This window comes from Variovorax sp. YR566, from assembly GCF_051992195.1.
Classification (GTDB): Bacteria; Pseudomonadota; Gammaproteobacteria; order Burkholderiales; family Burkholderiaceae_C; genus Variovorax.
In genome coordinates this window covers 276,968-331,602 of record NZ_CP197092.1, presented here as the reverse complement: position 1 = coordinate 331,602, position 54,635 = coordinate 276,968, and the positions used below count along the sequence as shown (strand labels likewise).

55 protein-coding genes, 1 tRNA gene and 1 pseudogene (2 of these 57 running past the window's edge) are annotated in these 54,635 nt (G+C 67.8%); 33 read left to right on the top strand and 24 right to left on the bottom strand.

Annotated elements, in window-relative coordinates:
* On the bottom strand, positions 1-810 hold the 5' portion of the coding sequence (locus ACTG4X_RS01660; protein WP_093057022.1) for a LysR family transcriptional regulator. The gene continues 81 nt to the left of window position 1, outside the view; 810 of the gene's 891 nt are visible here — the first part of the coding sequence; the start codon lies at positions 808-810; the stop codon falls past the left edge of the window.
* A gap of 106 nt (positions 811-916) precedes the next feature.
* Here ACTG4X_RS01660 and ACTG4X_RS01655 point away from each other — a divergent pair, with 106 nt between their 5' ends.
* Both ACTG4X_RS01655 and ACTG4X_RS01650 read left to right on the top strand, forming a co-directional pair.
* Positions 917-1,111 carry a DUF1127 domain-containing protein gene (locus ACTG4X_RS01655; protein ID WP_093057023.1) on the top strand — a complete coding sequence of 65 codons (195 nt, stop codon included), beginning with the start codon at positions 917-919 and terminating at the stop codon, positions 1,109-1,111.
* Between the two features lie 36 nt (positions 1,112-1,147).
* Positions 1,148-2,803, top strand: coding sequence for a hypothetical protein (locus ACTG4X_RS01650; RefSeq protein ID WP_440533121.1), 1,656 nt, complete (start codon positions 1,148-1,150; stop codon positions 2,801-2,803).
* Positions 2,804-2,831: 28 nt separating this feature from the next.
* Here ACTG4X_RS01650 and ACTG4X_RS01645 read toward each other — a convergent pair.
* The 3 genes and pseudogenes from ACTG4X_RS01645 to ACTG4X_RS01635 form a co-directional block, all read right to left on the bottom strand.
* Positions 2,832-3,398 (bottom strand): annotated as a pseudogene (locus ACTG4X_RS01645) (uracil-DNA glycosylase family protein); the annotation flags it as partial.
* 6 nt (positions 3,399-3,404) lie between these two features.
* Complete coding sequence (locus tag ACTG4X_RS01640) at positions 3,405-4,235, bottom strand: isocitrate lyase/PEP mutase family protein (RefSeq protein WP_097197482.1); 831 nt, start codon at positions 4,233-4,235, stop codon at positions 3,405-3,407.
* 49 nt (positions 4,236-4,284) lie between these two features.
* The gene (locus tag ACTG4X_RS01635) at positions 4,285-5,202 is read right to left on the bottom strand and encodes a LysR substrate-binding domain-containing protein (protein ID WP_440533120.1); all 918 of its coding nucleotides are present in this window, start codon (positions 5,200-5,202) and stop codon (positions 4,285-4,287) included.
* 127 nt (positions 5,203-5,329) lie between these two features.
* Here ACTG4X_RS01635 and ACTG4X_RS01630 point away from each other — a divergent pair, with 127 nt between their 5' ends.
* Both ACTG4X_RS01630 and ACTG4X_RS01625 read left to right on the top strand, forming a co-directional pair.
* Positions 5,330-6,196, top strand: a complete 867-nt coding sequence (locus ACTG4X_RS01630) for a fumarylacetoacetate hydrolase family protein (protein WP_440533119.1) — start codon at positions 5,330-5,332, stop codon at positions 6,194-6,196.
* A 34-nt stretch (positions 6,197-6,230) separates the two neighbouring features.
* Positions 6,231-6,839: a VOC family protein gene (locus ACTG4X_RS01625; RefSeq protein WP_093057027.1), complete on the top strand. Its 609-nt coding sequence runs from the start codon at positions 6,231-6,233 to the stop codon at positions 6,837-6,839.
* Between the two features lie 12 nt (positions 6,840-6,851).
* Here ACTG4X_RS01625 and ACTG4X_RS01620 read toward each other — a convergent pair whose 3' ends face one another.
* The 3 genes from ACTG4X_RS01620 to ACTG4X_RS01610 are packed head-to-tail and all read right to left on the bottom strand — an operon-like array spanning position 6,852 to position 10,772.
* Entirely contained in the window at positions 6,852-8,237 is a 1,386-nt protein-coding gene (locus tag ACTG4X_RS01620; protein WP_440534352.1) for an L-serine ammonia-lyase, read from the bottom strand.
* Between the two features lie 4 nt (positions 8,238-8,241).
* Positions 8,242-9,411, bottom strand: a complete 1,170-nt coding sequence (locus ACTG4X_RS01615) for a M20 aminoacylase family protein (RefSeq protein ID WP_440533118.1) — start codon at positions 9,409-9,411, stop codon at positions 8,242-8,244.
* A gap of 20 nt (positions 9,412-9,431) precedes the next feature.
* Complete coding sequence (locus ACTG4X_RS01610; RefSeq protein ID WP_093174809.1) at positions 9,432-10,772, bottom strand: DUF3100 domain-containing protein; 1,341 nt, start codon at positions 10,770-10,772, stop codon at positions 9,432-9,434.
* A gap of 141 nt (positions 10,773-10,913) precedes the next feature.
* On the opposite strand from ACTG4X_RS01610, the gene ACTG4X_RS01605 reads away from it, so the two are divergent.
* Positions 10,914-11,900, top strand: coding sequence for a LysR family transcriptional regulator (locus ACTG4X_RS01605; protein WP_440533117.1), 987 nt, complete (start codon positions 10,914-10,916; stop codon positions 11,898-11,900).
* Positions 11,901-11,947: 47 nt separating this feature from the next.
* Positions 11,948-12,406, top strand: coding sequence for a CopD family protein (locus ACTG4X_RS01600; protein WP_093076580.1), 459 nt, complete (start codon positions 11,948-11,950; stop codon positions 12,404-12,406).
* A gap of 11 nt (positions 12,407-12,417) precedes the next feature.
* On the opposite strand, the gene ACTG4X_RS01595 is transcribed toward ACTG4X_RS01600, so the two are convergent.
* The 4 genes from ACTG4X_RS01595 to ACTG4X_RS01580 form a co-directional block, all read right to left on the bottom strand.
* A complete protein-coding gene (locus ACTG4X_RS01595) occupies positions 12,418-12,837 on the bottom strand; it encodes an organic hydroperoxide resistance protein (RefSeq protein ID WP_093057033.1) in 420 nt (139 codons plus the stop codon).
* A 158-nt stretch (positions 12,838-12,995) separates the two neighbouring features.
* Positions 12,996-13,427, bottom strand: a complete 432-nt coding sequence (locus ACTG4X_RS01590) for a VOC family protein (RefSeq protein WP_440533116.1) — start codon at positions 13,425-13,427, stop codon at positions 12,996-12,998.
* A 13-nt stretch (positions 13,428-13,440) separates the two neighbouring features.
* Complete coding sequence (locus ACTG4X_RS01585) at positions 13,441-14,676, bottom strand: CaiB/BaiF CoA transferase family protein (protein ID WP_440533115.1); 1,236 nt, start codon at positions 14,674-14,676, stop codon at positions 13,441-13,443.
* A gap of 5 nt (positions 14,677-14,681) precedes the next feature.
* Positions 14,682-15,881, bottom strand: coding sequence for an acyl-CoA dehydrogenase (locus ACTG4X_RS01580; RefSeq protein ID WP_093057036.1), 1,200 nt, complete (start codon positions 15,879-15,881; stop codon positions 14,682-14,684).
* Positions 15,882-16,068: 187 nt separating this feature from the next.
* On the opposite strand from ACTG4X_RS01580, the gene ACTG4X_RS01575 reads away from it, so the two are divergent.
* The 3 genes from ACTG4X_RS01575 (at position 16,069) to ACTG4X_RS01565 (ending at position 19,960) form a co-directional block, all read left to right on the top strand.
* Positions 16,069-16,989 (top strand): LysR substrate-binding domain-containing protein, encoded by a 921-nt coding sequence (locus ACTG4X_RS01575; RefSeq protein WP_093174801.1) that lies wholly within the window; start codon positions 16,069-16,071, stop codon positions 16,987-16,989.
* 104 nt (positions 16,990-17,093) lie between these two features.
* On the top strand, positions 17,094-17,804 hold the full coding sequence (locus ACTG4X_RS01570) for a 2OG-Fe(II) oxygenase (protein ID WP_097197488.1): 711 nt from the start codon (positions 17,094-17,096) through the stop codon (positions 17,802-17,804).
* 218 nt (positions 17,805-18,022) lie between these two features.
* Positions 18,023-19,960: an adenylate/guanylate cyclase domain-containing protein gene (locus ACTG4X_RS01565; RefSeq protein ID WP_097197489.1), complete on the top strand. Its 1,938-nt coding sequence runs from the start codon at positions 18,023-18,025 to the stop codon at positions 19,958-19,960.
* Here the strand turns inward: ACTG4X_RS01565 and ACTG4X_RS01560 are convergent.
* Both ACTG4X_RS01560 and ACTG4X_RS01555 read right to left on the bottom strand, forming a co-directional pair.
* Positions 19,957-20,400, bottom strand: coding sequence for a YbaY family lipoprotein (locus ACTG4X_RS01560; RefSeq protein WP_257014426.1), 444 nt, complete (start codon positions 20,398-20,400; stop codon positions 19,957-19,959). The genes ACTG4X_RS01565 and ACTG4X_RS01560 overlap by 4 nt on opposite strands.
* A gap of 7 nt (positions 20,401-20,407) precedes the next feature.
* Positions 20,408-22,414 carry an acetoacetate--CoA ligase gene (locus ACTG4X_RS01555; RefSeq protein ID WP_097197490.1) on the bottom strand — a complete coding sequence of 669 codons (2,007 nt, stop codon included), beginning with the start codon at positions 22,412-22,414 and terminating at the stop codon, positions 20,408-20,410.
* Between the two features lie 100 nt (positions 22,415-22,514).
* On the opposite strand from ACTG4X_RS01555, the gene ACTG4X_RS01550 reads away from it, so the two are divergent.
* From ACTG4X_RS01550 to ACTG4X_RS01510, 9 genes are all read left to right on the top strand, one after another.
* Positions 22,515-23,261, top strand: coding sequence for a TetR/AcrR family transcriptional regulator (locus ACTG4X_RS01550; protein ID WP_093174788.1), 747 nt, complete (start codon positions 22,515-22,517; stop codon positions 23,259-23,261).
* Entirely contained in the window at positions 23,258-24,202 is a 945-nt protein-coding gene (locus ACTG4X_RS01545) for an ABC transporter substrate-binding protein (RefSeq protein ID WP_097197491.1), read from the top strand. Before ACTG4X_RS01550 ends, ACTG4X_RS01545 begins: the two co-directional genes overlap by 4 nt.
* Positions 24,199-25,056 (top strand): ABC transporter ATP-binding protein, encoded by an 858-nt coding sequence (locus ACTG4X_RS01540; protein WP_097197492.1) that lies wholly within the window; start codon positions 24,199-24,201, stop codon positions 25,054-25,056. Before ACTG4X_RS01545 ends, ACTG4X_RS01540 begins: the two co-directional genes overlap by 4 nt.
* Positions 25,049-25,819 (top strand): ABC transporter permease, encoded by a 771-nt coding sequence (locus ACTG4X_RS01535; protein WP_093076568.1) that lies wholly within the window; start codon positions 25,049-25,051, stop codon positions 25,817-25,819. Before ACTG4X_RS01540 ends, ACTG4X_RS01535 begins: the two co-directional genes overlap by 8 nt.
* Complete coding sequence (locus ACTG4X_RS01530; protein ID WP_093174783.1) at positions 25,816-26,607, top strand: ABC transporter permease; 792 nt, start codon at positions 25,816-25,818, stop codon at positions 26,605-26,607. Before ACTG4X_RS01535 ends, ACTG4X_RS01530 begins: the two co-directional genes overlap by 4 nt.
* Positions 26,608-26,675: 68 nt before the next feature.
* A complete protein-coding gene (locus ACTG4X_RS01525) occupies positions 26,676-27,482 on the top strand; it encodes a cyclase family protein (RefSeq protein WP_093076564.1) in 807 nt (268 codons plus the stop codon).
* Between the two features lie 13 nt (positions 27,483-27,495).
* On the top strand, positions 27,496-28,818 hold the full coding sequence (fahA, locus tag ACTG4X_RS01520) for a fumarylacetoacetase (RefSeq protein ID WP_097197493.1): 1,323 nt from the start codon (positions 27,496-27,498) through the stop codon (positions 28,816-28,818).
* A gap of 100 nt (positions 28,819-28,918) precedes the next feature.
* A complete protein-coding gene (locus tag ACTG4X_RS01515) occupies positions 28,919-29,059 on the top strand; it encodes a hypothetical protein (RefSeq protein ID WP_179830357.1) in 141 nt (46 codons plus the stop codon).
* Between the two features lie 100 nt (positions 29,060-29,159).
* Positions 29,160-30,200 (top strand): RNA ligase (ATP), encoded by a 1,041-nt coding sequence (locus ACTG4X_RS01510; protein ID WP_179830358.1) that lies wholly within the window; start codon positions 29,160-29,162, stop codon positions 30,198-30,200.
* Positions 30,201-30,258: 58 nt separating this feature from the next.
* Here the strand turns inward: ACTG4X_RS01510 and ACTG4X_RS01505 are convergent.
* The 3 genes from ACTG4X_RS01505 to ACTG4X_RS01495 all read right to left on the bottom strand — a co-directional run bounded on the left by ACTG4X_RS01505 (position 30,259) and on the right by ACTG4X_RS01495 (position 31,751).
* Positions 30,259-30,334, bottom strand: a tRNA-Gly gene (locus ACTG4X_RS01505).
* A 63-nt stretch (positions 30,335-30,397) separates the two neighbouring features.
* The gene (locus ACTG4X_RS01500; RefSeq protein WP_097197495.1) at positions 30,398-31,300 is read right to left on the bottom strand and encodes an NAD(P)/FAD-dependent oxidoreductase; all 903 of its coding nucleotides are present in this window, start codon (positions 31,298-31,300) and stop codon (positions 30,398-30,400) included.
* Positions 31,290-31,751, bottom strand: coding sequence for an RrF2 family transcriptional regulator (locus ACTG4X_RS01495; RefSeq protein WP_093057051.1), 462 nt, complete (start codon positions 31,749-31,751; stop codon positions 31,290-31,292). Before ACTG4X_RS01495 ends, ACTG4X_RS01500 begins: the two co-directional genes overlap by 11 nt.
* A gap of 105 nt (positions 31,752-31,856) precedes the next feature.
* Between ACTG4X_RS01495 and ACTG4X_RS01490 the strand changes: the two genes are divergently transcribed.
* From ACTG4X_RS01490 to ACTG4X_RS01480, 3 genes are all read left to right on the top strand, one after another.
* Positions 31,857-32,951, top strand: coding sequence for a helix-turn-helix domain-containing protein (locus tag ACTG4X_RS01490; RefSeq protein ID WP_097197496.1), 1,095 nt, complete (start codon positions 31,857-31,859; stop codon positions 32,949-32,951).
* Positions 32,952-33,058: 107 nt separating this feature from the next.
* Positions 33,059-34,087 (top strand): alpha/beta hydrolase family protein, encoded by a 1,029-nt coding sequence (locus tag ACTG4X_RS01485; RefSeq protein ID WP_097197497.1) that lies wholly within the window; start codon positions 33,059-33,061, stop codon positions 34,085-34,087.
* Positions 34,088-34,264: 177 nt separating this feature from the next.
* A complete protein-coding gene (locus ACTG4X_RS01480) occupies positions 34,265-34,744 on the top strand; it encodes an adhesin (RefSeq protein WP_097197498.1) in 480 nt (159 codons plus the stop codon).
* Positions 34,745-34,809: 65 nt separating this feature from the next.
* Here ACTG4X_RS01480 and ACTG4X_RS01475 read toward each other — a convergent pair whose 3' ends face one another.
* The 5 genes from ACTG4X_RS01475 to ACTG4X_RS01455 all read right to left on the bottom strand — a co-directional run bounded on the left by ACTG4X_RS01475 (position 34,810) and on the right by ACTG4X_RS01455 (position 40,829).
* On the bottom strand, positions 34,810-35,253 hold the full coding sequence (locus ACTG4X_RS01475; protein WP_093174767.1) for a MaoC family dehydratase: 444 nt from the start codon (positions 35,251-35,253) through the stop codon (positions 34,810-34,812).
* A 10-nt stretch (positions 35,254-35,263) separates the two neighbouring features.
* Complete coding sequence (gene boxA, locus ACTG4X_RS01470) at positions 35,264-36,550, bottom strand: benzoyl-CoA 2,3-epoxidase subunit BoxA (protein ID WP_093174946.1); 1,287 nt, start codon at positions 36,548-36,550, stop codon at positions 35,264-35,266.
* A gap of 50 nt (positions 36,551-36,600) precedes the next feature.
* The gene (boxB, locus tag ACTG4X_RS01465) at positions 36,601-38,028 is read right to left on the bottom strand and encodes a benzoyl-CoA 2,3-epoxidase subunit BoxB (protein ID WP_093057056.1); all 1,428 of its coding nucleotides are present in this window, start codon (positions 38,026-38,028) and stop codon (positions 36,601-36,603) included.
* 31 nt (positions 38,029-38,059) lie between these two features.
* Complete coding sequence (boxC, locus tag ACTG4X_RS01460; RefSeq protein ID WP_097197499.1) at positions 38,060-39,736, bottom strand: 2,3-epoxybenzoyl-CoA dihydrolase; 1,677 nt, start codon at positions 39,734-39,736, stop codon at positions 38,060-38,062.
* A 139-nt stretch (positions 39,737-39,875) separates the two neighbouring features.
* Entirely contained in the window at positions 39,876-40,829 is a 954-nt protein-coding gene (locus tag ACTG4X_RS01455) for a helix-turn-helix transcriptional regulator (protein WP_093174760.1), read from the bottom strand.
* A 163-nt stretch (positions 40,830-40,992) separates the two neighbouring features.
* Between ACTG4X_RS01455 and ACTG4X_RS01450 the strand changes: the two genes are divergently transcribed.
* The 9 genes from ACTG4X_RS01450 to ACTG4X_RS01410 all read left to right on the top strand — a co-directional run bounded on the left by ACTG4X_RS01450 (position 40,993) and on the right by ACTG4X_RS01410 (position 50,145).
* Positions 40,993-41,484, top strand: a complete 492-nt coding sequence (locus ACTG4X_RS01450; RefSeq protein WP_093057059.1) for a DUF4863 family protein — start codon at positions 40,993-40,995, stop codon at positions 41,482-41,484.
* A 123-nt stretch (positions 41,485-41,607) separates the two neighbouring features.
* Entirely contained in the window at positions 41,608-43,158 is a 1,551-nt protein-coding gene (locus ACTG4X_RS01445; protein ID WP_097197500.1) for a 3,4-dehydroadipyl-CoA semialdehyde dehydrogenase, read from the top strand.
* 30 nt (positions 43,159-43,188) lie between these two features.
* The gene (locus ACTG4X_RS01440) at positions 43,189-44,736 is read left to right on the top strand and encodes a benzoate-CoA ligase family protein (RefSeq protein ID WP_097197501.1); all 1,548 of its coding nucleotides are present in this window, start codon (positions 43,189-43,191) and stop codon (positions 44,734-44,736) included.
* Positions 44,733-45,539 carry an alpha/beta fold hydrolase gene (locus tag ACTG4X_RS01435; RefSeq protein ID WP_097197502.1) on the top strand — a complete coding sequence of 269 codons (807 nt, stop codon included), beginning with the start codon at positions 44,733-44,735 and terminating at the stop codon, positions 45,537-45,539. Before ACTG4X_RS01440 ends, ACTG4X_RS01435 begins: the two co-directional genes overlap by 4 nt.
* Positions 45,536-46,720 carry an ABC transporter substrate-binding protein gene (locus ACTG4X_RS01430; RefSeq protein ID WP_093057063.1) on the top strand — a complete coding sequence of 395 codons (1,185 nt, stop codon included), beginning with the start codon at positions 45,536-45,538 and terminating at the stop codon, positions 46,718-46,720. Before ACTG4X_RS01435 ends, ACTG4X_RS01430 begins: the two co-directional genes overlap by 4 nt.
* Positions 46,721-46,869: 149 nt before the next feature.
* On the top strand, positions 46,870-47,742 hold the full coding sequence (locus tag ACTG4X_RS01425) for a branched-chain amino acid ABC transporter permease (RefSeq protein WP_093057064.1): 873 nt from the start codon (positions 46,870-46,872) through the stop codon (positions 47,740-47,742).
* Positions 47,739-48,698 carry a branched-chain amino acid ABC transporter permease gene (locus tag ACTG4X_RS01420; RefSeq protein ID WP_093057065.1) on the top strand — a complete coding sequence of 320 codons (960 nt, stop codon included), beginning with the start codon at positions 47,739-47,741 and terminating at the stop codon, positions 48,696-48,698. The genes ACTG4X_RS01425 and ACTG4X_RS01420 overlap by 4 nt, the downstream gene beginning before the upstream one ends.
* A complete protein-coding gene (locus ACTG4X_RS01415; RefSeq protein WP_093057066.1) occupies positions 48,695-49,444 on the top strand; it encodes an ABC transporter ATP-binding protein in 750 nt (249 codons plus the stop codon). Before ACTG4X_RS01420 ends, ACTG4X_RS01415 begins: the two co-directional genes overlap by 4 nt.
* Positions 49,444-50,145 carry an ABC transporter ATP-binding protein gene (locus ACTG4X_RS01410; protein ID WP_093057067.1) on the top strand — a complete coding sequence of 234 codons (702 nt, stop codon included), beginning with the start codon at positions 49,444-49,446 and terminating at the stop codon, positions 50,143-50,145. The genes ACTG4X_RS01415 and ACTG4X_RS01410 overlap by 1 nt, the downstream gene beginning before the upstream one ends.
* Positions 50,146-50,188: 43 nt before the next feature.
* Here ACTG4X_RS01410 and ACTG4X_RS01405 read toward each other — a convergent pair whose 3' ends face one another.
* From ACTG4X_RS01405 to ACTG4X_RS01395, 3 genes are read right to left on the bottom strand one after another with little or no spacing between them, the layout of a single operon-like run.
* Positions 50,189-50,647, bottom strand: a complete 459-nt coding sequence (locus ACTG4X_RS01405; RefSeq protein ID WP_097197503.1) for a hypothetical protein — start codon at positions 50,645-50,647, stop codon at positions 50,189-50,191.
* 25 nt (positions 50,648-50,672) lie between these two features.
* Positions 50,673-51,380, bottom strand: a complete 708-nt coding sequence (locus ACTG4X_RS01400) for a Crp/Fnr family transcriptional regulator (RefSeq protein WP_093076540.1) — start codon at positions 51,378-51,380, stop codon at positions 50,673-50,675.
* A 7-nt stretch (positions 51,381-51,387) separates the two neighbouring features.
* Positions 51,388-51,768: a DUF1090 domain-containing protein gene (locus ACTG4X_RS01395; protein WP_097197504.1), complete on the bottom strand. Its 381-nt coding sequence runs from the start codon at positions 51,766-51,768 to the stop codon at positions 51,388-51,390.
* Positions 51,769-51,920: 152 nt separating this feature from the next.
* On the opposite strand from ACTG4X_RS01395, the gene ACTG4X_RS01390 reads away from it, so the two are divergent.
* The 3 genes in view from ACTG4X_RS01390 to ACTG4X_RS01380 are tightly spaced (at most 43 nt apart) and all read left to right on the top strand, a layout consistent with a single transcriptional unit that may run on beyond the window.
* On the top strand, positions 51,921-52,841 hold the full coding sequence (locus ACTG4X_RS01390) for a 3-keto-5-aminohexanoate cleavage protein (protein ID WP_093057071.1): 921 nt from the start codon (positions 51,921-51,923) through the stop codon (positions 52,839-52,841).
* Between the two features lie 43 nt (positions 52,842-52,884).
* Positions 52,885-54,093, top strand: a complete 1,209-nt coding sequence (locus tag ACTG4X_RS01385; RefSeq protein WP_097197505.1) for an ABC transporter substrate-binding protein — start codon at positions 52,885-52,887, stop codon at positions 54,091-54,093.
* A protein-coding gene (locus ACTG4X_RS01380; protein ID WP_440533114.1) for a 3-hydroxyacyl-CoA dehydrogenase NAD-binding domain-containing protein crosses the window boundary here: on the top strand, positions 54,090-54,635 show its 5' portion. It continues 408 nt past the right edge of the window; 546 of the gene's 954 nt are visible here — the first part of the coding sequence; its start codon is at positions 54,090-54,092; the stop codon falls past the right edge of the window. Before ACTG4X_RS01385 ends, ACTG4X_RS01380 begins: the two co-directional genes overlap by 4 nt.

Genomic DNA, 54,635 nt, shown 5'->3' with positions numbered 1-54,635 from the left:
GCCCACGCGGCGCGTGAGCTTCGGGCTCACCGGCAGGATCTGCATGCGGTCGTTGCGCACCGTGTCGGTGGACTGCTGCAGCGGCAGCAGCGCGGCGCCATAGCCCGCCGCCACCAGGCTGCGCATGGCCGCGTCGTAGTTGAGCTCGATGCGTGCGCGCGGCGCGAAGCCGGCATCTGCGAACCACTCCATCGTGAGCCGGTACATGTGCGTGGTCGCCTCGTTGAAGATCAGCGGCTGCGTCGCCAGCCAGGCCGGCGTGACGCGCCTGGGCGCCTTCCAGCGCTGCGGCACGAAAGCCATCATGGGCTGCTCGCACCACGGCGTGACGACGATGCCGCGCAGCGGCGGCTGCGGAATGGCGACCAGGCCGATGTCGAGCGTGCCTGCCGCCAGCCGTTCCATGGCCTCGTAGGAGCCGCGGATGCTCACTTCGACGTCGATGCCCGAATGCTCCTCCCCCAGCGCTTCGAGCACCTGCGGCAGCAGGTCGACCAGCACGCCGGTCGAAGTGCCCAGGCGCACGCGGCCCACGCGCCCTTCGGCCTGGCGCTTGACTGCTTCGACGGCGTCGTCGGTGTCGCGCAGCAGCTTGCGTCCGCGCTCGACCAGCGCCGCTCCGGCGGCCGTGGGCGTGATGCGCCGGTTGCCGCGCACCACCAGCGGCGCGTCGAGGCGCGATTCGAGCTCGCTGATGTGCAGGCTCACCGTGGGCTGCGCCAGGTGCAGCGCCCTGGCCGCCGCCGAGAAGGTGCCGAGATCGACGATGGCGATGAGGGTGCGCAGTTGATCGAGGTTGAGCTGTCGCATCGGGTCGCCTCACTATCAGTAAAGGTGATGGAAAGTGTCAGAAATCTCAACTTCCACAATAGCATGCACCGCCGGAAGATGAGCGCTCCCAACCAAGGAGCCCATCGTGACCGCGCCCAAGCCATCGTCTTTTCATCAACGCCTGATCCATGCCCTGCGCGGCTGGCGCCGCCGGGTGGTGAACAGCCGCCGTGCGCACGCCGACTCGCGGCAACTGGCCGGCATGAGCGACCATGATCTGCGCGACCTGGGTATCGGGCGCAGCGAAGTGCCCGAGCTGCTGGACCGCCATCGGCACTGATCAGGTTCTGCGCCCGTTTTGAGGTTCAATTCGGGCGTGCCCAAGCCTGCTCTCCTTTCCATCGAACTCACCTCGCCGCAGTCGGTCAACGGCCGGCGCGCGGCCTTTCAATCGCTCTGGCTGCTGGTGCGCATGCAGCATGCGCACGATGCCGGCGCCGGTGTCGTGCGGCTGGCCGACCTGCGCGGCGAAGTGTCCGATGCCAGCACCTTGCGCATGGTCGTGAGCCGCGCGTTCCGCGACTTCAAGGCCTGGAACATCGAGGTCGGCTGGGGCGAAGACACCCAGCGCGAGCCTCGCTTCCTGAATGCTGAGCGGCGCAGCCAGGGCCCGTTCTGGCTGCCCGCCGCCGAGGCGAAGCGCGTGCGCGTGCTGGTGCAAGGCCGCGCGGCCACGGCTGCCGAAGTGGCGTCGTTCCTCGGCCTGCGTTCGCGCAAAGCCCAAGCCACCGGCTCGCCGCCGCCCGACGCGGTGCATCTGCAGGACGCGGCTTTCTGGAAGCAGCTTGTCGCCTCGCAGCAGGCGGCGCGGCAGGGCCGGCTGATGGCGCCGGTGGCGGGCGGGAACGGCAGTGGCAACGGAAGCGCGCTCGAATCGATCCGCCTCGCCGGCACGCTGGCAGCCACCGACTTTCAGCGCGCGCTGGTCACGCTCAACGAGGCCATGCTGTGGCGCCGGCTCGGCGACAACGAGCAGGCGCGTCGGCGGCTGCAGACGTTGAAGAAGCAGCGGCTCGCGCACCACGTGGCGGGCAACGACTACCTCGGCGCGATGGAATGCATCGTCTCCGCATGGTGTGCCTACACCGCGCGCGACCTGCCGCTGGCGCAGTCGCTGTTGAGCGGCATGGCCGAAGATGCGGCGCGCGGGCTGGTGCTGCGGCACCACCCCGACGTGCGCTTCGAGTGGTGCAACCTGTGGGCGCTGGTGTGCCGCTCGCGCGCGCTGGCGCTGTCGGCCGAAGACAAGCCTGCCTCGGCCGCGCTCGCCGAAGAATCGCTGCGCCGCTTCGGCGAGGCGCTGGCAGCCGCCTTCGAATCGCACTCCTTCGACGCGGCGCAGCACGTGGCCGCCAACATGGGCATGGCCGCATGGCTGTTCGATCGCGTAGGGTTGTCCGACCTGCCCGCGCTCGCACACGACGGCAAGGCCGACACCACGCGGCGCGCGGTGCAATGGATCGCCTTCAGCGAATGGCTCTGCGGCCACACCGACGGCCAGGGCCGCTCGGCGTGGAATGCGATCTACCTGATGCGCATCGCGCGCGGCCACTGCCGGCCAGAGAAGCAGCCCACGCTCGCGCAGTTCCGTGCGCAGAAGCCACTGGACCCGGCCGCCATCTCGAAGCTGGCCGGTCCGCTCGCCGATGCCTTCGATGCGACGAACTGGCCCGCGCGCTGGGTCGACGTGGCGCAGGCGCGGCTTGCCGACCACCAGGCGGGGCGCCGCCGCTACCCGGGCCTCCAGCACTGCAGCCTGCTGTTCGAACACGCCTGGTATGCGGCGCACGCGGGCGACCTGAAGGCGGCGGAACAATCGCTGGACCTGCTGCGCGAAGCGCTGCCCCAGCTGGTGCCGAGCGACCGCGCGTACTTCACCGAATCATGGAACGACGCGCTGCCGGCCGAGCTGGTGCTGGAGGCGAAGCCGCCGCGCCGGCCTGCGGCGCGGCGCGCGAAGTCAACGCCCTAGTTGCAGGCAGCGATGGCGTGGGCGAAAACAGCGCTTCCCGCACCCGCTCGCGCAGCACCGGCAGCACATCGCTCTCGAACCACGGGTGGTGCTTGAACCAGCCCGTGTTGCGCGGCGAAGGATGCGGCAGCGGAACAAAGCGCGGCGCATAGTCGGCGAAGGCCTCCACGGTTTCGGTGACGCTGCCGCGCGCCGTCTTGCCGAGGAAGTGGCGCTGCGCGTACTGCCCGATGAGCAGCGTCAGTTCGATGCGCGACATCTGCGCGAGCAGCCGTTCGTGCCACAGCTCGGCGCATTCCTTGCGCGGCGGCAGGTCACCGCTGGCACCGCGCCCCGGGTAGCAATAGCCCATCGGCATGATCGCAATGCGCGTCGCGTCGTAGAACACGTCGCGGTCGATGCCGAGCCAGCGGCGCAGCTGCTCGCCACTCTTGTCGTCCCACGGCACGCCCGTGCGGTGCACGGTCATGCTGGGCGCCTGGCCGACGATCAGCAGCCGGGCGCTCGCGCTGGCCTGCACCACTGGCCGCGGGCCCAGCGGCAGATGCGCCTCGCACACGCGGCAGGCGCGGATCTCGGCGAGCAGCGCATCCACGGTGCCTCAGCCGGCGAACGGGCGGAAGAAGGCGTTGAGCTCGGCGCCCGGTGCGGCATCTGCAAAGCCGTCGAAGCGCCCCTGGTCGGCCAGCGTGCGTGCAGCGCGGATGAAGCCGCCCCAGGCCGCGCGCGCCATGCCGCCACCCACGCTCACGCGGCGCACGCCAAGCCCGGCGATGTCCTGCATCGTGAGCTCGCTGGCCGCACCCACCAGCAGGTTGACCGGCTTGCCTCCTGCGGCAGCGACCACGGCGGCGATCTGCTCGCGGGTCTTGATGCCGGGCGCGTAGAGGCAATCGGCACCCGCGTTCGAATAGGCCTTGAGCCGCGCGACGGCGTCGGCCAGGTCGGGTCGCCCGGCGAAGAAGTTCTCGGCGCGGCCGACCAGCAGCACGTCGGCGCCCGATGCATCGATGGCCTTGCGCGCGGCGCGCATGCGCTCGACCGCCACGTCGATGGAAAAGAGCGGGTCGGCGGCGTTGCCCGTCGAGTCTTCGATGGACAGGCCCGCCACGCCGGTCTCGATCGCGAGACGCACGCTCTCGGCCACGCCCTGCGCATCGGCGGCAAAGCCGTTCTCGAAGTCGGCATTTACGGGCAGGTCGGTGGCTTCCACCAGCTCACGCAAGTGCGCCAGGATGAGTTCGCGCGACATCGCCCCATCGGCCTGACCCTGCGACCACGCAAAGCCCGAGCTGGTGGTGGCCAGCGCCTTGAAGCCCAGGCCTTCGAGGAAGCGCGCGCTGCCCGTATCCCAGGGGTTCGGAATGACGAAGCAGCCTTGTTCGTGAAGGGCGCGGAAGTCGGCGCGTTTCTCGGCGACGGTACGGGTCATTGCAGTGCCTCGATTTGCTTTGCGGGAGTTGGAACGAAAGAAGGGTCGGTCAGGATAAGCCTGTCCGCGCGACAGCCTCGCCCGGCGGGTTTTGCAGCAGGTAGTCGATGAAGGCGCGCACCGCCGGCAGCATGCCGCGCCGGGAAGCGAACGCGGCCTGGATCTCGCTGGTCGCACAGGCCCATTCGCCGCACACGCGCACCAGGCGGCCTTCGGCGAGCGCATCGCGGCACATGATTTCGGGCAGCAGCGCCAGGCCCATGCCCTGCTCCGCGAGATGCCTGAGCGCGAACATGTCGTCGGTGACGAAGTGCGGCGTGAAGCCGAATTCCTGCGCCTGCGCGCCGCGCTCCAGCGTCCAGCGGTAGCGGTCGTTCTCGGCGGGCAGCGACAGCACGGGCCATGCGGCCAGGTCGGCGAGCCCCTGCGGCGCGCCAAGCTGCGCCAGCAGCGCGGGGCTGGCCAGCAGCACGTCGACGGTGGAGCCCAGCGGCCGGGCGATGAGGCTGGAGTCCTCGAAGGGCGGGCGCCGCACGCGCAGCACCACGTCGATGTTCTCCTGCATCGGATCGACGCGCCGGTTGCTCACTTCCAGCTGCAGCCGCACGCCGGGGCAGGCACGCATGAAGGCCGGAATCAGCGGCGTGAGCCAGAACTGCGCGAGGGTGAACGGGCAGCTCACGCGCAGCAGGCCCTGCGGCTGCGAGGTGGCCTGGCGCAGCACGTCGAAGGCTTCGTCGCCCGCCGCCACCGTGGCCTGGCAGCGCTCGTAGAACTCCCGGCCCACGCCGGTGAGCAGCAGGCGGCGCGAACTGCGCTGCAGCAGTCGCACGCCCAGGCGCTCCTCGAGCCGCGAGATGCGGCGGCTCAGGCGCGACTTGGGAATGCCCAGGTGCCGGCTCGCTGCGCTGAAGCCCTGCTGCGTCACCACGTGGGCGAAGAGCGCCAGGTCGTTGAGGTCTTCCATGTCTCTCGTTCTGTTTTTCGTTCCACCGGCAGAACGATCCGTTCATGCCGGGCGAATTGTTCTGCGTTCGTTCCACCAGCATCATCGATCGCTCCCTGTCGGTCAACCACCCGTTCCAGCACACGCCATGAAACTCGCCAGCTTCCACCACCGCGACGCCCTTCGCTTCGGCGTGGTCCGAAACGAGGAAATCGCCGACCTGACGGACCAGCCCGGCGCGCCGCCCGGGCTGCGCGAGCTCCTTGCGCGCGGCGACGAAGGCATGGCGTGGCTGCACGCTGCGCTCGCGGAAGCACCCCGCGTGGCACTCGCCGGCGTGCGGCTGGCGGCGCCCATTCCCGCGCCGCAGAAGTTCCTGGGGCTCGGCGGCAACTACGCCTCGCACCTGGAGGAGGCCGCGAAGCTGGGGCTCGTGCGGCCACCGGGCCAGGTGTGGTTCAACAAGCAGGTGTCGTGCGTGGCCGGCCCCTTCGATGCGGTGCACAAGCCCCGCGTGTCCGACCAGTTCGACTACGAGGGCGAACTCGGCGTGGTCATCGGCAGGCGCTGCCGCCACGTGCGCGCGGAAGACGCGATGGCCATGGTCGCGGGCTACGTGGTGGTCAACGACATGAGCGTGCGCGACTGGCAGATGCGCGCGCCCACGCACACGCTGGGCAAGTCCTTCGACACGCACGGCCCCTTCGGGCCCTGGCTGTTGACGCGCGACGAGATTGCCGACCCGCACGCGCTACGGCTGCGCACCTGGGTCAACGGCGAGCTGCGGCAGGACGGCAACACCGCGCAGATGATCCACCGCATCGAGGCCATGCTGGTCGAACTGAGCACCGCCTTCACGCTGGAGCCGGGCGACGTGCTGAGCACCGGCAGCCCCGCTGGAGTCGGCGGGCTGATGGACCCGCCGCGCTACCTGGTGCCGGGCGACGTGGTGCGCGTGGAGATCGAAGGCATCGGCCACATCGAGAACCGCGTGATTGCCGAACCCGCCGGCTGAGCGTTGCGCCCCCCAAAGAAAGAAGGAGACACCCATGAACGACATTGCGACCCCGGTACGCCCGCTACCCGACTTCACGCGCACCGCGCTCAGCCCCGTCAAGCTGGCGCACGTAGTGCTGCGCGTGAGCGACCTGGCGCGTTCGCGTGCTTGGTACCTCGACGTGCTGCAGGCCCATGCCGCGTTCGAGAACGAGATGCTGTGCTTCCTGACCTACGACGACGAGCACCACCGCATCGGCCTGATCGCAGGACCGGAGCTGAAACACGAAGCCGACGCGAGCACGGGCCTGGAGCACATCGCCTTCACCTACGGCTCGCTCGGCGAATTGCTGGCCAACCATCGCCGCCTGGCCGCGCGCGGCATCCGGCCCTACTGGTGCATCAACCACGGGCCGACCATCTCGATGTACTACCGCGACCCCGACGGCCACCGGCTCGAGTTGCAGCACGACGTGTTCGAGACAGCCGAGGAAGTCAGCGCCTTCTTCGCCAGTGGCGCTTATGCCGAGAACTTCATGGGCGTGGTGTTCGACCCCGAAGCGCTGGCTGCGCGCTTCGAGGCCGGCGAGCCACTGGCTTCGCTCACCGAACGGCCCCGGCTGCCGGAGGGCAAGGCGCCGTGGGACATGTTCGTGCCCTGAGCTTCGGCGCGGTCAGCACTCCACCACGTTCACCGCGAGGCCGCCGAGCGAGGTTTCCTTGTACGTCGACTTCATGTCCTCGCCGGTCTGCTTCATGGTGCGGATCACCGCGTCGAGCGACACGTAGTGGCTGCCGTTGCCGCGCAGAGCCATGCGCGCCGCATTGATCGCCTTCACCGCGCCCATGGCGTTGCGCTCGACGCAGGGGATCTGCACCATGCCGCCGACCGGGTCGCAGGTAAGGCCGAGGTTGTGCTCCATGCCGATCTCGGCCGCGTTCTCGACCTGCGCCGGCGTGGCGCCGAGCACCGCGGCCAGCGCGCCGGCCGCCATCGAGCAGGCGACGCCCACCTCGCCCTGGCAACCGACTTCGGCGCCCGAAATGGAAGCGTTGGTCTTGTAGAGCATGCCGATGGCCGCCGCGGTGAGCAGGAAGTCGACGATACCCTCGTCGCTCGCCTGCGGCACGAAGCGCTGGTAGTAGTGCATCACCGCGGGCACCACGCCCGCAGCGCCGTTGGTGGGCGCGGTGACCACGCGGCCGCCGGCTGCGTTCTCCTCGTTCACCGCCATCGCGAAGGCATTGACCCAGTCCATCACCGCGAGCGGGTCGGCCGCGCCGGCTTGCGCCAGCAGCTCACGGTTCAGCTCGGGGGCACGGCGTCGCATGCGCAGCGGGCCGGGCAGCGCATGCGCGGCCAGCGGGTTGTCGATGCCGAAGCCGCGTTGCACGCACTGCTGCATCACGCCCCAGATGCGCAGCAGGCCGCTGCGCACTTCAGCCTCGGGCCGCCACACGCATTCGTTGCGCATGACCAGCGCGGCCACCGACAGGCCGTTGTCATGGCATTGCGCCATGAGTTCGTCGCCGGTAGTGAAGGGATGCGGCACGGCGGAAGCAGCCGCCATCGTTGTGGCCACGGCCTGCCCGCCTTCGACGACGAAGCCGCCGCCGACCGAGAAGTACGTGGCCTCGGCCAGCGTGCCGCCATCGGCCGCGAAGGCCGTGAAGCGCATGGCGTTGGGGTGTTCGGGCAGCGACTCTTCACCGCGAAAGGCGATGTCGCGCACGCGGTCGAAGGCAATGGGCGTGGTGCCCAGCAGGCTCAGCTGGCCGGTGCGGCGAAGCGCTTCGAGCCGCGGCTGCACGGTCTCGGGCCGCACCGTGTCAGGCGCGTCGCCGAAGAGCCCGAGGATCACGCCCTGGTCAGTCGCGTGGCCGTGCCCGGTGGCGCCGAGCGAGCCGAACAGGTCCACATGCAGCCGCGCCACTTGCGCAAGCACGCCGCGCCGCTCGAGCGATTGCGCGAACAGCAGCGCCGCGCGCATCGGCCCGACGGTGTGCGAACTGGACGGGCCGATGCCGATCTTGAAGATGTCGAAGGCAGAGAGCATCAGCGCATCATGCGACGGGAAGCTGCTGTTTGACCAGCGCCACCCAGTAGGCGGCGCCCAGCGGCAGGATGGCGTCGTTGAAGTCGTAGTACGGGTTGTGCACGTTCGGGTCGTTCGGGCCCTCGCCCGCGCCAATGCCGATGTAGGCACCCGGGCGCTTCTGCAGCATGAAGGCGAAGTCTTCCGAGCCCATGGCCGGCGGGATGTCGGTGTGCACCTGCTCGCGCTCGACCAGGCTGGCGGCGGCGGCAATGGCGGCGTCGGTCTCGGCGGGCGTGTTGACCACGCCGGGGTAGCCGCGGCGGTAGTCGAGCGCCACCCGGGCGCCGTGCGTGACCGCAACGCCGTCGCAGATCTGCTGCATCGCGGCCTGGGTCTGGTCTTGAATGACGGGGTCGAGCGTGCGCACGGTGCCGCGCAGCACCACGGTCTCGGGGATCACGTTCCAGGTGTCGCCGCCGTGGATCTGCGTGACGCTCACCACCGCCGAATCGGTCGCGCCGGTGCGACGGCTCACGATGGTTTGCAGCGCGTTCACCAGCTGGGCCGAGACGACCACCGAATCGATGCCGGTCTCGGGCATGGCGCCGTGGCTGCCCTCGCCGGTGATGACGATCTCGAAGGTGTCGAGAAAGGCCGTCATCGTGCCCTTGCGGATCGCGAACTGGCCGCGCGGCAGGGCCGGGAAGTTGTGCATGCCGTAGACGGCGTCGGCGGGGAACTGCTCGAACAGGCCCTCTTCCACCATCACGCGGCCACCACCCTCGTTCTCTTCGGCTGGTTGGAACACGAAGTGCACCGTGCCCTTGAAGGGCTTGTGGCGCGACAGGTGCTCGGCCGCGCCGAGCAGCATGGCGGTGTGGCCGTCGTGGCCGCAGGCGTGCATCTTGCCAGCGCACTTGGACGCATGCGCCTGCGTGCCCAGCTCCTGCATGTTGAGCGCATCGAGGTCGGCGCGCAGCGCGATGCCCGGGCCCTCCCCATTCTTCAGCGTACCGACCACGCCAGTGCCGGCCAGGCCGCGATGCACCGTCAGGCCCATCAGCATCAGCGCGTTGGCGACGACGTTGGCGGTGCGGTGTTCCTCGAAGGCGGTCTCGGGGTTGGCGTGAATGTCGCGGCGCCAGCTCAGCATGCGGGCGCGGGTGTCTTCGTCGATGTCGGGGTCGCGGTACATGGCAGTTCTCTCGTGGGTTGTCAGTGGAAGAATTCGGCGATCAGCGTGGCGCCGAGAAAGGTACCGGCCGTGGCGGTGAGCGACACCACCACGATGCGCCAGCCCAGCTGGCGGAACACCGGCAAATCTTTCGCGACGGAGAAGCCGGCCAGCGCCAGCACCGGCGTCGTAAAGGCAAGGAAGTTGAGCTTAGCGGTGAGCGCGATCAGCGCGTCGGAGAACGGGAACAGGCCCGGAATGCCCACCACCGTGGCCACCACCGACAGCACCAGCACCATCGGCAGGCGCGGCACGAGGCGCTTGATGCCCTCGACCACCAGCGCGATCGCCACCACCACAGCCATGCCTTCGAGCGAGACCAGCATCGGCACCTTGTAGGTCAGCGAATTGCCGATGAGCACGCCGCCACCCACCACCGCCCAGGCGATGAGCGTGTCGCGCAGTGGCAAGGCACCGCCATGCGCCACGCTGACCTGCGACACGGCGCCCGTGCCTGCCGAGTCCTGCGCGCCGCGCTTCGAGAAGCGACCCAGCACCGGCTCCAGCTTGCCGTAGAGCCATGAGCACAACGGCAGCGACAGGAACAGCGTGAAGTAGAAGCCTGCCACCGTAGTCAGCAGGTTCGACGCGGCAGCGATGGCGGTGAGCTGCGGCAGCATCTCGGCCGGCTGCTGCGCGGCGATGGCGCCCAGCGCCGCGGCCATCAGGCTGCCCGAGCCCACGCCGGCGCCCATGGCCAGCGAGCGTGGGTCGAAGATGTGCAGGCTGGCGATGAAACCCGCCAGCACCGCGATGAAGAGCGCGCCCAGCACCGTGCCGGTGATGTACTCGGCCAGCACGCCGCGGCCCTCGGGCGAGGCCATGCCGTACTTCTCTCCGATGATCACGAGGTTGCCCTCGCGGCCCACCGAGAAGGTGGCGCCCACCGCCTCGCGCTTGATGCCCAGCAGCAGCGCCAGCGGCAGGCCCAGCGCCAGAGTACCCAGCGCATGGCCGAACTCCTGGAACAGCAGCGCCCAGCCGGCCTGCTTGACCTGCGGCAGCGCGGCACCGACGGTGAGGCCCAGCTTCACCACGAACAGCAGCAGGCCCGCATTCAGCAGGCCGCCGGCAAACGACTGCTCGGCAGTCGCCACGCGCGCCACGCCCGGCACACGGCTGTGCGCGATGCCCCATGCGGCTGCGATCAGCAGCGCCCACAGCATCGGCAGCAGCGCCACCTTGCCCGGGCCGACGCTGAACTGCACCGGGCCGATGAGCTCGGCCACGGCCACGATGGCCAGGGTTACGAGCGCGAGCTTGAGTTTTCCGGAGGCGCTGGAAGGCGCGGCGGCGGCAAGGACGGAGGCAGCAGAGGTCATGGGTGGGGCGTCTTTTCGTGGCGCAGTACCTGCGGGGTGCCGGCGAGTTTCGGCTTGCAGGTCTATTGCATCAATGACCGTAAATCGGGATATTCGATGCATTGAATGCAACACTCGCCACGAACTTCAGGAGACCGGGCCATGGACGACAAGCTCGACACGCGCCGCGTGCGCTACTTCATGCAGGTGCTCGACAGCGGCTCGGTGCGCGGCGCCGCCGACGTGCTCGACATGGACCCTTCGGCCGTGAGCCGCGCCATCGGCATCCTCGAGCAGGAGTGCGGCGTGCCGCTGCTGGAGCGCCACGGCCGCGGCGTGGTGCCCACCGACGCGGGCGAGATGCTGGCTGGCTACGTGCGGCGCCAGAACAGCCAGAAGCAGCACCTGATGGCGCAGATGGACAGCATCCGCAAGATCGAGCGCGGCCACATCGACGTCGTGGCCGGCGAGGGGTACGTCGACTGGCTCATGCGCCACAGCCTGCGCGACTTCATGACCACGCACCCGAAGATCACCATCGACCTCGACGTGGCGAGCACCGACGAGATCGTGCAGCGCGTGGTCGAGGAACGCGCCCACATCGGCATGCTGTTCCAGCCGCCGAAGGACGACAGGCTCACCTCCCACCAGTCGCACTCGCAGCCGATCCAGGCGCTGGTGCTGGCCACGCACCCGCTCGCGCAGCTGGGCCGTCCGCTGAAGCTGGCCGACCTGCTGCCCTACCCGGGCGCCACGCTGCACCGCAACTTCGGCGTGCGCCAGCACATCGAGGCAGCGGAAGTCAGCGAGGGCGTGCGGCTGCCATCGCTGCTGACCACCACCTCGTTCAGCGCGCTCGGCCACTTCGTGTCGGCCGGGCTGGGCTATGCGCTGGGCACCCGCATCTCGCTCACGCCGAACGCCACCAACCCCGAACTGATCGAGCTGCCGATGAAGAACCCGCTGCTGTCGCAGGGCCGCTCGCACATCGTGTCGCGGCACGGGCGCATGCTGTCGCCGGCCGCGGCGGAATTGCTGCGGTGCGTGGTGGCCGACATGCGGCGATATGCCGATCTGGCCGCCAGCAAGGACAAGCCGGAGAAAGCGGAGAAGCGCGCCGCCTCGCGCGCACGAAGCACTGCGGCATGAGGCACGACATTGCGCCCCTCGCCCTTTCGGTGTTCTGATCGGGCCCCATGTCGTACGCCATTCCGCTTTTCATCCACCTGCTCTGCGCCGCCTTCTGGGTCGGCGGCATGGCGACCATGCACTTCGCGGTGCGCCCTTCCGCCGTCGCCACGCTGGAGCCGCCGCTGCGCCTGCGCATGATGGCCGCGACGCTGCGGCGCTTCTTCGTGGGGGTGGACGCGTCGGTCACGCTGCTGTTCGTGACCGGCGTGGCGATGATCCTCTCGACGGGCGGCTTCCGCGGCCTGCACTGGCGCATCGAGGCGATGATGAGCATCGCAATCGTGATGGCCGCCATCTACGTCTACATCCGCGCCTCGGTGTTCAAGGCAATGCGGCGCGCGGTGGAAGAAAGCGCCTGGCCGGTGGCGGCCGCGCGGCTCAACACCGTGCGCAAGCTGGTGATGGTGAACCTGGTGTTGGGCGTGATCGTGTTCGGCGTGGCGACCATCGGGCGGGCTGGCTGAGGCTGCGGCGCTCAGACCAGGTTGAGCTCGACGTCGATGTTGCCGCGCGTGAGCTTGGAGTACGGGCAGGTCTGGTGCGCGGCGTCGACCACAGCGCGGGCGGTTTCGCGCTCGAGGCCCGGCAGGCTCACGTTCAGGCGCGCGCGCAGGAAGTACTGGCCGTCTTCGTTGGCAAGGTCGACCTCGGCATCGACGGCCAGGTCGGCGGGCAGCTTGATCTTCATCGCGCCGGCCGCCTTGCCCATCGCGCCGATGAAGCAGGCCGACCAGCCCGCGGCGAACAGCTGCTCGGGGTTGGTGCCCGCGCCAGAGGTGCCGGGCGACGAAAGCCGGATGTCGAGGCGCCCGTCGTCGCTGCGCGATGCGCCGTCGCGCCCGCCGGTGGTGTGGGTCTTGCCGGTGTAGAGGATCTTTGCGGTGGTGGAGCTCATGGGGATTCCTTTCAGGCTCGCCGGAATGGCGATGCATGGATTGAATCGGCGGGCTGTATCCGCGATGTGTCGAGCGGGGCGCACTTTTGCATGCCCATGTGTGCCGCGGACGGCCAGACACACTGGCGTACAAAGCGGCCGCTCGGTCGAGCCGCAGGTCAGCGAGGAGCGCCCTTGAGCTCGACGGTGTTGCCGTCGGGGTCGGCGATGTAGATCGAGAGGCCATTGCCCTCGGCGCCGAAGTTGTTCTGCACCTCGCCATTCACCGCTACGCCGTGGGCAACCATCAGCGCGCGAATGGCGGCTTCGTCGAAAGGCTCGATGCGCAGGCAGATGTGATCGACGTTGCGGCCTTCCACGCCGGCAAGCGCCCCGCCCTGCATGCCCAGTGGGCCATCGGGCGTGACGAGATCGATCAGGCTCGCGCCGGCGCGCAGGTGCACGAGCCCCAGGTCGTCGCGGCGCTTCTCGATGGCGCAGCCCAGCACGTCGCGGTAGAACGTGATGGCGCGTTCCATGTCCTTCACGCGCAGCACGATGTGGTCGATGCGCAGCACCGAGAACGGTGGCGTGCGCATCGGGCTCGTCATGGCTGCCTGGTGGTCAGACCACGCCGGCCGATCGCAGGGCGTCGAAGCGGGCGGCGTCGATGCCCATTTCCGCCAGCACTTCCTGCGTGTGCTGGCCCAGCGCCGGTGGTGCATGGCGCAGCACGGGCGGCGTGGCCGTCAGGCGCAGCGGGCTCGCCACGCCCGTGATGCTCGCGATGCCGTCGCCCGCATCGCGCGGCAACGTGACCGCAAGGCCGCGCGCCTTGACCTGCGCATCGTCGAAGGCCTGGGCGATGTCGTTGATCGGGCCGCAGGGCACGGCCTTGTCTTCGAGCAGCGTGACCCACGCGGCCGTGGTGCGGGTGCGCGTGAGTTCTTCCATCATCGGGATCAGCACCAGACGGTGCTTCACGCGCAGTGTGTTGGTGGCAAAGCGCGCGTCGGTCGCCCATTCCGGATGGCCGGCTGCTTCGCAGAAGCGCGCGAACTGCCCGTTGTTGCCGATGGCCAGCAGCATCGAGCCGTCTTGCGTCGGAAAGTCCTGATACGGCGCAAGGCTCGGGTGCGTGTTGCCCTGGCGTTCGGGCGCCTTGCCGGTGTTGAGGAACGCGCTCGCCTGGTTGGCGAGGATGGCCATGCCCACGTCGAGCAGCGCCATGTCGATGTGCTGGCCTTCGCCTGTGCGGTCACGCACCTGCAGCGCCGCGAGGATGGCGGTACTCGCGTAGACGCCGGTGAACAGGTCCGTGAGCGCCACGCCCACGCGCAACGGGCCGCCACCGGGTACGTCATCGGGGCGGCCGGTGATGCTCATCATGCCGGTCATGGCCTGGATCATCAGGTCGTAGCCCGCGCGCTCGGCATAAGGGCCGTCGTGGCCGAAGCCGGTCACGCTGCAGTAGATGAGGCGCGGGTTGGCCGCGCGCAGGCTCTCGTGGTCGAGGCCGTATTGCTTCAGGCCACCGGTCTTGAAGTTCTCGACCACGATGTCGGCCTGCGCCGCCATCTGCCTGAGCAGCGCCTGCCCCTCGGGCGTGGCCATGTCGACCGTGACCGAGCGCTTGTTGCGGTTGCAGGACGTGAAATAGCTCGCCTGGTCGGTGTCGTTGCCGTCCGCGTCCTTGATGAAGGGCGGACCCCAGGTGCGCGTGTCGTCGCCGACGCCGGGGCGCTCGATCTTGACGACGTCGGCGCCCAGATCCGCCAGGATCTGCGTGCACCACGGGCCCGCGAGCACGCGGGACAGATCGAGGACTCTGATGCCGTCGAGTGCTGCGGGCTTGGTCATGCGGCTCAGTTGGCGAAGGCTGCGATGCCGGTGATGGCGCGGCCCAGGATGAGCGCGTGGATGTCGTGCGTGCCTTCGTAGGTATTGACCACTTCCAGGTTCACCAGGTGGCGGGCCACGCCGAACTCGTCGCTGATGCCGTTGCCGCCCATCATGTCGCGCGCCATGCGGGCGATGTCGAGCGACTTGCCGCAGTTGTTGCGCTTCATGATCGAGGTGATTTCCACCGCGGCGATGCCTTCGTCCTTCATGCGGCCCAGGCGCAGGCTGCCTTGCAGGCCCAGCGTGATTTCGGTCTGCATGTCGGCCAGCTTCTTCTGGATGAGCTGGTTGGCGGCGAGCGGGCGACCGAACTGCTTGCGGTCCAGCGTGTACTGGCGGGCGCGATGCCAGCAGTCTTCGGCGGCGCCGATCGCGCCCCACGAGATGCCGTAGCGGGCGCTGTTGAGGCAGGTGAACGGGCCCTTGAGGCCCTGCACTTCGGGGAAGGCGTTTTCTTCGGGGCAGAACACGCCGTCCATCACGATCTCGCCGGTGATGCTGGCGCGCAGGCCGACCTTGCCGTGGATCGCCGGAGCCGACAGGCCCTTCATGCCCTTTTCGAGCACGAAGCCGCGGATGGGGCCGACCGTGCCGCTTTCGCTGACTTCCTTGGCCCACACCACGAACACGTCGGCGATGGGCGAGTTGCTGATCCACATCTTCGAGCCGCTGAGCGAGTAGCCGCCCGGCACCTTCTTGGCACGCGTGGCCATGCTGCCGGGGTCGGAGCCATGGTCGGGCTCGGTCAGGCCGAAGCAGCCGATCCATTCGCCGGTGGCGAGCTTGGGCAGGAACTTCTGCTTTTGCGCTTCGGTGCCGAATTCGAAGATCGGCACCATCACCAGCGAACTCTGCACGCTGGCCATCGAGCGGTAGCCCGAGTCGACGCGCTCGACTTCACGGGCGATCAGGCCGTAAGCCACGTAGTTGAGGCCGGGGCCACCGTACTGCTCGGGGATCGTCGGGCCCAGCAGGCCGAGCGCGCCCATTTCGCGAAAGATGGCGGGGTCGGTCTCGCCGGTGCGGAAGCCTTCGATGACGCGGGGCGCAAGGCGCTCCTGGCAGTAGGCATTGGCCGCGTCGCGGATCATGCGTTCTTCGTCGGTCAGTTGCTGGTCGAGAAGAAGGGGGTCGTCCCAGTGGAATTGCGCTTTGGCGGCCATGTGGCTGTCTCCGGAAATTAGGGGAAAGGTGAAAAGAGGGGGAATGGGGCCGATGCTAGCCATGCGGGGGGCATGACGCAAACGATGATTCCGCACCCAGATATGCGTTCGTAGAATGTCTTGCAAGATGTTCGATCGGCCTCTTCATTGGTGAGGCCAGGGTTTCATACATACACCCGAGGCATACATGCGCCGCAAGATTCCACCCCTGCAAACCCTCGTGTGCTTCGACGCCGCCGCGCGCCACGAGAGCTACACCCGCGCTGCGCAGGAACTGGCGCTCACCCAAAGCGCCGTGTCGCGCCAGATCGGCACGCTCGAAGCCTTCCTCGGCGTGGCGCTGTTCCGCCGCACGCGGCACGGGGTAGCGCTCACGGCCAGCGGCGCGGCCTACGCGCGGCAGATCACCAAGCGGCTGGAAGCGATGGAGCGCGACACGCTCGACGCAATGGCCCACCAGGGCGAAGGCGGCTCGCTCTCATTGGCGGCCGTGCCCACCTTCGCCACCCGCTGGCTGATGCCGCGCCTGAAGGGCTTCGCGGCGCTGCAGCCCGACGTGGTGGTGCACATCGAGACGCGCACACGCCCCTTTCTGTTTGCCGACGCCGAGTTCGACGCCGCGCTGTACGCCGGCACGCCCGCGCAGGTAGAGAACTGGGCCGGTACGCGCGCGCTGCTGCTGATGCACGAAGACGTGGTGCCGGTGTGCAGCCCGTCGCTGCTCCCACGCGGCAAGGCCGTGACGCCGGCCGCCATCGCGAAGATGCCGCTGCTGCAGCAAAGCACGCGGCCCGACGGCTGGCGCCAGTGGTTCGACGCGCAGCAGATCGACGCGCCCAACGCGCGCGGTGGTCCGCGCTACGAGCTGTTCTCGATATTGGCCGCGGCCGCGTCGCACGGGCTCGGCGTGGCGCTGATGCCGACGATGCTGGTGGCCGACGAACTGGCGCGCGGCGAGCTGGTGGTGGCGTGCGCACGGCCCTTGTCGGGCGAGCGCAACTACTACCTCGTGACGCCGGAGCGGGCCGATCAGCGGCCGCTGCTGAAGTTCTTCAGCGACTGGCTGCTGGAGCAGGCCCGGCAGGAGCCCGAACGCGGGGCAGCTTGAAAGGGCCGGTGACTTTCTCGCCATGTGGGGCGCCAAAGCCCATGCCCGAAACCCGCGTCCGGAAACGGCGAGCCTTGCGGGCCCGCGGGCGGGACACTGGGCGCATGACAAGAAAGCCTTCCCGCATCGATTCGCTCGACTGGCCCCGCATCGAAGCGGACCTCGCCGCCCGCGGCTGCGCCGTCACCGGCCAGCTGTTCACTCCCGAGGAATGCGCCGCGCTCACAGCCATGTACGACGAAGGCCACCACTTTCGCAGCCGCGTGGTGATGCAGCGCCACGGCTTCGGACAAGGCGAGTACCAATACTTTGCAAACCCGCTGCCGCCCAGGCTCGCGGCATACCGCAGCGCGCTGTACGAACGCCTCGCGCCGCTGGCCAATGCGTGGGCCGCGGCGATGGGCCAGCCGGCCGACTATCCGCCGGACCACACCGCGTATCTCGCGCGCTGCCACGCGGCGGGCCAGTTGCGCCCCACCCCGCTGCTGCTGCGCTACGACGAGGGCGACTACAACTGCCTGCACCAGGATCTGTACGGCGACCTGCAGTTTCCGCTGCAGCTCACGGTGCTGCTGAGCAAGCCGGGCGAAGACTTCACCGGTGGCGAGTTCGTGCTGACCGAGCAGCGCCCGCGCATGCAGTCGCGCGCCGAGGTGGTATCGCTCGCGCAGGGCGAGGCGGTGATCTTCGCGGTCAACCAGCGGCCGGTGGCCGGCACGCGCGGCAGCTACCGCGTGACGATGCGCCACGGCGTGAGCCGCGTGCGTTCGGGGCGGCGGCATACGCTGGGCATCATCTTTCACGACGCGCGCTGAAGGGCCGCTCCCACGCGCTTCCACGACTCCGGTCTAGACAGGCCTGAGCCACCGCGGCGCTGTTCAGTACCGCACAGACAGCCGAAGTCGAGCGAAAATCGCGCCCGCCTCCGGCGCCACCAGGATCCCCGACACCAACGATCGAGGCCGTGGCTCACCGAAGGTCGGCCCGCGGCTTCGCTGCAGCGGGTGCGTTCGAGTGGTCGTCAGGGAGCTGTATGAACAACAAGAACTCTTCCGGGAATCCGGAAGTGGCTGGAAAGCCGTCGGTCGAAAAATCTGTCACACAACCGGCACCGGCCGGGCGCTCGCGCCGCTTCCGGGTGGACGTGGGCACCATCGTCAGCGTGGTGGCGCTGGCCCAGTCGCTGCTGCTGGTGTCGCTCGGCTACTGGGGCTCGCAGCGGCTGGTGTCGCGCATCGGCGTGTCCGCGCACAAGGCCAACCATGACCGCACCGAAGACAAGGTGCTGGCCTTTCTGCAGAAGGCCGAGTCGGTCATCAACGCGGTGGGCACCGCCCCCAGCCTGCAGCCCGCGGGCGAGCACTCCGAAAGAACGGCGGAGCTGCTCTGGACGCTGCTGCAGCAGTCGCCCGAGCTCGACAGCATCTACGTCAGCAACGAGAAGGGCCAGATGCTGATGGCGCTGCGCTACCCGGTGCCGGCCATGCGCTACATCGAGCGCGGCGCAGGCTCCACCACCGAGACCTGGCAGTACAAGCTGCCGCTGGATGCCGAGGCCGACGTGCAGCAGCGCTATGCCACGCAGCGCCTCGAGTCGTTCCGCAGCAACTACAACCCGACGCAGCGCAGCTGGTACGTGCAGGCATGCAAGGCACAGGGGCCCATCTGGACGCAGCCGTACGTGTTCGCAGCCGCGCAGGAGCTTGGCGTGACCTACGCACTGCCCAGCAAGCGCCGCTACGCCGACAGCAGCGCGCAGGCGCTGGTGGTGGCGGGCGACGTGTCGCTCGGGCGGCTGTCGGAATTCGTGCGCCAGTTCAGCAGCGACGGCTACGGCGACAGCGCGCTGCTGAGCGCCGACTTCCGCGTGCTCGCGCGCAGCGACATGCCGGGCGTGCTGCACGAGCTGCAGCCGCCCAGCGGCGTGCTCGGTGCATTGCATGCGCACATGGTGGCCGACGGCACGGCGGGCGGCGGCACCGACACCGAGTTCTCCTTCACCCACGAAGGCCGCCGCTATCTGGTGCAGGCCTCGCGCATTCCCAGCACCGGCTGGCAACTGGTGAGCTGGGTGCCCGAAGACATGCTGCTGGGCGACCTGCATCGCGCGGTGCTGTGGGGCCTCGCGTTGGCGCTGGTCTTCCTGGCAATGGCGTTGTTCATGTCGCTGAAGCTGTCGAAGCTGGTGACTGCGCCGGTCGAGAACCTCTCCCACATCGCGCGCCGCATCGGCCTGCTGGAGCTGGACAACCTGCCGCGCGAACCGAGCCGCGTGCTCGAGATACAGCACCTGGACCAGGCCCTGGACGACTCGGCGCGCAGCCTGAAGGCCTTCAGCAAGTTCGTGCCGGTGGACGTGATCAACCAGCTGATCGACGCGGGCCACACGCTCGCACCCAGCGGCTCACCGCGGCGCGTGACGGTGATGTTCACCGACGTGGAGGGCTTCACCTCGATCTCGGAGTCGCTCGACACCGACGTGCTGGTGGTCATGCTGACCGAGTACTTCAACCTGGCGACGGGCGTGTTCGCGCGGCACGGCGGCGTGGTCGACAAGTTCATCGGCGACGGCATCATGGTGCTGTGGGGCGCGCCCTCCGACCTGAAGGACGCGGAATACAAGGCCTGCCTGGCCGCGCTGGAACTGCACGTGGAGATGGACGATCTCAACCGCAAGTGGGCGGCACAGGGCCTGCCCGAGTTCCGCACGCGCGTGGGCATCCATACAGGCACGGTGATCGCGGGGGTGCTGGGCTCGAACGACCGGCTGTCGTACACGGCGTTCGGCGACGTGATCAACGTGGCGAGCCGCATCGAGGGCTTCAACAAGCAGCTCGGCACGCAGACGCTGATGTCGGAAACCACCTTCGCCGGGCTCGGCGGCCGGCTTCACACGCGGCGCATCGAGGAGCAGGCGGAACTGCGCGGCCGGCAGACGCGCATGGTGCTCTACGAGCTGATGACTTCCTAGCGCGGAGCCTGGGCGACGCGCACCAGCACCAGGTCGGCGCTGGTGGCGCCGCCTTGCGTGAGCACGGAATACTGCGTGTCGTTGATGAACAGCAGCTGGTCGCCACGCGAGATGCGCGCCGACACGGCGTAGCGCATGCGCGGGTCGATGCGCGCGGCATCCACCTTCAGCTCGTAGGCAAAGGGCACCTGCTTGCCGTTGGCCTTGATGCGCTGCTCGGCAAGCACGGTCGAGGGCGCGTCCATGCGCGACACGTCGAGCAACTGCACCACGACTTCGGCCGCGGGGTCGAGCGCGATGCGTTCGCGGTAGGTGACGGTGCCGCTCACGCGAAGCTGCGCGGCACCGCCTGCAGCTGGCGAAGAAGGCACTGCGCAAGCGCTCAGCAACGAGGCGCCTGCGATGACGGAGAACATGAGGAGGCTGGTGCGTCTTCTCATGCGGCCATTATGCGGAGGCACTTGCGGAGGCACGCTGTGCGGCAAAGGCCACGTACCAGTCCAGGCTGCCGGGGTTTGCCATCGCCTCGCGGTTGACCACCTTCTCGATAGGCTGGCCCAGCAGCAGCTTCTTGATCGGCAGCTCCTGCTTCTTGCCCGAGAGCGTGCGCGGGATCTCGGCCACCTGGAAGATGTCGTTGGGCACGAAGCGCGGCGACAGCGAAGTCTTGATGGCGTTGTTGAGCCGCGTGCGCATGGCGTCGTCGAGCGACACGCCGGGGCGCAGCACCACGAACAGCGGCATGTAGCTGTCGCGGCCCAGGTATTCGAGGTCGACCACCATCGAGTCGAGTACCTCGGGCAGGCCCTCGACGGCGCTGTAGATCTCGCTGGTGCCCATGCGCAGGCCCTGGCGGTTGATGGTCGCGTCGCTGCGGCCGTAGATGATGCAGCCACCGTCCTCGCCGATCCTGATCCAGTCGCCGTGGCGCCACACGCCGGGGTAGGTGTCGAAGTAGCTCGACACGTAGCGCGCATTGCCTTCGTCGCCCCAGAAGTAGAGCGGCATCGACGGAATGGCCTTGGTGCACACCAGCTCGCCGACTTCGCCGATAACCGGCTGGCCCTGCTCGTTCCACGCCTCGACCGCATGGCCGAGTTCGCGGCACTGCATCTGGCCCGGCACTTCGGGCAGGTCGCGGTTGCCGCCGACGAAGGCGCCGCAGAAATCGGTGCCGCCGGAAATGTTGCACCACCACACCTCTTTCGAACCCGCCTCGAGAATCTGCTTCGAGCCCCAGCGCTGCACCTCTTCGGGCAGCGGCGAGCCGGTGCTGCCGAGTGCACGCACGCGCGACAGATCGCCGCATTCCTTTGCGACAAGGCCGGCCTTCATGCAGTTGGTGAAGTAAGCCGCGCCCGCGCCGAAGAACGTGACCTTGTGCCGCGCCACGAAGCGCCACAGCACGCTCCAGTCGGGCTTCTCCTTGCTGCCCGCCGGGTTGCCGTCGTAGATGCAGATGGTGGCGCCGAAGGCCATGCCCGAAAGCTGCGAGTTCCACATGACCCAGCCGGTGGAGCTGTACCAGTGGTAGCGCTCGCCGAAGTTGTTGGCGCCGTAGCTCGCGCCCACGTCGTTGTGCAGGCCGCAGGCGTGCATGGTGAGGATGATGCCGCCCTGCCCGTGCACGATGGGCTTGGGCAGGCCGGTGGTGCCGCTCGAATAGACGATCCAGATCGGGTGGTCGAAGGGCAGCCATTCGGGCTCGAAGGCTGCGACCTCGGCATCGTTGCGGTCGATGGCCTGCGCCCAGTCGACGTCATGCGGCACTGCGCTGGCGGCGTACGGCGACTTCACGAGCAGCAGCTTCTGCACGCTCGGCAGCTGGCCCCGCAGCTCCTGCAGCACGGCGCTGCGGTCGAGCGGCTTGCCGCCGTAGTGAACACCGTCGACGGCGATCAGCACCTTGGGCTCGATCTGGCGGAAGCGGTCGGCCACTGCGGCCGTGCCCATGTCGGGCGCGCACACGCTCCAGATCGCGCCGATGCTGGAGCACGCGAGAAAGGCCACCATGGTCTCGGGCACGTTGGGCATGTAGGCCGCAACGCGATCGCCGCGCTGCACGCCGAGCGACTTGAGCGTGAGCGCTACCGAAGCGACCTGGCGGCGCATTTCGGGCCACGACATCTCGCGCACTTCGCCGCGTTCGTTGTCGCTCACGATGGCGGGCATGCCGGCCGCGTGTGCCGCATCGGCATGGCGCAGCACCTCGCGGGCGTAGTTGACCTGGGCGCCCGGGAACCAGCGCGCGCCGGGCATGCGCGATTCGGCGAGCACGGCTGTGTGCGGCGTGGGCGACTCGATGCGGGCGTAGTCCCAGATGCTCTGCCAGAAGGCGTCGAGCTCGGTGACGGACCAGCGCCACAGGGCGTCGTAGCTGTCGAACACGAGGCCGCGCGTCTCGCGCAGCCAGTCTTGATAGAGGCGGATCTGGGGGATGTTGGGAGCGGACATGGCACGAGCGTAGCGCTGCGAACGACCGTGCTCAATCGGGGTTGACCTCAGGGTTTGTACGCGTGTTCAATGTTTTTGTACAAGCGTTCAATACGCCCTCATGAGCACCCGCACACCTGCCGCAAGGCGCAGCACCTCGCGCGCTGCGACGCCTTCCCCCGCCGCAGTCGCCATCGCGACTGCGCGGCCCGATCGCAAGCAGGCGATCCTGCTGGCGGCCGAGAAGCTTTTTGCGCAGCACGGCTACCACGTGGTGACGATCCGCCAGATCGCCGAGGAGGCCGGCGTGCCGCTGGCGCTGGTGGGCTACTACTACGGCCAGAAGCACGAGCTGTTTCACGCGATCTTCGAGCACTGGGGCCACTCCATCGAGGCGCGGCTCGCGGGGCTGGCCGCTGTGAATATCGACCCCGACGACGCGCGCACGCTGCCGCGCATCATCGAAGCCTTCACCGCGCCCGTGCTGGCGCTGCGCGCAAGTTCGGAGGGCGAGTACTACGCGCTGCTGGTCGCGCGCGAGCTGTACCACGCCACCGAGGAAGCCGACCGCGTGCTGCGCGCCTACTTCGACCCGCTGGCCGAGGCGTACATCGATGCGCTGCACGTCGCGCTGCCGCATGCCACGCGCAGCCAGGCGGCCTGGGGCTATCAGTTCGCATTGGGCTCGCTGCTGCACCACCTGAACGACAGCCGCATCGAACGGCTCTCGCGCGGCGAGAACACGCGCGCCGACCCGGCCGTGGCGCCGATGCTGGTGAGCTTCATCGTCGGCGGCCTGCGCGCCGCGCTGCCGCGGCCCAAGACCCCACGCACGAACAAGACCATCTCCAGGAGACAAAAGCCATGATGAAACGACGCACCCTGCTGTCGGCGCTTGCCGCGACGTCGGCCATTGCCGCGCTGCCTTCGCGCGCCCAGTCCAACCCGAAGATCGTGTTCGGCTACACGGCCGTGACCGACTTTGCCTCGGTGTTCGTGGCGGCCGAAGAGGGCTACTTCAAGAAGCGCAATCTCGAGGTCGAGCTCAAGTTCATCCCGCTGAACTCGACGATCCCGGCGGCGCTGCAATCCGACTCGCTGCAGATCGGCGGGCCCACGCCCTCGGTGTTCCTGCAGGCGGTGGATGGCGGGCTCGACCTGGTGCTGGTGGCCGGCGGCGGCCTCACCTCGAAGACCATCACCGGCTTCGGCCTGGTGGCGCGCGCGGGCTCGGGCATCAAGGGTCCGCAAGACTGCATTGGCAAGAAGATCGGCGTGCCGGGCCTCGGCGCCTTCCTGCACGTGACCTTCCGCGCATGGCTGAAAGACAGCGGCGTGGACTACCGCAAGGTCAACTTCGTCGAGGCCGCATTCCCGCAGCATGCCGACCTGCTGCGCGGCGGCTCGGTCGACGCGGTGGTGTCGGCCGACCCGTTCATGAGCCGCATCACCGAGAGCGGCGCGGGCTACGTGGCTTCGTACTACTCGACCTTCCTGCCCGAGAACAACCAGACCATCGTGCATGCGGCCAAGCGCGAGTGGGTGGCAAAGAATCCGGCGGCGGCACGCGCCTTTCGCGAAGCACTGGTCGAGTCGGGTGGGTTCATGCAGCAGCCGAAGAACGACGCCAAGGTGCGCGCTGCCATCGGCAAGTACATCAAGCTGCCGCCCGAAGTGCTGGCCAAGGTGCAGATCTCGCCGCCCGGCCCCGTGGTAACGGAAAAGCAGCTCGCCTACTGGACCGGGCTGATGAAAGAGCAAGACATGCTCAAGACGAGCATCGACGTTGCGAAGCTGGTGGCGAAGTGATCTCAGCACCTGCCCCCATCACCGCACGCGCCGCACTGTCGGCGAGCGCCTTTCATTCGCCGGCCAGCCCCACGATGCAAGCCACTCCCTTCCTGCGCTTCGACGGCGTGACCATCCGCCTCGGCGGGCGCGAGATTCTGTCGCCCACTTCGTTCGACGTGGCGCGCGGCGAGTTCGTCTGCATCGTCGGCCCCAGCGGCTGCGGCAAGACCACGCTGCTGCGCGCAGCCAGCGGGCTCGTCACCGCGAGCGCGGGCGAGGTGCGGCGCAACGGCGTGAAGATGACCGAGCCTTCGCGCGAAGTCGCTTTCGTGTTCCAGGACTACGGCCGCGCGCTGCTGCCGTGGCGCACGGTGGAAGGCAATGTGAGCCTTGCGCTGGAGGCGGCTGGCGTGCCCGCCGTCGAACGCGCGCCGCGCATCGCCGACGTGCTTGGCAAGGTCGGCCTCGCGAAGCATGCGCAGAAGTTTCCGGTGCAGCTGTCGGGCGGCATGCAGCAGCGTGCGCAGATTGCGCGCTGCCTCGCGCAGAAGCCCGAGCTGATGATGATGGACGAGCCTTTCGGCGCGCTCGACGCGCTCACGCGGCAAAGCCTGCAGGACGAGCTCGCGCGACTGGTGCGCGATGACGGGCTCACGGTGCTGTTCGTCACGCACGACCTGGAAGAGGCCATCTACCTCGGTGACCGCGTGATCGCGTTGCAGGCCAACCCGGGGCCGGGGCGGCCGAGTCTCGCGCGGATGATCGACGTGAAGATCCCCCGGCCGCGCGACCAGCTTACGACGAAGGAGCATCCTGAGTACCTGCAGTTGCGGCGTGAACTGTTCGCCTTCATCGAGCAGGGCCATGACTGAGAACCGCCTCTTCCGCTGGCTGCGGCCGTGGGTGTTTCCGGTGGTGCTCGTCGGAGCCTTCGAGTGGTACGCGCGACGCGCAGCGGCCTTGGGCAGCGATGCGCTGGCGCCGCCGAGTGCTGCGGCCAAGGCATTCGTCGGCGCGGCCATGGATGGCTCGCTCTGGCAGGCCACCGGCTTCACGCTCGGCACCGCGGCACTTGGTTTGCTGCTGGGCGCTGTGCTCGGCATCGCATTGGGCCTGGTGCTCGGACTCTCGCGCCGCGCGGCGCAGCTCGGCTCCGTCTCCATCGAGGTGCTGCGCCCGGTGCCTTCGGTCGCGCTGATTCCGCTCGCGATGCTGACCTTCGGCTTCGGCGTGCGCATGGAACTGGCCATCGTGGCGTTTGCCACCTTCTGGCCGCTGCTGGTGCTGGTGCAGTCGGCGGTGCAGCAGATCGAGCCACGGCTGCTCGAAGTCAGCCGCGTGCTGGGCCTGTCGGCGCGTGAGCGGGCCTTCAAGATCGTGCTGCCGGCCATCGTGCCGCGCCTGTTCGTCGCGCTGCGGCTGGGCGTGGCGGTGGCGCTGGTGGTGGCCGTGACGGTGGAGATCGCCGCCAACCCGAATGGCATGGGCTACGCGATGATGATCGCGCAGCAGAGCTTCGACCCCGCGCTGATGCTCGCCTGGCTGGGCTGGATCGGGGTGGTGGGCTTTGCGGTCAATGCGGGCATGCTGCTGTTGCAGCGCGTGGTGTCGCGGCGCATGGGGGTGCCGTCATGAGCGGCAACAACAACGATCGCACCGGTCTGAACTGGCTCGGCTCGCTGGGCGTGTTGCTCGCGCTGATCGCGCTGTGGTGGGTCGCGAGCAACGCGGGCTGGGTCAGCCGCGTGTTCCTGCCGACGCCGCAGGCTACCTTCTCCAGCCTGCTCGAAGGACTCAACCTCTCCGGCGAAGGCGGCAACGGCGAACTGCTCGGTTTCACGCAGGCCACTGTGGGCCGGATGATCGAGGGCTGGCTGCTCGCTTCGCTCTTCGGCGTGCTGCTGGGCGCGGCCATCGGCGTGTCGCCCTCGGTGCGTGCGTGGGTGCAGCCGACGCTGGAGTTCATTCGCCCCCTGCCCGCCTCGGCGCTGCTGCCGCTGGCGATTTCGATCTTCGGGCTGAACCCCGGCATGGTGCTCTTCGTGGTCGCCTTCGGCGCGATGTGGCCGGTGCTGCTGGCCACGGTGCACGGCTTCGCGGCGGTGGAGCCGCGCCTGTCGGAAGTGGCGCGCTGCCTGCAGATGTCGCGCGCGGCGTACATCTGGAAGATGGGCCTGCCCAATGCAATGCCCGACATCCTGGCCGGCATGCGGCTCGCGCTGACCATTGCGCTGATCGTCGCGGTGGTGGGCGAAATGATCGCCTCGCAAAGCGGCCTGGGCCAGGCCATTCTGCTGGCCGCGCGCGCCTTTCGCGCGAGCGACCTGTTCGCCGGCATCGTGCTGCTCGGGCTCATCGGCTTCGCGAGCAACGCGCTGCTGGCCTTTGCCGAGAAACGCCTGCTGCGCTGGCAGCAGCCCTGATTCCTTCCTCTTCTCTTTCCCTCTCTTTCCTTTTCTTCCAACACGAACACCCCACAAGGAGCCCCGCCATGCCACGCAAATTCGTCGACCTCTCGATCTTTCTCGAAAACGACGTGCTCTCCGACCCGCCGGCCTTCGCACCGAAGATCCAGTACTTCACGCACGAGCAGACCTACGAGCAGATCGAGCCCTTCTTTCCCGGCCTTCAGCGCGAAGACCTGCCCGACGGCGAAGGCTGGGCGGTGGAGCTGGTGCAGCTGTCGACGCACAACGGCACGCACCTCGATGCGCCCTATCACTTCCACTCGACCATGGACAAGGCGCTGGGCGAGAAGAAGCCCGCCATCGCGATCCATGACGTGCCGCTCGAATGGTGCTTCCAGCCGGGCGTGAAGCTCGACTTTCGCCACTTCGCCGACGGCTACGTGGTGACGGCCGACGACGTCGAGGCCGAGTTGAAGCGCATCGGCCACACGCTGAGTCCGCTGGAGATCGTGGTGGTCAACACGCGCGCCGGCTCGCGCTACGGCAACCCCGACTACGTGTCGGCCGGCGCGGGCATGGGCTACGAGGCGACGATGTACCTGCTCGAGCGCGGCGTGCGCCTCACCGGCACCGACGCATGGAGCTGGGACGCGCCCTTCGTGCACACCGCGAAGAAGTACGGCGAGACGCATGACGCCTCGCTGATCTGGGAAGGCCACAAGGCTGGCCGCGACATCGGCTACTGCCACATCGAGAAGCTGCACAACCTCGAGGTGCTACCACCCACGGGCTTCTTCATCAGCTGCTTTCCGCACAAGATCCGCGGCGCGTCGGCGGGGTGGACGCGCGCGGTCGCGATCTTCGACGACGCGCTGATGGCTTCGGTGTGAGGGCCTCTTCACCATGAGCGCACTCAACCACACGCACGACGCCAACGCGCGCAGCTGGGTCGAATCGGCCAATGCAGCGGACAGCGACTTTCCGATCCAGAACCTGCCGCATGCGGTGTTTCGCCGCGCGGGCAGCAGCGAGGCGTTTCGCGGCGGCGTCGCCATCGGCGACCAGGTGCTGGACCTTGCGGCGCTGGCCGCCCAGCAACAGCTCGACGGTCTTGCACTCGATGCGGCGCGAGCGGCCGCGCTGCCCGCGCTGAACGACTTCTTCGCGCTCGGCGGCGCCGCGTGGAAGGCGCTGCGGCACGCGCTCTTCGACCTGCTGAAGAACGACGCACCCGTCGCCACGGTGCAGGCCGTGCGCGAATGCCTGGTGCCGCAGGCCGAAGTCGAATACACGGTGCCTGCACGCATCGGCGACTACACCGACTTCTACACCTCGATCGACCATGCGCTGAACATCACGCGCCTGTTCAACCCCGAAGGCGACGTGACGCCCAACTTCCGCTGGATTCCGACCGCGTACCACGGGCGCGTGTCGACCATCGGCGTGAGCGGCCAACGCTTTCACCGGCCGATGGGGCAGGCGATGGCGCCGGGCGCGAAGGCGCCGACGTATCAGGCCTGCGCGCGGCTCGACTACGAGCTGGAGCTTGGCGTGTGGATCGGCAGCGGCAATGCGCAGGGCGAGCCCATTGCGCTCGAACATGCGGAAGAACACATCTTCGGCATCTGCCTGCTGAACGACTGGTCGGCGCGCGACATCCAGTTCTGGGAGATGGCGCCGCTCGGTCCCTTCCTCGCGAAGAACTTCGCAACCACGATCTCGCCATGGATCGTGACGATGGAAGCGCTTGCGCCCTACCGGCAGGCGTGGACGCGGCCAACGAGCGAGCCCCAACCGCTCGCGTACCTGGAGAACGCGAAGAACCGCGAGAGCGGCGCGCTCGACATCCGCCTGGAGGTCTGGCTCGAAAGCGAGAAGGCGCGCAAGGAGAAGACGGGCCCGTCGCGCCTGTCGTCCACGAGCTTCAGGCACCAGTACTGGAGCGTCGCGCAGATGGTGACGCACCACACGATGGGCGGCTGCAGCCTGAACCCGGGCGACCTGTTCGGCAGCGGCACGATCTCCGGGCCCGGTGCAGGTGAAGCCGGCGCAATCATCGAACTGACGCGCGCCGCGCAAAGCCCGGTGACGCTGACCAATGGCGAACAGCGCGGTTTTCTGGAAGACGGCGATGCGGTGCTGCTGCGCGGCTGGTGCAAGAAGCCGGGGCATGCGCGCATCGGGTTTGGGGAGAGCCGGGGGACGGTGTTGGCGGCCAGGGGTTGACGCCGCCGTAAACATTATTTACAGTCCGCCTCCTTCGCGAATTTGCTCGCGTCGATCCGACAACGAAACACACCCACAACCGCCACCCGGAAGCCTCTTCGTGAACGCAGCACTGGTCATTGCCAACGTCATCGACAACGCGAGCCCGACATCGGGCCGTGCGTTCGTGTGCGGCATGGGCCATGCGATCGGCCTGCAGCAAGCGGGCTATCACGCATCACCGGGAGGAGTCGGCGCATAGCGCGCATCTCTTCAGCACTCTTTTCAAGGAGGCCCGGACACCGAATGGTTCCGGGCCTCTTTTCTTTTGCGTCACCATCAACCACAGGGAGAAAACAACCATGCGCAAACTCGTCACCGTCCGCACCGTCGACGCCATCCGCCCCATCCCCGGGGCCGATGCCATCGAATGCGCCATCGTCGAAGGCTGGACCGTCGTCATCAAGAAGGGGGAGTTCGCCGTCGGCGACCGCTGCGTCTTCTTCGAGATCGACGCGTTCCTGCCGCTCGACGATCCACGCTTCGCCTTCCTGGAGAAGGCCGCGATCACCTGGAACGAACAGCGCGGCGTGCGGCTTCGCACGATGAAGCTGCGCGGCCAGATCTCGCAGGGGCTGATCCTGCCGCTGTCGCAGTTCGCGGAAATCGACGCGCTCGCGCTGGCCGATCCGGCACTGCGCCAGCGCGATTGGGCCGAGCTGTTCGGCATCGGCAAATGGGAGCCGGTGATCCCGGCCTGCCTGTCGGGCGAGGTGGAGGGCCCATTCCCGTCCTTCATTGACAAGACCGACCAGGAGCGCATCCAGAACCTGCCGGAGGTGCTTGCAGCAAACGACGGGCTTGCGTTCGAGGTCACGGTCAAGCTCGACGGATCGAGCATGACCGCGTTCCACAACGCAGGCGCACTCGGCGTGTGCGGGCGCAACTGGCAACTGCGTGAAACCCCGGGCAACAGCCTGTGGCGCGTGGCGCGGGAAAACCGCCTGCTGGAAGCGCTCGCGACGCTGGGCCGCAATGTAGCGCTGCAGGGCGAGATCATCGGCGAGGGCATCCAGGGCAACCCGGAGAAGCTGCGCGGTCAGCAGTTCCACGTTTTCGATGTGTTCGACATCGACCGCGGCAGCCACTGCGGGATGGATGAGCGCAACGCCATCGTCGACGCGCTGCGCGTGTTGGGAGCGGGGGTGCGCACCGTGCCGCTGCTCGAAGTGAGCACGCTCGACCGCTTTGGCGGATCGATGGCCGAGGTGCTGGCGTATGCCGAAGGGCCGTCGCTGAACCCGGGCACCTCGCGCGAGGGGGTGGTGTTCAAGCGACTGGACGGCGGGCTGTCGTTCAAGGCGATCTCGAACAGCTACCTGCTGAAGCACTCGGACCGCTGAGCAATCAAGCGCCCAATGAAAAAGGCCACCCGATGAGGTGGCCTTTTTTTCTGCAATGTGGAGCGGGAAAAGAGTCTCGAACTCTCGACCTCAACCTTGGCAAGGTTGCGCTCTACCAACTGAGCTATTCCCGCGTGAAGCCTCAAATTATAGGGTGATCTTGAGCCACTTTTCCCGGATCCGGGAAAAAAGTTCGCTCAAGCGTCGAACACCAGCGACCGATGCAGCGACACGCCGGCCATCAGGCCGTCCGCCGAGGCCAGCGTGGCATTGGTGAATTTCATAGAGAGGTCGCCCGCCGCGTAGACGTCGGGCACCGTCGTCATCTTCATGCCGTCGACGCGCAGCACCGGGCCGAAGGGGCCGTCGTCGAAGGCGCAGCCGAGCTGTTCGGCCAGCGGGCTGGATGGACGCGTGTGCGGCACCACGTACAGCGCCTCGATCGGCACGAGCCTGCCATCGTCGATGCGCACGCCGGCAAGCTGAGGCACCGCGCCTTCCAGGCCAACGATGCGCCCCGGCTCGATGGCCACGCCGCGCGACTGCAGCTTCGCGCGCGTCTCGGCATCGGGCCCGTCGCCGCCATTCAGGAAGACCGTGGTCGGGCCCCACTCGTTGATCAGCAGCGAATGGTCCGGCGGATGCCCGCTGTGGAACAGCACGCCCAGTGGACGCCCGCTGAACTCGTAGCCGTGGCAATAGGGGCAGTGCAACACGCTCTTGCCCCAGCGCTCGCTGATGCCGGCGATGTCGGGCAGGCCGTCCTGAATGCCGTACGCCAGGAGCAGCTTGCGGGTCGAGACCTGCTCGCCGTTGTCCAGTGACAGCGTGAATCCCTCGGCACCATCGGCGCTCGCGGCCACCGCACTGCCGCTGACGAACTTGACGGACGGATACGCAAGCAGCTTGTCGCGCGCGTCGGCAATCATCTTCAAGGGCGGCACGCCGTCCTGCCCGAAGAAACCGTGCGACGCCGCGGCAAAGCGGTTGCGCGGCGCGCCCGCATCGACGACGCACACGTTCCTTCGTGCGCGCGCCAGCTGCATGGCAGCGGAAAGGCCGGCAAAGCTGCCGCCCACGATCAGTGCGTCATAGCGCATGTTCAATGTCCTTCGATGTAAAGCCGCCGCCCGTCATGCGGCGGTGGAAGTCCCTGGAAAGATCGGCCAGCGTGATGCTGTTGAAACGCCTGAGCAGCAGCGCCTCGGCCTCGTCGCACGCACCATCGAGCGCCGCGTTCACGGCCTGCTCGACGATGCAGCCCGGGCTCTCGGTGCGATTGCCCATGGCCAGCAGCGCGGGCGCGCCGACGGCGTTGTGGATGTCGCCCAGCGTCACCGCCGCCAGCGAACACGACAGCACCCAGCCGCCGCCATGGCCCTTGGCCGAGCTGACGAACCCCGCCTGCCGCAGGCCGGCCATGAGGCGGCGCACGACGACCGGGTTGGTGTGCATCGCAGCCGCGAGCGACTCGGAAGTGACGGGGTCGTTCATCTCGGCCATGTGCAGGAGCACGTGGAGAACGGCTGAAAGCTTGCTGTCTCGTTTCATGCAACATTATGAGTTGCATATGTTTGTCATGGCGTGCCGAAGGGTCTTGCGGGGCCGGAACGCCCGTCGGTTGTCACGACACTGAGGTGAGAATCGGGCCGCACCATGACGCCCGCCCCGACAACCCTGCTCGACGCCGCCCTGCGCGGCGTGCTGCTGGCCTTGCTGCTCGTGCTCGCGCTGGTCCTCGGCCGCGACCGCCCTCGCCTGCCGGTCGCGCGCGCCGGCGTGCTGCTGACGCTGGGCCTGTGCATCCAGGTCATCGGCTCCGCGCCAGCCTTCGAATCGCTCGTGCCGCGCGTGTGGCAGTCGCCGTTCGTCGCCGTGGCGGTCGGCAATGCCGTGCTGTTCTGGGTGTTCGTGCAGGCGCTGTTCAACGATGACTTCAGGCCGCGGCCCGTGCACGTTGCCGCTTGGCTCGTGGTGGCCGCGGTGGCCGCGCTCAACTGCGCGGTGGTGGCGGGCAGCGCCTCGGTGCTCGCACCGGTGACGATGGGCGTTCAGCGCGCCGTGCCACTGGTGTTCGCGGTGCTGGCCGCGATGGCGGCAGCCTCGCAGTGGCGGGCGGACCTGGTGGAGGGGCGGCGCCGGCTGCGCGTGTTCATCGTGGTGACGGGCGTCGGCTACAGCGTCGGGATGCTGGTCGTCCGGCTGGCCTCGCCGCGCGGGCAGCTGTCCAGCCTGTCGGCGACGGCTGATGTGGCGATGCTGCTGCTGATCGTGGCGGTGGTGGCTTGGCGGATGGTGCGGCTGGCGGGGTCGGAGCTGTTTCCGGCCGCGGTGGTTCCGGATGCGCCTATCCCAACGGTCGAACCGCCCCCCGTCGAACCTCCGGCCCCCGACCCCGCCGAAGACCGCCTCGCCGAATCCCTGCAACACGCCATGGCGGTCGATCACGCCTATCGCAGCGAAGACCTGAGCATCGCCGCCCTCGCCGCACGGCTCTCAGTGCCCGAATACCGCCTGCGCCGCCTCATCAACCAGCGGCTGGGCCACCGCAATTTCAACGCCTTCGTCAACGGCTTCCGGCTGGCCGAGGCGACGGCGGCGCTGGCCGACTCCTCGAAGCGCGAGCTGCCGGTGCTGACCATCGCCTTGACCGCGGGCTTCCAGTCCATCGGCCCGTTCAACCGCGCGTTCAAGGCCGCCACCGGCCTCACGCCCACCGAATTCCGCAAGCAGAAGCTGGCCGAATCCTGAAATCTCTTGCCGAAAACCGCGGTTGCGGCTTTCGGCAAGACGCGGCCGGCGCGCCGCTGCATCGTCCGGGTCGCCGGGGGCATGGGCCTCCGATGACAAGGAGTTCGATGCGACGACGTTTCCATTTCATCTTCCTGCTGGCCTTGTGGTCCGGATGGGCCCAAGCCTCGATGGGCATGGCGGAGCTTGCCGCCACGGCCGATGACGGCCCGGTGACCGTGTTCTATCCATCCGCAGATGCGGCCCAGCCGACCCGGCGCGCCCGCTTCACGCTCGACATGGCGGCGCAGGGCGCACCGGTGCGCGGCAATGGCCGGCTGGTCGTCGTCTCGCACGGCTCCGGCGGCGCGCCGTGGGTGCACGTGGACCTGGCGCGCAGCCTGGTAGACGCCGGCTTCATCGTCGCCATGCCCGAACACAAGGCCGACAACTACAAGGACGACAGCAACCCCGGTCCCGACAGCTGGTCGATGCGCCCGGCCGAGGTGTCGCGCGCCATCGACGCAGTGGCTCGCGACCCGCGCTTCGCGCCGCTGCTGCAGCTCGACAAGGTCGGCATGTACGGCATGTCGGCGGGTGGGCACACGGCGCTGAGCCTCGCGGGCGGGCGCTGGTCGCCGGCCGGGTTCAAACAGCATTGCGAGGCGAACCTGGTGGACGACTTCCAGTCCTGTGTCGGCCTGATCATGCGGCTGACGGGCGGGCCTTTCGATGGCCTGAAGAAATGGGCCGCGCTGTGGGTCATCCGCCATCGCTTCGACGACGCCACCCCGCGCGAGCACACCGACCCGCGCATCGCCGCCATCGCGGCGGCCGTGCCTTCGTCGGCCGATTTCGACATGGCCTCGCTGGCCAACCCGCGCGTGCCGCTGGGGCTCATCACCGCCCGGCAAGACCGCTGGCTGATCCCGCGCTTTCACAGCGACCGGGTGCTGGCGGCCTGCCTGCCGCGCTGCGAACTGATTGCCGACATGCCCACCGCCGGGCACGGTTCGCTGCTGTCGCCGCTGCCGCCGGGACTCACCGGGCTGATCGGCGACATGCTCAACGACCCGTCTGGCTTCGACCGCGCCGGCGTGTTACCGGACGTGAACCGCAAGACAACAGCATTCTTCAGCACGCATCTGCTGCCTTGATGCGGGCCGGGGCCTAACGTACGAGCCTCTGATTTCGCCGACAGCCGATTCCCACACGCGTGGGCGACTGTCGCGCACATGGCGACAGATGGCGGCCCGGCCATGGTTGCACCCGAATCGATCGAACCTCGGTCGGTTCTTGAAATCGTGACCATGCTACGAAAGGAACAGTCACCCATGAAGCAACAGCAACACAACCGCATCTTCCTCGGCGCCCTGCTCGCAGGCCTCCTGGCCGTCGGCGGCGCAGCCCAGGCGCAAGGCGTCGGGGTCGGCGTGGGAGTCAATGCAGACGTGAACACTTCGGGCGCCGCCGGCACCGGCTCCCCACAGGGCGGAGCCGCAGCAGGCGCCGGTGCACGCACCGGTGCGGCCGCAGGCGCCCGCACGAATGCCGGCACTACCGCCACCGACGCGGCCGGCAACTCGACAGGCGGCGTTGGCAATGCCGTCGGTGGCGTGCTGGGTGGCGCCACCGGCGCTGTCGGCGGCGCCACGAATGCAGTGGGCGGCGTGGCGAACACCGCTGGCAGCACGCTGAATGGCGCAACCGGCGCCGTGGGCTCGACCGCCGGTGCCGTGAAGCCGGCAAACGCCGGCGCGAAGGCTCGCGCCAAGGCCCAAGGCTCGGGCGCTGTCGACATCAAGCAGCAGTAACCCCGGCGGCCAAGCCGAAGAAAGCCCGCAGCGTCCGCGTTGCGGGCTTTTTAATTGATGAAGCCTCAGTCGGCCAGCTTGAGCTTGAACAGGCTGGTGACTTCCGCGTCGAGCACTACCAGCTCGCGCTGGTTGAAGAGCCGCCAGCGCCAGCGCAGGATGCCGAGCGTGGGGCGCTTCTCGGAGCGGCGCACCTCGATAACGTCTGCCACCAGTCGCAGCGCGTCGCCGGGCCGCACGGGGTTGGGCCAGCGCACATGCTCGAGCCCCGGCGACGCAAAAGACTCGGAGCCGGCGAGCGCCGCGCCGACCACCAGCCGCATCGCGATGGAGCACGTATGCCAGCCGCTGGCGATCAGCCCGCCGAAAGGGCTGTCGGCAGCCGCGTCGGCATCGGTGTGAAACCACTGCGGGTCGTAGGCCCGCGCGAACTGCAGGAGCTCGGCTTCGGCAAGCACGTAAGGGCCGGCCTCGATGACCTGGCCTGCGTGGAAGTCGGCGAACTTCATCCGCCGCAGCTTAGTACGTTTCGAGGTGCAGGCGGCCTTCGCGTTTCAGGGCAGCGCCGACGGAGTCCCAGTCGAGCCCCGCTTCCTTCGCCACGTCGCGCAGTGCGAGCACCACGCCCTCTTCCATGCTCTTGAGGCCGCACACGTAGAAGTGGCTGCTGCCGTCTTTCAGCAGTGCGGCCAGGTCGGCGGCGCGTTCGCGCATCAGGTCCTGCACGTAGCGCTTGGGTTGCCCCGGCGTGCGCGAGAACGCGAGGTTGATGTCGATGAAGTCCTTGGGCAGCGACTGCAGCGGGCCGAAATACGGCAGCTCCTGCTGCGTGCGCGCGCCGAAGAACAGCATCAGCTTGCCGCCTTCGAACTTGCCGCTCTTGCGCAGCCGGCGGCGCCATTCGGTCATGGCGCGCATCGGCGCGCTGCCGGTGCCGGTGCAGATCATCACGATGTGCGACCTGGGGTGGTTCGGCATCAGGAACGACGCGCCGAAGGGCCCCACCACCTGCACCGTGTCGCCCACCTTCAGGTCGCACACGTAGTTGGAGCACACGCCGCGCACCGGCTCGCCTTCGTGGTCTTCGGTCACGCGCTTCACGGTGAGCGAGACGTTGTTGTAGCCGGGCCGCTCGCCGTTGCGCGGGCTGGCCACCGAGTACTGGCGCGCATGGTGGCGCTTGCCGATGGCATCAATGCCCGGAGGCACGATGCCGATCGACTGGCCTTCGAGCACCGGGAATGGCAACACGCCGAAGTCGAGCACGATGTGATGCGTCTCGCTGTCGAAGCCCGCCTCGGTGCAGTTGAAGTTGCCCACCACGGTGGCGGTGGTCGGCGTCTTCGGCGGAAAGAGATTGGTGTAGGCGTGCGCAGCCGACCAGGGCGGCACGGTGGCGCCGTACTGCGCGGAGTTGAAGGCCGGCTCGACGGATTCGACTGCAGCCTGGGCTTGCGCCTGGGTTTGCTCAGGCGCGGCGGCATCGCCAGCGGCTTCGGCAGACACGCCGGCCGCTTCCAGCTCTTCGGGCGAGAGCTCGGCGGGCAGCGATTCCCAGGTGAGCTGTTCCTCGATCGTGTACGCGCGCACCAGCGGCATCGTGCGCCAGTTGTCGATCGAGCCCGTCGGGCACGGCGAGATGCAGGCCATGCAGCCGTTGCAGACGTCGGCTCGCACGACGTAGTTGTTGTCGTCGTGCGTGATCGCGTTGACGGGGCAGGTGGCCTCGCAAGTGTTGCAGCGGATGCAGATCTCGGGGTCGATCAGGTGCTGCTTGATGACCCCGGCTTCAACGGCCATGTCCATGTTTTTCTCCATCCCCTCGCCGTGGGGACGAGGGATTCATATCCAGGCGCTCAGCCGAAACGCACGTATTCGAAGTCCACGGGCTGGCGATTGATGCCCATCACCGGCGGCGAGATCCAGCCTGCGAACTTGCCCGGCTCCACCACGCGGCCCATCAACGATGCCACGAAAGCGAAGTCTTCGGCGCTCGGCAGCCATTCATCGCGCTTGGCGGCCCATTCCACGTCGTTCACCACGCGGCCTTCCGGCGACATCTTGATGCCGGCGAGCGCGCCGATCTGGCGGTTGAAGGCCTTGTGCGGCACCACCAGGCGCGTCGGGATGCCGGCCTTTTCCAGCACCTTGTTCCAGCGGCCGACGCCGGCCACCGAGTCCTTGATGAAGTCGTCGCGCAGCACTTCGTTCAGTGCATTGAGCATCGGCACGTCTTTCTCGACGAGCTGGCCTTCCTTCACTTCCAGCACCTTGTAGGTCTGGCCCTTGAGGATGTGATCGTCCGTGCGCTTGCCTTCTTCGTAGCGGCCCTTCAGGCCCGAGCTGTAGAAGATGGCGGCGTTGCTCGACTGGTCGGCGCCGAACAGGTCGATGGTCACGCTGTAGTGGAAGTTCAGGTAGCGCTGGATGGTGCCCAGGTCGATGCAGCCCGCGGCGCGCACCTTCTGCGCGTCATCGGTCTTCAGCTCGTTCATGACCTGCGCGGTGCGCGCGATGACGCGTGACACGCCGCTTTCGCCCACGAACATGTGGTGCGCTTCCTCGGTCAGCATGAACTTCGTGGTGCGCGCCAGCGGATCGAACGCGCTTTCGGCCAGCGCCGAAAGCTGGAACTTGCCGTCTCGGTCGGTGAAGTACGTGAACATGAAGAACGCGAGCCAGTCGGGCGTGCGCTCGTTGAACGCACCCAGGATGCGCGGGTTGTTCTCGTCGCCCGAGGTGCGCTGCAAGAGCGCCTCGGCTTCCTCGCGCCCGTCGCGGCCGAAGTGCTTGTGCAGCAGATAGACCATCGCCCACAGGTGGCGGCCTTCTTCCACATTGATCTGGAACAGGTTGCGCAGGTCGTACATGCTTGGCGCCGTGAGGCCCAGGTGGCGCTGCTGCTCGACCGATGCGGGCTCGGTGTCGCCCTGCGTCACGATGATGCGGCGCAGGTTGGCGCGGTGTTCGCCGGGCACGTCCTGCCAGGCCTTCTCGCCCTTGTGGTCGCCGAAATGAACTTCGCGGTTGGCGTCGCCCGGGTTCAGGAAGATGCCCCAGCGGTAGTCGCGCATCTTCACGTGGCCGAACTGGGCCCAGCCCTGCGGGTCGACGCTCACGGCCGTGCGCAGGTACACCTCGTGGTTGGTGGAGCCTTCGGGGCCCACGTCGTCCCACCAGTTGATGAAGTTGGGCTGCCAGCCTTCGAGCGCGCGCTGCAGCGTGCGGTCTTCGCCGAGGTTGACGTTGTTGGGGATCTTCTCGCTGTAGTTGATCGTGCTCATCGTTGTTCCTTGGGTTGTACGGACTGTCAGCTCAAACGCGGTTCATGTCGAAGCCGGCCTTTTCGCCGGTGCCGTAGACCTTGAGCGCACCCTTTTCGCCGACGGCGTTGGGGCGGTTGAAGATCCAGTTCTGCCAGGCGGTGAGCCGGCCGAAGATGCGGGTGGCCATGTTTTCCTTGCTCGCGAAGCGCAGGTTGGCCTCGAGGCCGGTGAGCGCGTCGGGCGACATGGCGGCGCGCTCCTCGATGACGATGCGGATCTCGTCGTCCCAGTCGATGTCGTCGGGCGCAGCGGTGACCAGGCCGAGCTTCAGCGCTTCGTCAGCGTCGAGCGCCTTGCCTGCGGCGGCGCGCGCGGCTTCGAGCGGCGCGGCCTCTTCATAGAAGCGGCGCTGCAGGCGGCTCTGGTCGTTCACCATCGGGAAGAAGCCGAAGTTGAACTCGTCGAGCGTGAGCTTGGGTGCGCGGTCGGCATCGTCGGGCAGCGCAAGCATGTACGTGCGGTCGGCCGCGAAGGCCAGCTCGGCCAGCGTACCGACGAAGCACGAGCCGGCTTCGACCAGCGCGAACAGGCTGCGCGAAGAAACATCGAGGCGTGCCAGCGTGCGACGCAGCGCGCCGATGGTTTCGCGCACCAGCCAGTGGTCCTTGTTGGCGAGCATCACGGCGTCCGACGCGAGCACGGCGGCGGCATCGCCTTCGGTCTTGAGCAGCCAGGTGCCGGTGTCGAGCTCGTTGGTGCGCAGGTTGAGGATGGCGTCGTCGAGTTCGCGGCACATCGCGAGCGGCCACCAGGCGGCGCCTGCGGCTTCGATGGCGGCGATGTCCGCCGGCTGCGTGCCGGTGGGGGCCTTGACGGTGATCGTGGCGGTGCGCTTGCTGCGGTCGATCTGCACGTTGACGTGCGAGTAGGCAATGCCGTCGGCGCTGTCGGTGCGCTCGAGGCGGGTCAGGGCCACGCCCTTGCCGCCGGCGGGGCGGTCGCTGCCTGCGGCGAGCTGCGAAGCACGGTCTTGCACCGCAGCGGCGAACTGCGCGGGCTTGGCCACGGCATCGACCAGGCGCCAGTCGACCGCGCGCTGGCCGCGCACGCCTTCGACGCTGGTGCAGAAGATGTCGGCAAGGTCATGGCGCACGTGGCGCTTGTCGGTCACGCGGGTCAGGCCGCCGGTGCCGGGCAGCACGCCGAGCAGCGGCACTTCGGGCAGCGACACGGCAGAGGAGCGGTCGTCCACCAGCAAAATTTCGTCGCAGGCCAGCGCCAGTTCGTAGCCGCCGCCCGCGCAGGCGCCGTTCACGGCCGCGAGGAACTTCAGGCCCGAATGCTTCGAGGAGTCTTCGATGCCGTTGCGCGTCTCGTTGGTGAACTTGCAGAAGTTCACCTTCCACGCATGGCCCGAGACGCCGAGCATGAAGATGTTGGCGCCCGAGCAGAAGATGCGGTCCTTGCCGCTGGTGACGATCACGCTGCGCACTTCGGGGTGCTCGAATCGCACGCGGTTGAGCGCGTCGTTCAGCTCGATGTCCACGCCCAGGTCGTAGCTGTTGAGCTTCAACTTGTAGCCGGGGCGGATGCCGCCGTCTTCCGCAATGTCGAGCACGAGGCGCGCGATGGCACCGTCGAAGCTCAGGGACCAGTGGCGGTATTGGCCGGGCTCGGTGCGGTAGTCGACGCGCGGGGGCGCCTGGAGCGTGGTGGTGTCGGTCATGCGGAAGTCTCCTGTGGGGCAGTGTTCGGAAACCGTGAACAGGAAAGATAATGCACTTTACTGCTCCGATGACATGCATCATGCTGCATGCATGTAGGCAAGTCAATGCCTAGTGCACTTTTTTTCAGATTTCAGGCGCCTAGACCAGTCCCATGGACTGGCGGGCGACGGAGCGCAAGGCCTGGAAGCTCTGCGACAAGGTCTTGCCGCTCGTATCCACCGACAGATCGGCCTTCGAATAAAAGGCGGCCCGGCCGTTCAGGATGCGGCGCAGGTCTTCCATCGCTTCCTTGCTGGCCGCCATCGGGCGGGTGTCGCCCTGCGCGGCCACGCGACCCATGTGCTCCTCGGGCGCGGCCTGCAGCCACACGGTGGTGCAGTGCGCGAGCAGTTCGTTGAAGGTGGCCGGGTCTGACACGATGCCGCCGGGCGTGGCGATGACCACCTCGCTGTAGATCTGCACAGCCTCCTCAAGCGCGCGGCGCTCGTAGCGACGGTAGGCGTTGGTGCCGTACAGGTCGTGGATCTCGCGCACGCTGCAGCCGGCGAGCTTCTCGATCTCGCGGCTCAGCTCGATGAAGGGCAGTTCCAGGTCTTCGGCCAGCATCTGCCCCAGCGTCGACTTGCCCGCGCCGCGCAGCCCCACGAGGGCGATGCGCCGGTGCCGCGCCGGGTCGACAGAGGCGGTGCCCAGCAACTCGCCGAGCGCCACGCGCACGCGGCGCAGGTCGGCTTCGCTGCGGTGCTCGAGCAGTTCGCGGATCAGCAGCCACTCGGGCGAGCTGGTCGTGACGTCACCCACCAGTTCGGCCAGCGAGCAGTGCAGCGCACCGGCCACCTGCTGCAGCACCAGGATCGACGCGTTGCCGATGCCGTATTCAAGATTGGCCAGGTGGCGCTCCGACACGTCGGCCGAAATAGCCACCGCCTTGCGCGTGAGGCCGCGCTGCGCGCGCAGGTTGCGCACGCGGTCGCCCAGCGCCACCAGCAGCGGATTCTTCGCCTCCCCTGCGACGGCGTGGCCCTGGGCACCGTTGCTGCCGTTGCCGCTTTCCAGCGCGGCAGCCAGCCCCGCGTCTACATGCTCATTCATGCAATTCCTCGTTCTTCGCCGGGATTGTGCGCGCTCAGGGTAAACACCATAGATGCACTATATTGCTTGACACTCATTGCCTCGATGCTTATTGTTCGGCCACACGCAAGATACTGCACGCGCAGTGATCCTGCAAGGTAGTTCCAAAGTTCGAGGCCCCACGATGTCCGACAGCAGCACTCCCGCCACCGGCAAGGAAGCATTTCACCAGCTGATCGCCGGCCTGACCGCCGAGATTGCCGGCAGGCCGCTCGACGGCACGCTCGACCAGTGGCTCAACGCCACCCACGGCGCGGGCAGCGCCAGCTTCGAACAACTGCGCCAGGCCTGCATCGGCGGCGTCGCCGAAGGCTGGCTCTGCGAACGCGAAGGCGGCGGCATCAGGTATGGCCGCGTCTTCAAGGCCGAAGACGCGCTGCACCGCTTCTCGGTCGACGTGGTCGACATGAAGGACATCGCCGGCCCGCACCACACGCATCCGAACGGCGAGATCGACCTGATCATGCCGCTCGACGACAGCGCCGCCACCTTCGACGGACGGCCCGCGGGCTGGTGCGTCTACGGGCCCGGCACCGCGCACCGCCCGACCGTGGCCAGTGGCCGCGCGCTCGTCCTGTATCTGCTGCCCGAAGGGCAGATCAAGTTCACCGTATGAAGCACTCCCCCAGGCTTGCCCACTTCGTGTGGCCGCCAACCCCCTCGCCGGGGGCAACACCAGCGGCCCGGCAAAGCCGGTTCCGCGGTGTTCCCCGAACCTGCCCACGTTGAGACCCATCGAATGACCGAGCTCCTTTCCAACTACGTCGCCGGCCGCTGGCAAAGCGGATCGGGCGCCGGTACGCCCCTGTTCGACCCGGTGCTGGGCACCGAGCTCGCGCGCGTCGATGCCACAGGGCTCGACCTGCCCGCCGCCTTTGCCTTTGCACGCGAACAGGGTGGCGAGGCGCTGCGCGCCCTCACCTACCGCCAGCGCGCCGCCTTGCTCGCAGCCGTCGTGAAGGTGCTGCAAGCCAACCGCGACGCGTACTACGAGATCGCCACCGCCAATTCCGGCACGGTGAAGAACGACTCGGCCGTCGACATCGACGGCGCGATCTTCACGATCGGCCAGTACGCGAAATGGGGCGACACGCTCGGCGACGTGCGTGCGCTGCGCGACGGCGAAGCCGTGAAGCTCGGCAAGGAGCCGGTATTCCAGTCGCAGCACCTGCAGGTGCCGACGCAGGGCGTGGCGCTGTTCATCAACGCCTTCAACTTCCCCTCGTGGGGCTTGTGGGAAAAGGCTGCGCCCGCGCTGCTGTCGGGCGTGCCCGTGATCGTGAAGCCCGCCACGGCCACCGCCTGGCTCACGCAGCGCATGGTGAAGGACGTGGTCGATGCAGGCGTGCTGCCCGCTGGCGCGCTCTCCATCGTCTGCGGCAGCTCGGCCGGCTTGATGGATGCGCTGCAGCCCTTCGACGTGGCCTCGTTCACCGGTTCGGCCGAGACGGCCGCAGTGATCCGCTCGCACCCCGCCGTGGCCGAACGCTCGGTGCGCGTGAACATCGAAGCCGACAGCCTCAACAGCGCCCTGCTGCTGCCCGGCGCCGCGCCCGGCAGCGAGGCCTTCAACCTGCTCGTGCGTGAAGTGGTGCGCGAGATGACGGTGAAGTCGGGCCAGAAATGCACGGCCATCCGCCGCATCCTGGTGCCAGCCGAGGTGTACGACGCGGCGGCCGAAGCCATCGGAGCCAAGCTCGCGGGCATCACGGTCGGCAATCCGCGCAACGAGAGCGTGCGCATGGGTTCGCTCGTGAGCCGCGCGCAGTTGAACGCAGTGCGCGAAGGCCTCGACGCACTGGCCGCGCAAACAACTGTGCTGCACGATGGCCGCAACAAGCCGCTGATCGACGCCGACCCGAACATCGCCGCCTGCATCGGCCCCGTGCTGCTTGGCGCGCGTGACGCCGATGCGGCGCAGCGCGTGCACGACGTGGAAGTGTTCGGCCCCGTGGCCACGCTGCTGCCCTACCGCGACCTCGCGCACGGCATTGCGCTGGCGCACCGCGGCCAGGGCTCGCTCGTCACCTCTCTATATGGCAGCGACGACGCAGCTCTGGCGCAAGCCGCGCTGTCGGTCGCGCCCAGTCACGGCCGCGTGCACGTCATCACCCCCGAAGTGGCACAGGCCCATACCGGCCACGGCAACGTGATGCCGATGTCGCTGCATGGCGGCCCCGGCCGCGCGGGCGGCGGCGCCGAGCTCGGCGGGCTGAGAGCGCTCGATTTCTATCACCGCCGCAGTGCGGTGCAGGCGAGCCCCGGCGTCATCGCCGCGCTCGGCCTCTAGAACAAGAACACGGCCGAAGGAGACAAGACCATGACCCTGCCCACACGATTCAACTTCGCCGAGCATCTGTTCGCCCTCAACCGCGACCGCGCCGGGCGCACCGCCTACATCGACGACCGAGGCACGCTGAGCTACGGCCAGCTCGAAGACCGCGCGCGCCGGCTGGCCGCCGCGCTGAAGTCGGCCGGCATCCGGCGCGAAGAGCGCGTGCTGCTGCTGATGCTCGATGGCAACGACTGGCCCGTGAGCTTTCTCGGCAGTCTCTATGCCGGCGTCGTGCCGGTCGCTGTCAACACGCTGCTCACGCCCGACGACTACGCCTACATGCTCGACCACAGCCGCGCGCAGGCGGTGCTGGTGTCGGGCGCGCTGCTGCCCACGCTGCAGGAGGCGATGGCGCGCGGCGGCCATGAAGTGCACACGCTGATCGTGTCGCAGCCCACGGGCGCCCTGCCCGATGGCGCCAAGGAATTCGATGCCGCACTCGCCGCCGTCGAGCCCCTGGCGTCGCCCGTGACAACCGCTTCCGATGACCCGGGTTTCTGGCTGTACTCCTCCGGCTCCACCGGCAAGCCCAAGGGCACTGTGCACACGCACGCCAACCTGTGGTGGACGGCCGAGCTCTACGGCAAGCCTGTGCTCGACCTCACCGAGAACGACGTGTGCTTCTCGGCCGCCAAGATGTACTTCGCGTACGGCCTCGGCAATGCGCTGACCTTCCCGCTGTCGGTCGGCGCCACCGTCGTGCTGATGGCCGAGCGGCCCACGCCCGACGCCACCTTCCGCCGCTGGGTGGAGCACAAGCCCACAGTGTTCTTCGGTGCGCCCACGGGCTTCGCGGGCATGCTCGCATCGCCCAAGCTGCCTGCGCGCGAAGCGGTGGCGCTGCGCATGTGCTCATCGGCCGGTGAAGCCTTGCCGGGCGAGATCGCTCAGCGCTTCAAGGCGCACTTCGGCTGCGAAATCATCGACGGCATCGGCTCGACCGAGATGCTGCACATCTTCATCTCCAACCGCCCCGGCGACATCCGCTACGGCACCACCGGCAAGCCGGTTGACGGCTACGAGGTCGAGTTGCGCGGCGAAGACGGCCGCCCGGTGCCCGACGGCGAAGTGGGCGACCTCTACATCCGCGGCCCCAGCTCGGCCCTGATGTACTGGGCCAACCGCGAGAAGTCGCGCGAGACCTTCCAGGGCGGCTGGACCAAGAGCGGCGACAAGTACACGCGCGACGCCGACGGCTACTTCACCTACGCCGGCCGCAGCGACGACATGCTCAAGGTCAGCGGCATCTACGTGTCGCCCTTCGAGGTCGAGGCCACGCTGATGCAGCACCCGGCCGTGCTCGAAGCGGCAGTCATCGGCAAGGAAGACACCGAAGGGCTGACCAAGACCAAGGCCTTCGTGGTGCTGAAAGACGGCAGCGCGGCAACCGAGGAAGAGCTGAAGGCCTTCGTCAAGGAACGCCTTGCGCCATATAAATACCCGCGCTTCCTGGAGTTCGTGAGCGAGCTGCCGAAGACGGCGACCGGCAAGATCCAGCGCTTCAGGCTGCGCGAGCGCGAGAAGCAGGCATGAGCACGCCCGAGTTCGCCGCCATCGACTGGCGCGGTCGCACTGTGCGCATCGAGTGCCAGTGGATTGCCCCTGAGCGCACCGACGCTCCGCTCTTCGTGTTCCTGCACGAAGGCCTGGGCTCCGTCGCCATGTGGAAGGATTTCCCCGCGCGAGTCTGCGAAGCCGCCAGCGCGCGAGGCCTGGTCTTCTCGCGTCCCGGCTACGGCCGCTCCACCCCGCGCGCCGACGACGAGATCTGGGACGTCGACTTCATGCACCGCCAGGCGCACGAAGTGCTGCCCGCCCTCTTCACCGCGCTGGGGCTCGGCGATGAAAAGCCCTGGCTCCTCGGCCACAGCGACGGCGGCTCGATCGCGCTGCTGTACGCCTCGCGCTTTCCCGGAAAAGTCGAAGGCCTGGTCGTGCTCGCTCCGCATATCTTCGTGGAAGACAAGACCGTCGCGAACATCGAGATCGCCCGCACCGCGTACCTGGGCACCGACCTGCCGAAGAAGCTCGGCCGCTATCACGACAGCGCCGACTCCGCCTTCTGGGGCTGGAACCGCATCTGGCTGCACCCGCCCTTTCGCGACTGGAACATCGAGGCGGAGCTCGACACCATCCGCTGCCCTGTGCTTGCCGTGCAAGGCATCGACGACGAGTACGGCACGCTTGCGCAGATCCGCGGCATCGCCGCGCGCGTCAGTGGTTGCGAGCTGCTCGAAATCCCTGAATGCGGGCATTCCCCGCATCGCGATCAGCCGGATCGTGTCATCGTCGCGGCCACTTCTTTCATCACCAAAAACAGGAGACAGACACCATGACCCTTCCCACCTCCGTGCGTACAGCCCGACTGGCCCTCACGGCCATCGCATTCGCCGCGCTGGCCTCGGCCGCCGGCGCCCAGGGCACCGGCAAGCTCAAGGTCGGCCTGATGCTGCCCTACAGCGGCACCTACACCGCCCTGGGCGTGGCCATCGAGAACGGCTTCAAGCTCTACGTCGACGAGCAAGGTGGCAAGCTCGCCGGCCGCGAGATCGAATACTTCAAGGTCGACGACGAGTCCGACCCCGCCAAGGCCACCGACAACGTCAACAAGCTCATCAAGCGCGACAACGTCGACGTGATCGTCGGCACCGTGCACTCGGGCGTCGCTATGGCCATGGCCAAGGCCGCCAAGGAAAGCGGCACCGTGCTGATCGTGCCGAATGCCGGCGCCGACGCCGTGACCGGGCCGATGTGCGCGCCCAACATCTTCCGCAGCTCGTTCAGCAACTGGCAGCCGGCCTTCGCCATGGGCGAAGTGGCGGCCAAGCAGCAGGGCAAGAAGAAGGCGATGACCATCACCTGGAAATACGCGGCCGGCGACGAGTCGGTCAACGGCTTCAAGGAAGGTTTCGAGAAAAACGGCGGCAAGGTCGACAAGCAGCTCACGCTGCCCTTCCCCAACGTGGAATTCCAGGCGCTGCTGACCGAGATCGCGGCGGCCAAGCCCGATGCGGTGTACGCCTTCTTCGCGGGCGGCGGCGCGGTGAAGTTCGTGAAGGACTACCAGGCCGCAGGCCTGAACAAGACCATTCCTCTGTACGGCCCCGGCTTCCTGACCGACGGCACGCTCGATGCGCAGGGCGAATCGGCACAAGGCATGCTGACCACGCTGCACTACGCCGACGGCTTGAACACCGCGCGCGACAACGCCTTCCGCGTCGGCTATGCCAAGGCCTTCAAGCTGCAGCCCGACGTGTACGCCGTGCAGGGCTACGACGCGGCGCAGATGCTGGGCGTGGGCCTTGCCGCCACCAAGGGCGACATCGGCAAGAAGGCCGAGTTCACGGCCGCCATCGAGAAGGCCAGGATCGACAGCCCGCGCGGCACGTTCACGATGAGCAAGTCGCACAACCCGGTGCAGGACATCTACCTGCGCAAGGTCGAGGGCAAGGAAAACAAGCTGGTGAGCACGGCCATCAAGGGACTGGCTGACCCAGCCCGCGGCTGCAGGATGTAAATAGGCTCACCCCCAGGCTTCGCTCACTTCGTGTGCTGCGCCAACCCCCTTGCAGGGGGCGACACCTGCGGCCCGGCAAAGCCGGTTCCGCGGTGTCCCGCGCAGTGCATTCCCATTGAACAACGATCCCGCCCAGAGAGAACCTCCTCGTGGATTTCGGCACCTTCCTGGTCCAGTGTCTGAACTCGGTTCAGTACGGACTCCTCCTCTTCCTGGTGGCCTCGGGGCTGACGCTGATCTTCGGGATCATGGGCGTCATCAACCTCGCCCACGGCAGCTTCTACATGATCGGCGCGTACATGGCGTTCGCGCTCGCGCCGCTATTCGGCGACCAGTTCCTGCTGATGCTGGTGGCCGGCGTGGTGCTGGCCGCCGTGTTCGGCTACCTGCTCGAATGGGCCTTCTTCAGCTACCTCTACCAGCGCGACCATCTGCAGCAGGTGCTGATGACCTACGGCCTGATCCTGGTGTTCGAGGAACTGCGCTCCATCCTGGTGGGCAACGACGTGCACGGCGTGAAGGTGCCCGCATGGCTCGACGGCAGCTTCGCGCTGGGCAATGTCATGAGCTACCCGTGGTATCGCCTCTTCGCCTCGGCCGCCTGCATCGTGCTGGCCGTGGGGCTGTACTGGGTGGTCAACCGCACGCGGCTGGGCATGATGATCCGCGCCGGCGCGAGCAACCGCGACATGGTGCGTGGCCTGGGCATCGACGTGAAGCGGCTCTACCGCATCGTGTTCGCGGCTGGCGTGGCGCTGGCGGCGCTGGCCGGCATGATCGCCGCGCCGATGTCCTCGGTGTACCCGAACATGGGTGCGAGCGTGCTCATCATCTGCTTCGTGCTGGTGGTGATCGGCGGTATCGGCTCGATCACCGGGGCGCTGGTGGCCTCGCTGCTGGTGGGCTTCGTCGACACCTTCGGCAAGGTGTTCTTCGCGGACCTCAGCGGCATCGGCATCTATCTTCTGATGGCCATCGTGCTCATATGGAAGCCCGAGGGGCTGATGGGGAGGCGGCCATGACAGCCATGAAAAAAGGCGCCTTCCTCCTGCCCGTAGCCTGCGCGGTGGCCATCGGCATCGCCGGTCCGTTGCTGGGCAACTATGCGTCGGACTTCATCGTGAAGGTGATGATCCTGTCGATCTTCGCGCTGAGCCTGGAGCTGCTGGTGGGCATGACGGGCCTCGTGAGCCTGGGCCACGCGGCGTTCTACGGCATCGGTGCGTACATGACCGTGCTCGCCTCGGGCAGCGAGGGCGGCAACTTCGCGCTGCTGCTGCCGCTGGCCATGGGCGCGGCTGCGCTCTATGCGCTGTTCGTCGGCGCCCTGAGCCTGCGCACGCGCGGCGTGTACTTCATCATGGTGACGCTGGCCTTCGCGCAGATGGCCTTCTTCGTGTTCCACGACACCAAGGTCGGCGGCGGCAGCGACGGCATCTACATGTATGTGCGCCCCGCCATCGGTGCGCTCGACATGGAAAACCGCACTGTGCTGTTCTACGTGGTGCTGGCGTCGCTGGTGTTCACCTACGGGCTGCTGGCACTCATTCGCCGCTCGCGCTTCGGCGCAGCGCTGGCCGGCATCCGCGTGAACGAGCAGCGCATGCGCGCGGCAGGGTTCGCGGTGTATGGCTACAAGCTCGCGGCCTTCGTGCTGGCCGGTGCGCTGGCCGGGCTCGCGGGTTTCCTGCTGGCCTCGCGCGACGGCGTGGTCAACCCGGAGCTGATGGCATGGCACAACTCGGGCGAAGTGCTGCTGATGGTGATCCTCGGCGGCCTCGGCCATCTGCGCGGCGCGGTGATCGGCGCCATCGCGTTCACGCTGCTGAAGGAAATCTTCTCGACGCATGCGGTGATGGGCCCGCTGGCGGACCACTGGCAGCTGACGCTGGGGCTGACGATCATCGTGTTCGTGGCGCTGCTGCCCAAGGGGCTGATCGGCCTGGTCCAACGCCTGTCGCCGAAGGGGGCCGCATGACGACCGCACTGCTTTCCGTCGAAGGCCTCACGCGCCGCTTCGGCGGCCTCACGGCCGTCAATGCCGTCACGCTCGACCTGCACGTCGGCGAAGTCCATGCGGTGATCGGCACCAATGGCGCGGGCAAATCGACGCTGATCAACATGCTCTCCGGCGAGATCGAAGCCTCCGAAGGCCGCATCGCGCTCGACGGCGTGGACATCACCGGCCGCGCCCAGTCGAAGCGCGCGCGCGACGGCGTGGGCCGCAGCTACCAGCGCACGACGATCTTCCCGGAGTTCAGCGTGCACGAGAACTGCCGCCTCGCCGCGCAAGCCGCCACGCCCAAGCCCTGGGCGTTCTGGCAATCGTCGAAAGATTGCGCCACCAGCAACGCATCGGCCGACGCGGCGCTCGAAGCTGCCGGCCTCGCCCATGAAGCGGGCCGCATCGCCGGCACCATGAGCCACGGCGCGCAACGCCAGCTCGAAGTGGCCATGTGCCTGGCGACCAACCCGCGCGTGCTGCTGCTCGACGAGCCGCTCGCCGGCATGGGCGCGGAGGAAACCGACCGCATGCTCACGCTGCTCGCGCGGCTGAAAGCCACGCATGCCATCCTGCTGGTGGAGCACGACATGGACGCGGTCTTCCGCATTGCCGACCGCATCACGGTGATGGTGAACGGCACCGTCATCGCCACAGGCAACCCCAAAGAGATTCGCGAGAACCCCGAAGTGCGCACCGCCTACCTCGGAGAAGACCACTGATGCTCATCGTCCGCGACCTCAACACCTACTACGGCAACAGCCACATCCTGCGCGGCGTGCACGCCGGCATTCCGGCGGCCACATCGGTCGGCCTGCTCGGGCGCAACGGCATGGGCAAGACCACGCTGATCCGCACGATGATGGGCTACGTGCGCCCCGCCTCGGGCGAAGTTCAGGTCGACGGCCGCACCGTCACCGGCCTGCCACCCGAGAAGATGGCGCGGCTGGGCATCGGCTACGTGCCCGAGGGCCGCGGCATCTTCCCGAACCTGTCGGTGCGCGAGAACCTCGTGATGAGCGAACGCGCCGGCATCGACGGCCGGCGCGAGTGGACCTTCGACCGCGTGATGGCGACATTTCCGCGCCTGTCGGAGCGGCTGTCGCACGGCGGCCAGCAGCTGTCGGGCGGCGAGCAGCAGATGCTGTCCATCGGCCGCGCGCTCATGACCAACCCGCGCCTCCTGATACTCGACGAGGCCACCGAAGGCCTGGCGCCGCTGATAGTGGCCGAGATCTGGCGCGTGATCGGCGAGATCCGCGCGACCGGCATCGCCACGCTGATCGTGGACCGCGACTACCGCAAGGTGTTGGCGCACACCGATCTTGCGGTGGTGATGGAGAAGGGACAGATCGTGCGGCACGGAGCCTCGGCCGATCTGCTGGCCGAGCCGCAGGCGCTGGAAGAACTGCTGGGCGTGTAGAAGGGGTGCGCCCGCATGCGGTTGCGGCTGACGCAGTGAGCAATCAGGCCACGCGCTGCTTGAGAACAGTCGGTTCGATGGCCGGCGCCGGCCAGAGCTGCAGGTGGTAGCGGTCGTTGCCTTCCAGCCCGTCTTCGGAAAGCGTGTTGAGGCCCGCATAGCAGGCACGCAGCCTGTAGGTTCCGGGCGCAACGGGAATGCGCGCCGCATCGGGAAAGTAGTCGGTACAACCGGCGATGACCAGGTTGGCGCTCTGCGTCACCAGGGTGCATTCGACGACATGCTCCCACTGGTCGAGATCGAGCGGGCTTTCCGTATCGAGGATCTCGACGGTGACGGGCACGTCCATGTTGCGAACGGTGCCGATGCCGACGACGCCGGCTTCGGTCGCAAGCATGCGTTCCACGGCTTCGTCTGTCCACGCATCGGAGAGATCGCCATCTGCGGCCTCGTCCTGGATGTAGAACTGGAAGTAGTCGGCAAAGATGCTGAATTCATGCATGGGGCGTACTCCGATTCCTTTTTTGCTATTCGATGAAGCGCCGCAGCCCTTCAAGATCGATCACGGTGATGCCACCGTACTCGATCCGCAGGAAGCCCGCCTCCTTCAGCCGGTTCAGCGCCGCATTGCACCGCTGACGCGACACGCCCGAGAGATTCGCAATCTCCTCCTGCGAGGTCTGCAGGTGCGGCTCGCTGCCCGGATGCAGCCACGGGTGGAACAGCCCCGCCAGCGCGCGCGCCACCTGGCTGTCGGCATCGAGCAGCCGGTGCGCCGCGTAGTTGCCCATGAACCAGTGCAGCCGCTCGTTGATCTGCTGCAGCAGGAAGTGGTCGAAGCCGCGCTGCGTGCGGTGCAGCCACTCGAAGGTTTCGAGCGGCAACTGCGCTACGCGGCTCGGCCGCAGCGCGATGATGTCGGCCGAACGCGGCAGCGCCCGCAGCAGCGTGCCTTCGCCGAACCAGCTGCCGACCGAGAGCCCGCCGAAGGTCACGGAGCGTCCGTCGCTCGAGGTGATCGACCACTTGAGCAGCCCTTCGAGCGTGCCGTACCAGTGCAGTGGCGTGTCGCCGCGCCGGCACAGCGCGGCACCCGCGGCCACGTCGACCTCGCGTATCTCGTCGAGCACGCGCTCGCCCGCCGCCACGTCGAGCAGCGGGAACCAGGCCGAGCCCTGGAGCAACTGGGGAATCGTGAGCGATGCCGCCTGGATGGCGGGCCTGGTCGTGGGCATCTTCTTTTTACTGCGCGCCCTTGAGCTGTTGCAGCTCGGCCTGCGCTTCACGCAATTTTTCTTCGCGGTCTGCGATCTTGTCGGCACGGCCCTTGTGCTGGGCCTCGCGCAGGTCACTCTCGCGTTCTGCCACCTTGCGTTCCTGGCTGCGAATGCGCCGCTGGTGCTCTGCCGCCAGCTTCGCGTCGCTGCAGGTGCGGCGCACTTCGCCCAGCGCCTTTTCGAGCCCGCGCACGCGCTGCTTCTGGCCCTTGGCCTTGGCCGCCTCGATGTCGCGGCCAATGGCCTCGCGCTTGGCTTCGCAAGTGGCGGGGCCTGCCGGTTGCGCGAGCGTCCAGGTCGAGGTCAGCGCGGCCGCGGCGGCCAGGAGGATGGGCAGTAGTCTCATTGGTTCTCCTTGATGCGCGCAATGGCGCTGGGGCGACTTTAGCGTTTGGCGCAGCGTAAACCCTGCCCCCAAATGTCGTCGCGATGACTGAGTGCAAATGCGCCCCAAAAAATAATGACGCGCCCCCATGAAAGACACCAGGAGCCCCGAGCATGTCGAAGCGCAAAGTGATCGTGACCATCGCCCCTACCGGCGGCATGGCGCACAAGTCGCAGAACCCCCATCTCCCCACGCAGCCCGCCGAAATCGCCGCCGACGTGCTGCGCTGCTGGAATGCCGGCGCCAGCGTGGTGGCCATCCACGCGCGCCGCCCGGACGACGGCGCCACCTGCAACGCCGATGTATACCGCGACATCAACAGCCGCATCCGCGCGGGCGGCAGCGACATCGTCATCAACAACTCCACCGGCGGCGGCGTGCACGGCGACATGGTGAAGCCGCTGGCCGGCGAGCGCTGGGAGATCGCATGGGAAGAGCGCATCAAGGGCATGGACGCCGGCGCCGAGATGTGCACGCTCGACGCGACCACGCTCAACCTGAGCTTCGAAGGCAGGCAGATCCTGATGGACACGCCCATCACCCGCGGCCGCGAACTGGCCGCCGGCATGAAGGCGCGCGGCATCAAGCCCGAGTGGGAGGTGTTCAGCCCCACGCACATCCTGCAGGACACGACCACGCTGATACAGGAAGGCCACGACGACGAGCCCTACTTCATCAACCTTGTGATGAACGTGCACCGCAACTTCCAGAACGCGATGCCCTACTCGCCGCGCTTCCTGCAGATGATGGTCGACACCCTGCCCAAGGGCAGCATCTTCTGCGTGAGCGGCATCGGCCCCTCGCAGCTCGAAGCCAACGTGGCGGCGCTGCTGCTGGGCGGCCACGCGCGCGTCGGCCTGGAAGACAACCTCTACTTCCGCCAGGGCGAGCTGGCCACCAACGTACAGCTCACCGAGCGCATCGTGCGGGTGATACGCGAGCTCGACATGGAGGTGGCCACGCCGGCCGAGGCGCGGCAGATGATGGGCCTGCCGCGGGTGGGCACGCCGAGGCCCGAGTTCGCGCTGGGCTGACGACGAAGAAGAACCAGAACAACGAACGAACGGAGACAGGCACATGAACATTTCCCGCACCGCCCTGGCCCTCGCCCTGGGCACGGCTTTCGCAGCAAGCGCCTCGGCCCAGGTGTCCGACGACACGATACGCATCGGCTTCATCAGCGACATGTCGGGCATCTACCGCGACTACGACGGCCCGGCCGGCGCCGAAGCGATCCGCATGGCCATTGCCGACATGGGCGGGGCCATCGGCGGCAAGAAGATCGAGCTGGTCACGGCCGACCACCAGAACAAGCCCGACATCGCCGCCGCCAAGGCACGCGAATGGTTCGACGTGCAGAAGGTCGACATGCTGATCGCGGGCGTCAACTCGGGCGCGGCCATTGCGATGGCTGGCGTGGCGGCCGACAAGAAGAAGCCGTACTTCGTGGTGGGCTCGGGCGCGTCGAGCCTCACCAACGAGTACTGCTCGCCCTACACGGTGCACTATGCCTACGACACGGTGGCCATGGCGCGCGGCACCGCGAGCGCGGTGGTCAAGGCCGGCGGCAAGAGCTGGTACTTCGTGACGGCCGACTACGCCTTCGGCGCGGCGCTGCAGAACGACGCGGCCAAGATCGTGCAGGCCAGTGGCGGCACGGTGGCGGGCTCGGTGAAGCATCCGCTGGGCGCGAGCGATTTCTCTTCGTTCATGCTGCAGGCACAGAACTCGAAAGCGCAGGTGCTGGCGCTGGCCAATGCGGGCGGCGACACGGTCAACGCCATCAAGTCGGCAGCGGAGTTCGGCATCAGCAAGAACATGAAGCTGGCCGGCATGATCATCACCATCAACGACGTGCATGCGCTGGGCCTGAAGAGCTCGCAGGGCATGTACCTCACCGACAGCTGGTACTGGAACCAGAGCCCCGAGGCGCGCGAATGGGCGCGCCGCTTCTTCGACAAGCACAAGCGCATGCCCTCCTCCTTCCATGCCGGCGACTACTCGGCCGCGCTGCAGTACCTGCAGGCCGTGAAGGCCGCGGGCAGCGACGATGCCGACAAGGTGATGGCGCAGTTGCGCAAGACGAAGTTCAATGACATGTTCGTCAAGGGCGGCTGGCTGCGCGACGACGGGCTGATGGTGCACGACATGCACCTGATGCAGGTGAAGACGCCGGCCGAGTCGAAAGAACCATGGGACTACTACAAGGTGGTCGAGCCGATCCGCGGCGAGGCCGCATGGACCACGAAGACAGAAAGCCGCTGCGCGCGGTGGAAAGCAGCATGAGCACATCTTCTGTTTCGAGCGTGAAGCGCGTGGCGGTGGTCGGCACCGGGGTGATCGGTGCGAGCTGGGTCGCGTACTTTCTCGCGCACGGGCTCGACGTGAACGCGACCGATCCGTCACCCGGCGCCGAAGACCGGCTGCGCGCTGCGGTGGCGCAGCATTGGCCCACGCTGGAGCGCTTCGGCCTGGCCGAAGGAGCTTCAGTGGACCGCCTGCGCTTCCACGACAGCCTGGAAGACGCGGTGTCCGTGGCCGACTTCGTGCAGGAAAACGGCCCCGAGCGCATGGATTTCAAGATCGACCTGTTCCGCCGCATGGACGCGGCGGCGCCGCCGGAAACGATTCTTGCGTCGAGTTCGTCGGGCCTTGCGATCAGCGGTGTGCAGTCGGGCTGCGCGCATCCACAGCGCGTCGTTCTGGGGCATCCGTTCAACCCGCCGCACCTGATTCCGCTGGTGGAGGTGATCGGCGGCGAGCAGACCTCGGCCGAAGCCATCGAGCGCACGATGGCGTTCTACGCCGCCGTCGGCAAGCGGCCGATC

Bases quoted from the DNA above. Each gene is read 5' to 3' on its own strand.
- ACTG4X_RS01640 (WP_097197482.1), bottom strand. From the start codon at position 4,235: ATGACCCGTACCGTCGCCGAGAAACGCGCCGACTTCCGCGCCCTTCAC.
- ACTG4X_RS01635 (WP_440533120.1), bottom strand. From the start codon at position 5,202: ATGGAAGACCTCAACGACCTGGCGCTCTTCGCCCACGTGGTGACGCAG.
- ACTG4X_RS01630 (WP_440533119.1), top strand. From the start codon at position 5,330: ATGAAACTCGCCAGCTTCCACCACCGCGACGCCCTTCGCTTCGGCGTG.
- ACTG4X_RS01625 (WP_093057027.1), top strand. From the start codon at position 6,231: ATGAACGACATTGCGACCCCGGTACGCCCGCTACCCGACTTCACGCGC.
- ACTG4X_RS01615 (WP_440533118.1), bottom strand. From the start codon at position 9,411: ATGTACCGCGACCCCGACATCGACGAAGACACCCGCGCCCGCATGCTG.
- ACTG4X_RS01610 (WP_093174809.1), bottom strand. From the start codon at position 10,772: ATGACCTCTGCTGCCTCCGTCCTTGCCGCCGCCGCGCCTTCCAGCGCC.
- ACTG4X_RS01605 (WP_440533117.1), top strand. From the start codon at position 10,914: ATGGACGACAAGCTCGACACGCGCCGCGTGCGCTACTTCATGCAGGTG.
- ACTG4X_RS01600 (WP_093076580.1), top strand. From the start codon at position 11,948: ATGTCGTACGCCATTCCGCTTTTCATCCACCTGCTCTGCGCCGCCTTC.
- ACTG4X_RS01595 (WP_093057033.1), bottom strand. From the start codon at position 12,837: ATGAGCTCCACCACCGCAAAGATCCTCTACACCGGCAAGACCCACACC.
- ACTG4X_RS01590 (WP_440533116.1), bottom strand. From the start codon at position 13,427: ATGACGAGCCCGATGCGCACGCCACCGTTCTCGGTGCTGCGCATCGAC.
- ACTG4X_RS01585 (WP_440533115.1), bottom strand. From the start codon at position 14,676: ATGACCAAGCCCGCAGCACTCGACGGCATCAGAGTCCTCGATCTGTCC.
- ACTG4X_RS01580 (WP_093057036.1), bottom strand. From the start codon at position 15,881: ATGGCCGCCAAAGCGCAATTCCACTGGGACGACCCCCTTCTTCTCGAC.
- ACTG4X_RS01575 (WP_093174801.1), top strand. From the start codon at position 16,069: ATGCGCCGCAAGATTCCACCCCTGCAAACCCTCGTGTGCTTCGACGCC.
- ACTG4X_RS01570 (WP_097197488.1), top strand. From the start codon at position 17,094: ATGACAAGAAAGCCTTCCCGCATCGATTCGCTCGACTGGCCCCGCATC.
- ACTG4X_RS01565 (WP_097197489.1), top strand. From the start codon at position 18,023: ATGAACAACAAGAACTCTTCCGGGAATCCGGAAGTGGCTGGAAAGCCG.
- ACTG4X_RS01560 (WP_257014426.1), bottom strand. From the start codon at position 20,400: ATGAGAAGACGCACCAGCCTCCTCATGTTCTCCGTCATCGCAGGCGCC.
- ACTG4X_RS01555 (WP_097197490.1), bottom strand. From the start codon at position 22,414: ATGTCCGCTCCCAACATCCCCCAGATCCGCCTCTATCAAGACTGGCTG.
- ACTG4X_RS01550 (WP_093174788.1), top strand. From the start codon at position 22,515: ATGAGCACCCGCACACCTGCCGCAAGGCGCAGCACCTCGCGCGCTGCG.
- ACTG4X_RS01545 (WP_097197491.1), top strand. From the start codon at position 23,258: ATGATGAAACGACGCACCCTGCTGTCGGCGCTTGCCGCGACGTCGGCC.
- ACTG4X_RS01535 (WP_093076568.1), top strand. From the start codon at position 25,049: ATGACTGAGAACCGCCTCTTCCGCTGGCTGCGGCCGTGGGTGTTTCCG.
- ACTG4X_RS01530 (WP_093174783.1), top strand. From the start codon at position 25,816: ATGAGCGGCAACAACAACGATCGCACCGGTCTGAACTGGCTCGGCTCG.
- ACTG4X_RS01525 (WP_093076564.1), top strand. From the start codon at position 26,676: ATGCCACGCAAATTCGTCGACCTCTCGATCTTTCTCGAAAACGACGTG.
- fahA (WP_097197493.1), top strand. From the start codon at position 27,496: ATGAGCGCACTCAACCACACGCACGACGCCAACGCGCGCAGCTGGGTC.
- ACTG4X_RS01510 (WP_179830358.1), top strand. From the start codon at position 29,160: ATGCGCAAACTCGTCACCGTCCGCACCGTCGACGCCATCCGCCCCATC.
- ACTG4X_RS01500 (WP_097197495.1), bottom strand. From the start codon at position 31,300: ATGCGCTATGACGCACTGATCGTGGGCGGCAGCTTTGCCGGCCTTTCC.
- ACTG4X_RS01495 (WP_093057051.1), bottom strand. From the start codon at position 31,751: ATGAAACGAGACAGCAAGCTTTCAGCCGTTCTCCACGTGCTCCTGCAC.
- ACTG4X_RS01490 (WP_097197496.1), top strand. From the start codon at position 31,857: ATGACGCCCGCCCCGACAACCCTGCTCGACGCCGCCCTGCGCGGCGTG.
- ACTG4X_RS01485 (WP_097197497.1), top strand. From the start codon at position 33,059: ATGCGACGACGTTTCCATTTCATCTTCCTGCTGGCCTTGTGGTCCGGA.
- ACTG4X_RS01480 (WP_097197498.1), top strand. From the start codon at position 34,265: ATGAAGCAACAGCAACACAACCGCATCTTCCTCGGCGCCCTGCTCGCA.
- ACTG4X_RS01475 (WP_093174767.1), bottom strand. From the start codon at position 35,253: ATGAAGTTCGCCGACTTCCACGCAGGCCAGGTCATCGAGGCCGGCCCT.
- boxA (WP_093174946.1), bottom strand. From the start codon at position 36,550: ATGGACATGGCCGTTGAAGCCGGGGTCATCAAGCAGCACCTGATCGAC.
- boxB (WP_093057056.1), bottom strand. From the start codon at position 38,028: ATGAGCACGATCAACTACAGCGAGAAGATCCCCAACAACGTCAACCTC.
- boxC (WP_097197499.1), bottom strand. From the start codon at position 39,736: ATGACCGACACCACCACGCTCCAGGCGCCCCCGCGCGTCGACTACCGC.
- ACTG4X_RS01455 (WP_093174760.1), bottom strand. From the start codon at position 40,829: ATGAATGAGCATGTAGACGCGGGGCTGGCTGCCGCGCTGGAAAGCGGC.
- ACTG4X_RS01450 (WP_093057059.1), top strand. From the start codon at position 40,993: ATGTCCGACAGCAGCACTCCCGCCACCGGCAAGGAAGCATTTCACCAG.
- ACTG4X_RS01445 (WP_097197500.1), top strand. From the start codon at position 41,608: ATGACCGAGCTCCTTTCCAACTACGTCGCCGGCCGCTGGCAAAGCGGA.
- ACTG4X_RS01440 (WP_097197501.1), top strand. From the start codon at position 43,189: ATGACCCTGCCCACACGATTCAACTTCGCCGAGCATCTGTTCGCCCTC.
- ACTG4X_RS01435 (WP_097197502.1), top strand. From the start codon at position 44,733: ATGAGCACGCCCGAGTTCGCCGCCATCGACTGGCGCGGTCGCACTGTG.
- ACTG4X_RS01430 (WP_093057063.1), top strand. From the start codon at position 45,536: ATGACCCTTCCCACCTCCGTGCGTACAGCCCGACTGGCCCTCACGGCC.
- ACTG4X_RS01420 (WP_093057065.1), top strand. From the start codon at position 47,739: ATGACAGCCATGAAAAAAGGCGCCTTCCTCCTGCCCGTAGCCTGCGCG.
- ACTG4X_RS01415 (WP_093057066.1), top strand. From the start codon at position 48,695: ATGACGACCGCACTGCTTTCCGTCGAAGGCCTCACGCGCCGCTTCGGC.
- ACTG4X_RS01410 (WP_093057067.1), top strand. From the start codon at position 49,444: ATGCTCATCGTCCGCGACCTCAACACCTACTACGGCAACAGCCACATC.
- ACTG4X_RS01405 (WP_097197503.1), bottom strand. From the start codon at position 50,647: ATGCATGAATTCAGCATCTTTGCCGACTACTTCCAGTTCTACATCCAG.
- ACTG4X_RS01400 (WP_093076540.1), bottom strand. From the start codon at position 51,380: ATGCCCACGACCAGGCCCGCCATCCAGGCGGCATCGCTCACGATTCCC.
- ACTG4X_RS01395 (WP_097197504.1), bottom strand. From the start codon at position 51,768: ATGAGACTACTGCCCATCCTCCTGGCCGCCGCGGCCGCGCTGACCTCG.
- ACTG4X_RS01390 (WP_093057071.1), top strand. From the start codon at position 51,921: ATGTCGAAGCGCAAAGTGATCGTGACCATCGCCCCTACCGGCGGCATG.
- ACTG4X_RS01385 (WP_097197505.1), top strand. From the start codon at position 52,885: ATGAACATTTCCCGCACCGCCCTGGCCCTCGCCCTGGGCACGGCTTTC.